Here is a 43,935-nt window from a genome sequence, read left to right as displayed (position 1 = left end):
CCGCAGTACGCCACCACCGCGTTCCTGAAGGGTTTGAAGCAGGTCGACGGCTGGCACGACATGCCGCTGACCCAGGCCGCCCAGACCGTGCAGGTGTCGGCCTACCCGGACGCCTACGCCCAGTGGGAACAGCAGGCCGCCGACCTCGTCGGCCACTACTGGAACAGCTGACAACCACACAGCGCATGAGCTTCAACCGTTGGCCGGCACCCGAACCCGGGTGCCGGCCAACGGCATACCCGAACCCGGCCAACCCCGGCACCGAGTCGGACAGCGGCGAACCCGTGAACGGGCCGGGCCGAGTGCGGCGCTGCGGCCCACGGGTCGAGCGCCGTCGGCGGGCCCGCCCACCTCACAGCGCGAGACGACGCCGGGCAGCGGTGAGCCCGCGAACGGGCCGGGCCGAGTGCGGCGCCGCGGCCCCACGGGTCGAGCGCCGAAGGCGGGCCCGCCCACCCCACAGCCCGAGACGAGCCGGGCAGCGGTGCGCCCGCGCACGCCGCGAGCCGGGTCACGTGTGGCAACGCATCCGCACCCGGGCGAGCGGGCCCTCGTGGCCGGCCCGGTGTTCAGCCTGCCGTGGTACCTGGCGACGGGAAGTGGCGGGGCGTCGAGGAGCAGGCTGGGCGCGCGGGGCGGGGTCCGCGGAACGGGCGGGGAAGACGCTCGGCGATGCGAGGGCGCAGCGTACAGTCGGGCGGTGAAGCGTACGGAATCATTGCCGGCAGAGACCCGGCCACCTGGCGTGGCGGCGGTCGATCCCGGCAGCGTGCTGTTGCCTGGTCACGACGTGCCGCTGGGTCGGTACACGACGGTACGGCGGTTGCTGCCGCAGCGGCAGAGGCGGATGGTCGGCGCCTGGTGCTTCGTCGACCACTTCGGGCCCGATGATGTGGCCGAGCGGCCCGGCATGGAGGTGCCGCCGCACCCGCACACCGGCCTGCAGACGGTGACCTGGCTGCTGGACGGCGAGATCCTGCACCGGGACAGCCTGGGTAGTGTCCAGCCGATCCGGCCCGGCCAGTTGAACGTGATGACCTCGGGGCACGGTATCGCGCACTCGGAACGGTCACCCGCGACGCACCCGCCGGTGATGCACGGCGTGCAGCTCTGGGTGGCGCTGCCGGACTCCGCGCGGGCCGGCGCGCCCGACTTCGCCCACCACGCCGACCTGCCCCGGTGGCGCGACGGCGGGCTGGACGCGACCCTGCTGGTCGGCGAGATCGCGGGGGAGCGGTCGCCGGCGGTGGTGCACACCCCGCTCGTCGGCGCCCAGTTGGAGTTGACCAGTACGGCGCCGACCGACATGCCGCTACGGCCCGACTTCGAGTACGGCCTGCTGGCGATGTCCGGCGCCGCGGAGGTCGACGGGGTGTCCTTCGAACCGGGGGCGCTGCTCTACCTCGGCGTGGGGCGCAACCAGCTCACGCTGCGCGGCACGCCCGGCAGCCAGTTGCTGCTGCTGGGCGGTGTGCCCTTCGAGGAGCCTCTCGTGATGTGGTGGAACTTCGTCGGGCGTTCCCACGAGGAGGTGGCGGCCGCTCGTGAGGACTGGATGGCGGGTCGGCGCTTCGGCGTGGTCGCCGACGACCCCGCGCCGCCGCTGCCCGCCCCGGCGCTACCGACCACCCGGCTCAAGGCTCGCGACCGCAGTGGCGGTCTGCACGGCTGACCCGGCGTCGCGGTGGTCCCGGTGGGATCGCCGTCGCCCGGTTCGACCCGATCGGAGTCCGTTCCGCGCCGTCGCCGGCCGAGTGTGACCGGCGGCGGCGCGGGTAGTCGCATCCATGCCGATCTCCAGCATCGAGGACAAGAAGCGCCTGGTGCGCCGGCTCGCCGGCAGCGGGCGCGGGTTCGCCGAACAGTACGGCTTCCAGGTAACCAACAACCCGTCAAGCCTCTTCCAACTGCTCTACCTGTCGGTGCTGCTGTCCCGGCGGGGCGACTTCCGGCGCGCGGTGGAGAGCGCACAGGCGTTGCGGGCGGCCGGTTGGGACAGTGCCGCCCGGCTGGCCCGCTCGCTGCACGAGGACCGGGTGGGGGTGCTGCGTGAGGCCGGTCAGCGCGGTGACGTCGACGCTCTCGCCAGCACGTTGGGCGATCTCGCGCGTACCGTCGTCGACCGGTACCGGGGTGATCTGCGCCGGCTGCGCGCCAAGGCGCAGTACGACCCGAGCCAGGAGCGGAAGCTGCTCACGGAACTGCCCGGGGTAGATGGCGAGGTGGTCGAGTTGTTCCTGCGGGAGGCGCAGGCGCTCTGGCGTGAGGTGGCGCCGGTGGCTGACCGGCGGGCGTTGGCCGCGGCGCGCCGGCTCGGGCTCGGCCGTTCCGCGGGTGACCTGGCCGGACTCGCCGGTGGCGGCGAGTCGGAACGGCTCGCCTGGCTGGTGGGTGCGCTGGCGCGGGTCGACCTGGAGAAGCGTTACGCGGAGGTAATGAGCTGAAACGGTGACGTGGGCTGGCCCACAGTCTCAGCGTTATCGACCGTTCGGACGATGCGAACTGTATGATGATCGAGGCGGTCCTGCCTTGCCCGGTTCGGGCGTAGGGACTGCGTGGTGGCTGCGGCCCGGTTCGGGCCACGCGGCTACCTGGGCAGGTTCTGTGTGGCGCCCCAGGTCGCGGTTCGTGACCCGGGGCGCCCGCCTGTTCCAAGGCGAATGACGACCGGCTCCTGCCGCATGCGCTGGACCGGACGGCCGGCCTCGTACGAGGAACTCCACCGTCCGGTCGTCCACCGCCGCCCCGTACCCGCCGTTCGACGGGCACGAGGCGGCGTCCGCTCAGATACCGCGCAAGTGCTGCGAGACGCGCGGGTGCCGGTCGCGGGCCTGCGCCGCTCGCTGCGACGCGCTGAGTTCGGGCGCGGCCTCGATTCCGGCGGAACGAGCCACCTCGTTGCCGTTGGCGTAGTCCACCGGCGGTAGCGCCCGCAGTGCCTTCAGCACGTCCGGCGGCGCTCCTTCCCGTTCGGCCTCCCGAATCACGTCGTCCTTCTCGGCCGGGTAGTCCAGGCTCGACAGGTACTGCAGGACGTCGGCGTAACTCGCCATGGCGTCGGCTCCTCCGGGCATCGATCCGGTCACGACCGGCGGCGGTTACCCGCCTGCCGGGCCGTCACGCCGCTGGAGCCGGAAAATCGCCGAGCGGGGGAGGGCGGAAGTCCTGTCCGTCCGGATCGGCCGGAACGCGGACGAGCGGCGAACCGGCGAGCAGGTCGACGACCCCGCCGGCCCGGGAGCGGTCCCGCGTCGTTTCCCGAACCGGTCAGGGGGTACGCGGAGGCCTCGACGTAGCCGGCGAGGAGCACGCGATGAACTACGACACCTTCATCGACCAGGTGGCACATCGGACGAAGGCGTCCTCCGAGCGTGCCGTCGCCCTGACCTCGGCCACCCTGGAGACGCTTGCCGAGCGGCTGACCGGGGGTGAGGTGTTGGACCTCGCGGTCCAACTTCCCAAGCCGTTGCAGCTGGTGCTGAAGCCGAGTCCACGCATCGAGGCGGCCGACCGGTTCGGGGCGGCCGAGTTCATCGCCCGGGTAGCGCTCCGTGCCGATGTCGAGGAGGCCGCGGCTCGCGACGCCGTGCGGGCGGTCCTGACGACGCTGCGCGAGGCGATCACCGGAGGCGAGTTCGACGACGTGATGACCCAGCTGCCGCGGGACTACCGGGAGATGGTGGAGCCGGCCATGGCGCCCGGGGCCACGCTGCGGCGTAGCGGTCTCTGAGCTGGCGCCGGACGAGTGAGACCGACCGATATCTCCGCGCGTCGATCCCCGGCCGGCCGGAAACCCGGCGCCGGAATGCGGTTGACCTGGGCAACCATCGACACGCGACAACGCCCCCGGCTGGCGTGAGGCCGGTGCCTGACCTAACCTTGACCCGCGAGGGGAGTACTTCCCACGAACCATTCCGGTCAGTACGGCGTGCCAGGCGCGCCTCGGGTGGTTGCCCACGGAAGTGGGTGAAGGAGACCTCGAACATGGCACGGTGTTCGAGGAGGCCCTATGTCCGAGCTGTCGTACCTGTCCGCCGCGGAGCTGTCGACGGTCGGCACCCCCACTCTCTGGGCGGTGACGATCGGTGGCGTGCTAGCGCTGCTGGTGCTCGACTTCCTCGTCACCCGCCGCCCGCACGAGGTCTCCCTCCGCGAGGCATTCGCCTGGTCGGCGTTCTACATCGCCCTGCCGCTGGCCTTCGGCGCCTGGGTGTGGAACCGCTACGACTCCGAGCTCGGCGTGCAGTACCTCACCGGTTACCTGGTGGAGAAGTCGCTCTCCGTCGACAACCTGTTCGTCTTCATGCTGCTGCTGGCCGCGTTCGCGGTGCCCGCCGTGCTCGCCCAGCGGGTGCTTCTCTACGGCATCGCCGGCGCCCTGGTGCTGCGGGCGGTGTTCATCGCTCTCGGCGCGGCTGCCCTGGAGACGCTCGACTTCGCCTTCCTGCTCTTCGCGATCATCCTCATCGCCACGGCGGTGAAGCTGCTGCGCGACGCCCTCACCGGGCACGAGCAGGAGGTGGACATCAACAAGATGCGCTCGGTCCGGCTGCTGCGGCGGTTCATGCCCGTCGTGGACGACTACCACGGCACCCGGATGACGGTACGCCAGTCCGGACGGCGCGCGCTCACGCCGTTCGCGCTAGTGGTGGTGGCGGTGCTCGCCACCGACGTGGTCTTCGCGGTCGATTCGGTGCCGGCCGTCTACGGCATCACCGAGGACCCGTACCTGGTCTTCGCCACCAACGCGTTCGCACTGCTCGGCCTGCGCGCGCTCTACTTCGTGCTGCACGCCGCGCTCAGCCGACTGGTGCACCTCAGCTACGGCCTGGCGGTCATCCTGGCGTTCATCGGCGTCAAGCTCGGCCTGCACTGGGCGCACGGCGTCTGGGCAGGCGTGCCGCAGATTCCGACGCTGGCCTCGCTCGGCGTCATCATCGCCGTTCTCGCGATCGTCACGATCACCAGCCTTCGCGCCACTCGCACCCAGGAGTCGGAGGAGCGCGAGGTCGTTGTCGAGCGGCGGTGACCAACCACCGTGGCCGGTGCGGTCGCGGGGCCACCGTCGGTCAAGGTCAAGCGGAAATCGTCACACCGTAAGGGGGAACGGTCCCGCGCCGACCGGCACAGGTGGTACGACTGTCTGGTGGGAATCGTGTCGCCAGGCTTCCAGGGCCGGCCCCGCTCGTCGGAGCCGGCCCTACCTCCAGGGCAGTACCTGACCGAGGACTTCCCGGTGCTCTCCGCGGGGCCGACGCCGAAGGTGCCGTTGGACAGCTGGGAGTTCGTCATCACCACCGAGACCGGCGCCGAGTACCGCTGGTCCTGGTCTGAGCTGATGGCGCTGCCACAGGAGACACCAGAGGTGGACATCCACTGCGTCACCCGGTGGTCCAAGCTCGGCACCACCTGGCAGGGCGTCTCTTTGGACACGCTGCTCGACGGCATCGACACCAATGCCGCGTACGTGACGGCACACTCCTACGGCGGCTACACCACCAACCTTCCGCTCGACGACCTGCGCGGCGGACGGGCCTGGGTGGCGCACACCTTCGAGGGCGGAGACCTCCCGGCGGAGCACGGCGGGCCGGCCCGCCTGCTGGTGCCGCACCTCTACTTCTGGAAATCCGCCAAGTGGGTACGTGGTCTGCGGCTGATGACCGCCGACCGGCCGGGATTCTGGGAGGCCGCCGGTTACCACGACTACGGCGACCCGTGGCGCGAACAGCGGTACCAGGGTGACTGAGCGCGCCGCCGCGGTGCGCCCACCGGCACGCGCTCCACTGACCTGGCAGGTCGCCCGGCTGGTCGAACGCCGGGTGGAGACCCCGACCGCGCACACCATTGTGCTCGAGGTGCCCGGCTGGCCGGGGCACCTGCCGGGCCAGCACCTCGACGTCCGGCTCACCGCTCCCGACGGGTATCAGGCCGCCCGCTCATACTCGATCGCAGGACCGGTGGTGGACGGCCCGGGCGGGCCGCGCATCGAGCTGACCGTGCAGCGGGTGCCCGACGGCGAAGTGTCGCCGTACCTCATCGACGTCTACGGCGAGGGCGACCCGGTGGAGGTACGCGGGCCGGTCGGCGGCTGGTTCGTGTGGCGCCCGGAGGAGACCGCGCCCGTCCTGCTGGTCGGCGGCGGCTCGGGGATCGTGCCGCTGATGGCGATGCTGCGGGCCCGCCGGGCGGCCGGCAGCCGGGTGCCGTTCCGGTTGCTCTACTCGGTACGCACGCCGGACGACGTCATCTACGCCGACGAGCTGCGCCGGCGCGGCCGCGACGACCTCGGACTGGACGTGGCGTACGTGTACACCCGCAGGGCGCCGGACGGGTGGCGGGGCGACCCGCACCGCATCGGGCTGGCCGACGTCAACAATCACGGATGGCCGCCCGGCCTGGAACCGGTGAACTACGTCTGTGGCCCGACCGGGTTCGTGGAGACCGTCGCCGACCTGCTCGTCGGGTTGGGGCACCAGACGCGGCGTGTGAAGACCGAACGGTTCGGGCCGACCGGCTGACCGGCGAGGAGACACCGATGACCGACATGTCCTACCTGGACGGCAACATGATGGACGGGCCGCTGCGCGAGCTGTTCGCCGTCGATCTGAGCGGGGCCACGGGGCGGTGCGAGAACTGCGGAATGGTCGGCCCGATGGGCACCATGCGCGTCTACAGTCACGCGCCCGGGCTGATCGGGCGCTGCCCGAGCTGCGCCCAGGTGATGCTCCGGTTCGTCCGCTCGCCCAACTGGGCCCGGCTCGACCTGCGCGGACTGACGTTCCTGCAGGTGCCCATGCCGCTCGACCAGCCACATCCCGGTCCCATGTGATCCGTACCGCTCGGTTGTCGTCGGCGACGGGCGGATCGCGTACCCCGGACCCGGTCGGTCGGGTGCCGCCCGGCCCCACGCCGCCACGTCCGGCGGAGACGTCGGCCACACCGGCGTGGAATGCGATGGACGGCGTGGCGGCGGCTCGTCAGAGTGATCCACCGTGAGATATCTGCGTACCGACGAACGTGTCGGCATCCGCCGCCCGCGACCCGCCGACGAGGACGAGTTCATCGCCGCGGCCCGGCGCAGCCGCGAGTTGCACCAGCCCTGGCTCGCCGCCCCGGACACGCCCGAGGAGTACGCGGCGTACCTGCGTAAGAACCGCCGGCGGGAGAACGACGGGTACCTGATCTGTGACCGGGAAAGTGGCGCGATCGCCGGGTACGCGAACATCAGCGGCATCGTGTTGGGCGCGCTGCGCGGCGGCTACCTGGGCTACGCCGCGTTTCTGCCGTACAGCGGCACGGGGCACGCGTCGGCCGGTGTCCGGCTGGTGATCGAGCACGCGTTCACGGTGCTCGGCCTGCACCGGCTCGAAGCGAACATCCAGCCGGGCAACGAGCCGTCCAAGCGGCTGGCCCGTGGACTCGGCTTCCGGTTGGAGGGGTTCTCGCCGGATTACCTGTTCGTCGGCGGGGCGTGGCGTGACCACGAGCGCTGGGCGATGACCGCGAAGCCCTGAGCCGTCACCGTAAGCGGCTTCGCCGGCGCCGGCCGGTGCCGCGCCGACCGGGACCCGGCCGGCGCCTGCTCGCCCGGCCGGGCCGTACGCGCCGCCCGGCTCAGCGGCCGGGACCGCGTGTCTCCTTCGCCTGACCGCCCAGGCGTTCGATGCGGCCCTGCTTCTGCTCGACCCGCCGCCGCTGCCGCGCCGTGAGCTGCTTACGCCCGCTCTGCCGCAGGTAGATCGGCTGCCGCTGGTCGTTGGACATCGGCATGCTCATCACACTGCCTCCTTCCGCGGCGACCGTCGCACGGGCCCGGGTGAGCCGGCCCCACCCGGAAGGGGTGAGGCCGGCTCACCGGCGGGCCGCCTCAGCTGCCCGGGCGGGGGAAGGCCACCGGGCTGCGCAGGCCGGAACGGCCCACCGCCCGTACGCCGAAGAAGACGTTGTCCTTGGACAGATCGATCGTGACCTGCGTGACGTCGCCGACCGGGATCACCTTCTGCCACTCCGCGGCCGTGGTCTCGCGCCAGAGCACCTCGTAGCCGGCCAGCTCGGGCTCGGTGCCGCGCTGCCAGCGCAGCGTGGTGTTGTTGGTCAGGTCGGTGGTGACGATGATCGCCCCCTTCGGGGTGCCGGGCGCCTGCGCGAGCGACCAGAGCACCGCGCCGTTCACCCGGGCCACCCGGGTGATGTAGCCGAAGTCGCAGAACTCCGGCAGGTCGCCGTACTGCTTGCCGTCCACCGTCCGCACGTCCTGGTGCTGGTGGGCGAAGTCCTCGTGCGGCTCGGTGAACCGGCCCGCCGGCCAGCCCTGCTCGAGGAACGAGATGTGGTCGCTGCCCCGCAGGTAGCGGTCGCGGCGGTAGATCACCCGGACGTCCATGCCGGTCGCGCCGTTGTCGGCGACGTCCTTGACGAAGCGGGCCAGCTGCCGCGACGGTGAGTCGTTCTCCCCGCCGACCGACCTTCGGGTGTTCGCCTCCCCGGGGGTCTCCGCGGTCGGCACGCCCTCGGCGAACAGCCGTACGACGCGCGGGTCGCGGGTGCCGTCGTCGGCCGTGCTGCTGCCCACGATGTCGTTGCTGAACATGCCCTGGATGTCGGCGCCGGCGGCCTTGAGCTGTTGGGCCAGGTGGGCGGAGCCGTAGAGGCCCTGCTCCTCGGCGGCCACCGCCGCGAAGACGATGGTCGCCGCCGTGCGGCGGGTGGCCATCAACCGGGCCAGCTCCATGACCACCGCCACGCCGGACGCGTCGTCGTCCGCGCCCGGGGCGTCACTCACCGCGTCCATCACGTTCGTGGCCCGGGAGTCGTAGTGGCCGGTCACCACGTACGTCCGGTTCGGCGACGTCTCCCCGCGCAGGGTCGCCACCACGTTGGTGATCCGGGTGGGCGCCGGGATCCGGGACGCCGGCTGCTGGATGTACGACTGGAGTTCGACGGTCATCCGGCCGCCGGAGGCGGCGGCGTACTCCCGCATCTGGTCGTAGATCCAGTCCCGGGCCGCGCCGATGCCGCGCTCGGGGTCGTCCTGCGCCGAGAGGGTGTGCCGGGTGCCGAACGCGGCCAGCCGGCGGACGATCGCCTCGATCCGGCGCTGGTCGACGGCCCGGAGCAGGTCACGCAGCTCGCGGTCCGGCGACTGCGGCCGCGCCGGTTGGCCGGGGCCGGGCGTCTTGCCGTCGCCGGAGGCGGCGGCCGGCTCGATGAACGCGGGTACGGCCACGGCTGCGGCGGTGGCGGCGGTGGCGGCGGACAGGAGGGTGCGGCGGGTGGGCCTCGTGGACCGGACGCCGCTGTCGTCATTTCCCATGACCGCATCCTCGCCATCGATGACCGCCCCTGTCTATATCGCCGGGCATGAATGCCGTCGAGTCCGAGTGGGCCCCCGCCCGACCTACCCGGCTGAGGCCACGTTTGTCCGGCGTGTCGGCGGGAACGTGATCGCAATGACGAAGCCTCGTGTGGTGATCGTGGGGGCCGGGTTCGCCGGTTACCACGCGGCGAAGACGTTGAGCCGCCTGGCCGGCAGCCGGGCCGAGATCGTGTTGCTGAACTCGACGGACTACTTCCTCTACCTGCCGCTGCTGCCCGAGGTCGCGGCCGGCGTGGTGGAGCCCACCCGGGTCGCGGTGCCACTGACCGGCACCCTCGACGGGGTCCGGGTCGTGATCGGCGAGGCCGACGAGGTGGACCTGCAGAACCGCTGGGTGGGCTTCACCCAGCCGGAAGGGGATCGCAACCGCCTCGCGTACGACCGGCTGGTGCTCGCCGTCGGCAGCGTCAACAAGCTGCTGCCGATCCCCGGGGTGACCGAGTACGCGCACGGCTTCCGTGGTCTGCCCGAGGCGCTCTACCTGCACGACCACGTGATCCGGCAGCTCGAGCTGGCCGAGCAGGCCGAGGATCCGGCCGAGCAGCAGGCGCGGGCGACCTTCGTGGTGGTCGGCGCCGGCTACACGGGGACCGAGGTGGCCGCGCACGGCCAGCTCTTCACCGACGCGCTGCACGCCCAGCGTCCGAGGCTCACCCAGCGCCCCAGGTGGATGCTGCTCGACGTGGCCCCGCGGGTACTCCCGGAGATGGACAAGCGGATGTCGACGACCGCACACCGGGTGCTCGAACGCCGGGGCGTCGACGTGCGGATGGGCACCTCGGTGGCCGAGGCGACCGCGGACGGGGTGAAGCTCACCGACGGCGAGTACGTGCCCACGTGCACCCTGGTCTGGTGCGTCGGGGTCCGCCCGGACCCGTTCGTGGCCGAGCTGGGACTGCGGACCGACCGGGGGCGGCTGGTCACCGACGAGTTCCTCAACGTCCCCGGCTTCCCGGAGGTGTACGCCTGCGGCGACGCGGCGGCCGTGCCCGACCTGACCCGGCCGGGGCAGATCTGCGCGATGACGGCGCAGCACGCCCAGCGCCAGGGAAAGCTGGCCGCGCACAACATCGCCGCCTCGTACGGGCACGGGAAACGCCGGCCGTACCGGCACCACGACCTCGGCTGGGTGGTCGACCTCGGCGGCAAGGACGCCGCGGCGAACCCGCTGAAGGTCAACCTGGGCGGCCTTCCGGCGAAGACGGTCACCCGCGGTTACCACCTGCTGGCGATGCCCGCGAACCGCACCCGGATCACCGCGGACTGGCTGCTCGACGCGACCCTGCCCCGCCCGGCGGTGCAGCTCGGCCTGATCCCGGCGAACGCCGTGCCACTGGAGAGCACCACTCCCGAAGTCCCCGCCCGCCGCCCCTGACCGCGACCCGACGAACCGAGCCCGACTCCACGCACTTTCACGGAAGGAGTGCTCATCCGCGCCAGGATGGGCACTCCTTCCGTGAAAGTGCGCCCTGCCGGGGGCGGGGTGTCAGGGGGTGCGGCGTCGGGGGGCGTACTCGCGCACCAGGATCCGTACGATGCCCGCGGCGGGAATGGCGAGCAGGGCCCCGACGAGCCCGGCCAGTTCGGCGGCCAGCAGGACGCTGATGAGCACGGTCAGGGGGTCCAGCCGTACCGACCGGGACAGGATGACCGGCTGCAGCAGGTGGTTCTCGATCTGCTGGTAGATCACGAAGAAGACCAGCACGACGATGCCGGCAGTGGTCGAGTGCAGGAACGCCGCGCCGATCGCGATGATCGCGCCGATCGTGGCGCCGACCAGGGGGATCAGGTCGGCGACCGCCACCAGCAGGGCGATCACCGCGGCGAACGGCACGCCGGTCAGCAACAGCACCAGGAACGTCAGCAGGCCGCAGATCAGGCTGATCAGCAAATTGCCGGTGAGGTAGCCGGTGACGGTTCGCGAGATCTCGCGGCCGACCCGCCGCCACCGCTCGCCTCGCGCCTCATCGGCTCTCGCCAGCGCCGCACGGGTCATCCGCGGGGCCTCCAGGACCATGAGATACGCCAGGACGATGACTGTGGTCAGCCCGAACACCCCTTCCGCGACGCTGCGCAGAACCCCCACCGCCGGCTGGCGCAGCCGCTCACCGTACTGGCGGATCTGGTCGGAGTGGTTGGCCAGGTAGTCGCGCAGCCCGATCCGGTCCATCAGCCGGCCCACCGGGCCCCGCCCGGCGCGCGCCTCGCGCAGCAGCTCGGGAGCCCGTTCGGTGAACCGGACCAGGTCGTCGATGAGCGGCACCACGATCAGCGCGGCCAGTGCGGCGAGGACGACGAAGGTGATCGTGAAGACGACCAGCGTGGCCAGCGCACGCCGCCGGATCAGCCGGCGCTGCACCAGGTCGACGAGGGGCTTGAGCGCCACCGCGAAGAAGGCCGCCACGACGGTCCAGATCAGTATCCGGCTGGTGGCGCGCACGAACGCCAGCACGAGCAGGGTGGCCAGCACCAACCCGATGACGACCAACGCCCGTCTGGCCGTCCTCCGGTCGTCGGCGTCCCTCATCCGGCGCGGCTACCCCAGCCGGGGGCCCGGAAACCCGGGCTCAGCCGTCGGTGGCGGGTCGGGCCCCTGCGACGAAGGTGTCGAGCGCGGCGCCGTGCAGGACGTTTCCCGGTACGTGGTCCCGGACGGCGGCGGCGTAGATTCGGGCCACCGGCAACCGGCCGGGGCGCGCGGCGGCGGCGATCACCAGGTTGCCGTACCGGCGGCCGCGCAGCATCCGGCGGTCGCCGATCAGGCACACGTCCGGAAAGACCGCGCGCAGCGTGGCGACGTGCACCCGGGTGGCCACCAGCGGCGGCAGGTCGGTGACGTTGACCAGATAGACGCCATCGGGACGCAGCGTCCGGGCCACCTCGGCGACGAACTCGATGGTGCGCACGTGCTCCGGCATCCGGGCTGCCCGGTAGATGTCGGCGAGCACCAGGTCGTACCGGGCCGGCGCCTCGGCGGTGACCGCGGCGCGCGCGTCGTCGATCCGCACCCGCACCGCCGGTGGCAGGGCCGGCAGTTCCCGGGTGACCAGCTCGACCACCGCAGGGTCCCGCTCGATCACCAGCTGAGCCGACCCGGGTCGGGTGGCCGCGAGGTACCGGGGGAGGGTGAGCGCGCCGCCGCCGAGGTGCAGTACGGCGAGCGCGGTGCCGGCGGGAGCCGCGAGGTCCGCCACGGCGGCCATCCGGCGGACGTACTCGAAGTGCAGGTGACGAGGGTCGTGGACGTCGACGTACGACTGCTCGACGCCTGCCGCGAGCAGCAGGCGTCCGGTTGGCCGCGCCGGGTCGGTGACCAGTTCCAGCCGGTCGGCGGCGCGGTCCATGCCTGGCACCGTAGCCGACGTCCGGACCACCGGGGGGAGGCGGGACCGGCGGACCGCGTTCGGCCCGCCGGTCCCCGCCGTCAGCCGTTGGCCATCCCCGCTCCCGCCTCGTCGATGGCGGCGTCGACCTGCCGGGCGAGATCCACGTCCTGCGCGGTCACCGCGCCCGCCCGCGTGGACCGGACGGTCAGCACGGCCGCGGTCGGGCCGGGCCGGGCGATCGTCGGCGCGCGTCCGTTCTCCTGCTGGAGCCGCTCGATGCGGTCGAGTACCCGGTCGAGGTTGTCGGCCGGTAGTGCCACCACCCGGTGCAGCCCCTCGCTGCCGCCGGACCAGTACGGCATGTCGGCGAGCACCGCCGTGAGTTCCGCCTCGGTGAGCGGGGCCGTGGAGGTGTTGGCGCCCACCACACCACCGCCGACCGGTGTCGGCTCCAGCAGCTCCCGCAGGCCGTCCGGGACGCGCAACGACTCGACGAGGTCACCGTCGGCGTCGGCGAGCGCGGCGAGCGTCGCCTCGGCCTGGTAGCGGGCCTCCTCCGGGGTGTTGCCGCTGATCCGTCCCACCTCGGCGAGGAAACCGGACACGTCGCGGCGTTGCTTGATCCCGTCAACCGGCAGCACGTCGCGCAGCGACGTGGGTACGGCCGCGAGCAGGCGGCGTCGTTCCGCCTCGTCGAGCGCGAACGCCAGTACCAGCACGGTCGCCTCGGCGCCGACCTTGGCCGTACGGAAGTCGACACCGGCTCGGCGCCGAACGTCGTCGACGAGGGCGTGGTAGCCCATCGTCGTCGTACCGCCCGTGTTCACACCCGGCGCCACCTGCGGCCGGGGGTTCGTCGGCGCACCGGCCTGGGGTGGGGACGGACCGCCCCGGGTGCTGTCCGGCTTGTGCCGGACGCCGGCGGGCGGCGGCCCGACGCGCTTGCCCCGGTCGAGGCTGGTGAGCTGCTTGGAGGCGCTCAGGCTGGCGCCCGTCTCGCTCGGCTGCCTGCCCTGCTCCCGAGCCTGCCGCGCGAGGGCTCGGCGGCGCTGGTTGTCGCCCTCCATCTGCTTGCGCATGGTGACGCCCCTTCCGCTGGGGATCGTGGTTCCGCTGGTCGCCTTCCCGGCGTCGCCGACCACGAAACGGGCGCCACCGGGCCGGGGCGGCTGTCGTGGGCGGCGGCTTCATCCGGGCGGGGTGAGGGGCGCTCACCCGACCGGGCCGCACGATCAAGCCAGGACCGGAGTTCTTCCGAGGCACGCGGAAGGGAAGGTCGTCATGAAGCGGATCGTCGAGATCGTCCCGGCCCGGCCGGGCTGGTACGCCCGCTGGCAGATCGCACCCGAAGCCACCCGCTGCTACCCGGTGAGCCTGTGGGCCCTGCTGGAAGAGGCCGACGGCACTGGCCGGGAGGTCATCGGGGTCGACTGCATCGGCCAGTGGCCTGGTGCGGACGACAACGAGGCGGGAGCGGAGTTCGTCCGCTACCTGTTCCAGACGCCCGATTCCGGCCCACCCGAGGACGCTGAGCCGCCGCCTCCGGCGGCCGAGCAGCGTACCGGGGGGCCGCGGCTGCAGCCTGTCACCGCGACGTGAAGACCCTCCTCCGGCCCCTGACCCTTGGTCCCAGGGTCGGGGGCCACCCCGCGCGCCGGGCCGCCCCGCCACCGGGACGGCCCGGCGCCGCCATTCCCGGAGTCGGTGCCGCTGCGCGGTCGGTCAGGCGGTGGCTGTGGGCCGGCCGTTCTCCGGCTGGCCCGGCGCCGACGGCCGGCCCGGCGACGGTCGGCTCAGCAGGCCGGTGACGCCGGTCATGTCCAGGATCGTGCCCAGGAACCGGGGAACCGTGCGCAGTTCGAGCGCGGTGCCGGCCTCCTGGCCCTGCCGCCAGGCGTGCACGATCACGGCCAACCCGGTGCTGTCGATGAAGAGCAGGTCGGCGAAGTCCAGGACGACGGCGGGCGGGGCGCCGGCGAGCAGCCGGTCGATCTCCTCGCGGAGCGGTCCCGCCGTGGTGTACGCGAGATCCCCACCGACCCGAACCAGCGGCGCCGCCGGGTTCGAGCGGTCGACGCTCAGGCTCAGCGGTGTCGTCTCGGGTGTCCGCCCGTGGAGTACCACGTTCACGCCTTTCCACAGGCTGCCGGTCGGCCGGATCGAGGCGATCGTAACAACAGGTCGGAGCCACCGCCCGGCAGCAGCCTGCGGCCTCACCAACCCGCAGGCGCGGGGCCGACGGTGATCAGCCGCCGGACCACCGGCGCCTATACTTGCCTCGCTGCAAGCGTCGCGCCCCTGTCCGCCGGAACCGATCGACCCGGCTGTCATGGATCGTCCCGTGATCGGCTACATTTCCCCGCCAGGACGTGACCCTGAAGTCCCGTTCCCGCCAGACCAGAGGCAGGTAGCTCATGGGCGTAGACAGCCCGAACCCGGTCCGCATCCTCGTGGTAGACGACGACCCGGGCGACGTGCTGATGATCGAGGAGGCTCTCCGGGAGTCCGAGGTCGAGAAGGTCATCGACGTGGTGAGCGACGGCCAGGAGGCGATGGAGTTCCTCCGGGGGGAGGGCCGGCACGCCGGCGCCGTGCGCCCGGACGTCATCCTGCTCGACCTGAACATGCCCCGGATGGACGGGCGGCAGGTGCTCGGCGAGGTTAAACAGGACGAGGATCTGCGCACGATCCCGGTCGTGGTACTGACCACCTCCAACGCGGACACGGACGTGATCGGCAGCTACACCCTGCAGGCCAACGCGTACGTCACCAAGCCCATCGACCTCGACGACTTCAACGACGTGGTGCACCGGATCGACGAGTTCTTCGGGCGAGTGGTCGTGCTGCCCAAGCGCCCCTGACGGCGGTCCAGGTCCCCTCGCCTCCCCACGCCCGCGTCCGTCGCCGGCCCGCATCGCCGTGCACCCTCGCCGTGTGCTCCGCCGTCCGCCCTCGCCGTGTGCTGCGGACCCACGGCGGCGCTCGCATGCTGAACAATTTTCCCGAAGCTCGGCGGCGGCGCGCCGCACGGCCGACGATCCAGGAGGGGAAGGTTTTCCGGCTGCCTGGGAGCGACAGCATGAGGTTCTCCGTCGTTGAGATCGGCTACGACCAGCGGCAGGTGGACGCCTGCCTCGATGAGCTCGCGGTCCGGTTGACCCGGCTCGCGGCGTGGGCGGAGAGCGCCGCCGGGGCCGGCCGGGAGTGGGACCGGATCCGGCAGGAGGCGACGGGGCTCTGCGGGCTGCTGCGCCGGCTCGACCCGGACGACGCCGCGGTGGTGGGACTCGCCGTCGGACAGGTGGAGCGGGAGGCGGCCGAGATCCTGGCGCGGGCGCGGTTCGAGCTGGACGCGGCGCGTGAGGAGGCACAGCGGGTGCGCGAGCGGGCGTACGCCGAGGCGGTTCAGGCGCGCCGGGAGTTCGAGGCGGCGCTGCGCGCCCGCCGGCGGCATGTGACGCGGGTGGACGAGCTGCTCGGCGGGGTGAGCGTCGAGCCGGTGCCCGCCGAAACGCCGACCGCGGCCGCGGGAGCGACCGGTCCCGGGGTGCCTGCGACCCGGGCGGGGGTGGCGGGTGTGACCGAGCCGCCGGGCGGGCGCTGACGGCGCCCGGACGCGCTGACGCCGTCAGGTGAGCGCGTTGACGACGGTGGTCGCGCGCTCCTCGTGCTGGGCGTACGCGTCGGGGAACGCGGAGATCTGCACGGACTGGGCCGCGTAGGTGATGGCCATGTCCTGCCAGCCGGGCACCTCGAGCAGGGCGAGGTAGAACACCTTCGCCGCGTACGCCGGACGCATCAGGTCCCGTACGGTGCCCCAGCCGCTGCTGGGGCGCTGCTGGAACAGCCCGACGGAGTCGTGGTCCCAGCCGATGGCCTGGTGCGGGTAGTCCTGGGACTCGGGTAGCACGCCGCTGGCGTAGTTGTAGAGGTCGCTCTCCTGCATCGCGGTGGCCACCGCGACGATCAGGCCACGCTTGGGGACGTGCAGCTGGCGGCCGACGTCAACGATGATCTTCGCGTTGTCCATCTGCGCCTGCGTGAGCCCGGCCACGGGCCGCGGCTTCGTTGGCTTCTTCGGCTTCTTCGGCGCCTTCTTGACCGTCGCTGTCGGGCTGGGCGTCGCGCTCGGGCTGGGGCTGGCCGGGGCGGAGGGGGCGGCGGTGCGCTCCATGGATCGGGAGGCGCGCTCGTCGGCCAGCGCCGCCCGCTCGGCCACCGCCTCGGCCGCCGGCTCGGTCCGGTCGTCCGCCGCGGTGCGGGTGCCGGCGTACGTGGCGAGGCCGAGGCAGCAGCTGACACCGGTGGCGAGGGCGATCCGCATGGGCGTCGAGGTCAACAGTGCCCGCGCGCTGCGGCGGGGCGTTTCAAGCGCGCGATGTCGCCCGTTCATCCGTTCGGAGGATGCATCATCGGCTGGACGGGTCGCGGTGTCGCGGTTGGTCAATTCCTGCGCGGTGGGGTCGTCGGGATGCACTCGCCGAGGCTAGAAACTCGAGCGTCGCCTGCCATCTGCCTGGTTAGTGGCATGCGCCACAATTTGCCACCATCCGAGTGGTCATTGCGGTCGGCTGGCCAAGAAGGTGACGAAACGTGCGATCCGGGTATTCCCGCCATGACCGTAATGACGACATGAGCAGGGCGGATGGGTGATCTTGGCAAAGTGGGGCGCGACCGGGTTTCGCCTCCGCCGAACAGCCGATCGGCCTATGGGCCGAACAGCCACCCGGACGATGGGTCGGGCGGGCCACCCGCGGCGGCGGTCAGTGCCTCCCGCGCCTCGGGGTCGAGCCGTGGCCGAGGGTGCGGGTCGTCACCTCGGCGCGGCCGGCGCGGCCGGCTCCTCGTCGGCGCGGCCGTGCTCCTCGCCGCCGTGCTGGCCGGGCACCGCGCGATACCGAACGTCCGGGGCCTCGGTAGCCTCGTCGACAGCGTCACCCCACTGCTCGGCGTGGGGGTCCCACTGCTCGCCCTCGCAGCCCTGCTGCGCCGCTCCCGCCTCGCTCTGGTCGCGGTGCTGCTGCCCGCCACGGTCTGGGCGGCGCTCTACGCGGGCGCCTGGCTCCGCCCCACCCCGGCGCAGGTCGCCGCGCCCCTGCGCACCGCCAGCCAGAACCTGCGGGCCGGCAACCCGGACCCGGCGGCCACCGTACGTGCCCTCGCCTCGTCCGGCGCCGATCTGATCGCCCTGCAGGAGGTGACCGAGGACGACCGGGTGGACGCCGTCCTGGCTCACGACTACCCGCACCGGGCGACCATCTCCACGGTCTCGCTCCACAGCCGGCACCCGATCCGGGAGCGGGTCGGGGTCGACACCGGCCTGGGCTGGACCAGGGCGTTGCGGGCCGTCGTCGCCGCCCCGGGCGGCGACCTGACGGTGTACGTGGTGCACCTCGGCTCGGCGCGGGCCGGCGACACCACCACCCGGGACCAGACACTCGACGCCCTGGCGGACCGGCTGCGCACGGACCCGGCCCGGCGTCTGATCGTCCTGGGCGATCTGAACACGGCCAGCACCGACCGGATGTTCCTCCCACTCGCCCGGCTGCTCCACGACGCGCAGGCCGACGCCGGGCGCGGGTTCGGCTTCACCTGGCCCGCCGCGGTTCCGCTGACCCGCCCGGACCATGTCCTGTACCGGGGTCTGACCGCGACCTCGGCCGGGGTGCTGCGCACACCGGACAGCGACCATCGCGCGGTGACCGCGAGCTTCCGCTGGTAGCGGCCGGCTCAGCGGCGGCCGTTCTCCGCCGGGGTGACGGTGAGCCGGTGCCGGCTGTTGTCACCGCTGGAGAACGGCCAGATCTCGTCGGCGTGCTCCACCAGGTCGGCCAACTGCTCCCGGGTCAGCCCCGCCGACGAGATCGACGCGTGGACGTCCGCCCGGTAGCGCCCGTCGTCGTCGCGTCCGAGCTTCGCCTCGGCCCGCACCTGCACGGTGTGCGCCTCGTCGGTGATCCGGCCGGCCGCCTCCACCGCCGCGTGGTGCAGACAGGACGCGAACGCCGCGGCCAGCAGCTGCTCGGGTCGCAGCCCGGTGCAGTGCGCGGCCAGCGGGGACGCCAGCGCGGTGGAGAGCCCGCCGTCGTCGGTGCGTACGTGGCCGCCCTCGGCGGTCGCGGCGGCCTCATGCAGCCATGAACTCGGGTCCGGCATGGCGTTCCTCCCGTTCCTCAGCGCCCGGCTACCCGACCCTCGACCGGTGAAACCGTCGCTGACACGCCGACCGCCCCGCCGTGTGCCTTCGGCGAGCCGATCGCCCGAGCTCGCGTGCCGGCGGGCGAGCCGCCCACCGGGCACACGGGAGTCTCAGCGCTCGGCGAGCCGGCCGGACCGGCTGATGGCCAGCGCGGCCTCGGTCACCTGCGCGGCGGCCCGTTCGGTCCACGGGGACACCGCCGCAGGGCCGCGCCGGGGTGCCGGGGACAGCTGCAACGGCACGTACACCCGGGCGTCCACCGCCTCGGCCAGCAGCAGCGCGGCGACGAGGCTGGTCGGCCGCTCGTCCGGCTCCTCGGTCAGGCAGCGGTGGCACAGCTCCGCCACCTCCGCTGGCAGTCCCGCGATCTCCGGCAGCGGCCGCGGCGGTTCTCGCCGGCGTGGGTCGAGCAGTCGTGTGGCGCTGTCCGCCTCGTACGGCAACCGCCCGCTGAGGCAGTAGTAGAGCAGGACGCCGAGGGCGTACATGTCGGCCGCCGGGGTGGCCGGCACCCGGTCCAGCTGTTCCGGGGCGAGGTACGCGGGGGTGCCCACCAGCATCCCGTCCGGTGCCGGGTCGGCGGCGCCGGTCGAGGTGGCGATGCCGAAGTCGAGCACCTTCGCGCCGGCCGGGGTGAGGATGACGTTCGCCGGCTTCACGTCGCGGTGCACGATGCCGTGGGCGTGTGCCGCCGCCAGGGCGGCGCAGACCTCCGCGCAGACCCGTACCGCGATCCGCCAGTCCAGCGGTCCGGCCCGCAGGTGCACGGCGAGCGTCTCGCCCTCCGCCAGCTCCATCACGATGTACGGGGTCTGCCCGCCGGGTCCCGTCACGCAGGTGCCGAAGTCGTGCACGCTCGCCACGTTCGGGTGGACCAACCGGGCCGCCGACCGGGCCTCCGCGCGGATCCGCTCCACCGAGGTGTCCTGGCCCGGCGACATCACCTTCACCGCGACAGGCCGGTCCAGCACCACGTCGTGGGCGCGCCACACCTCCGACATCCCGCCCACCCCGATGCGCTGTTCGAGCTCGTACCGCCCGTCCAGCGTGCGCATCGGCGGCTCCTCGTCCTCGTGGTCGCCCGCCAGTGGGCGCCTCCGGTCGCGGTACCCGACCGCCGAAGCCGGCAAACCGGGGCCGTGTCGCAGCGGTCCGGGATCGTCGCCGCGAGCCGGCTGCGGTCGCCGCGAGAAGTGCGGTAGCTTCCGAGCCGGAGCCGGCTTCACCCTGCGTGCCGGCGTGGTCACCGAGGGGGCGGCGATGGGCGAGGTGAGCGTACGGTTCATCGGCGGACCCGCCCACGACCTGGTCCGGGCGCTGCCGGTCGGGCCGGACGGCGGCCCGCCCACGCGGTGGATCATGCGTCATCCGCGCGGCGACGAGCCGGTCGGAGGTGTCGCGGAGCACCTCTACGAACGCGAACAACCGGACGCTACCGGTGCCTGGACGATGCGCTACGTGCGCACCGACCCCCTCGGTGTCAGCGAGTGACGACCTGCCGCCCACAGCTGGCACACAGGTTCCGCAGAAGATGGACTCAGGAACGCCGCCCACGATGGGGGGCATGGTCATGGAGGGGCATGCGGCCGCTGGCCGTATCGAGCTGCACCGCCCGGACGGCGAACCGGTCCGGGTGCTGGTGGTCGACGACGAACCGACGCTGACCGACCTGCTCGGGATGGCGCTGCGCTACGAGGGCTGGCAGGTACGCAGCGCGAACAACGGGATGGCGGCGGTGACCACCGCCCGGCAGTTCGAGCCGGACGCGGTGGTGCTCGACGTGATGCTGCCCGACCTGGACGGCTTCCAGGTGCTCCGTCGGCTGCGGGAGTACGCGCCCACCGTCCCGGTGCTCTTCCTCACCGCCCGGGACGCCGTCGAGGAACGGATCGCCGGCCTGACCGTCGGCGGGGACGACTACGTCACCAAACCGTTCAGCCTGGAAGAGGTGATCGCCCGGCTGCGGGCGCTGCTGCGCCGATCCGGCCTCGCCGTCGCCGTCCGGGAAGCCGCGGTGCTCACCGTCGGTGATCTCACTCTCGACGAGGACAGCCACGAGGTACGCCGGGGCGACCAGTCGATCACCCTCACCGCCACCGAGTTCGAACTCCTGCGCTACCTCATGCGGAATCCGCGCCGGGTGCTGAGCAAGGCGCAGATTCTCGACCGGGTCTGGAACTACGACTTCGGCGGGCAGGCCAACGTCGTCGAGCTCTACATCTCGTACCTCCGCAAGAAGATCGACGTCGGGCGGCAGCCGATGATCCACACGCTGCGCGGCGCGGGGTATGTCCTCCGACCGGCAGACTGATCCGCGCCGGCGGCTGGCCGGCCGGCTGGCCGGCTGGCCGCTGCGCCGCCGGCTGGTGGTCTCCGTGGTGGCGCTGCTCGCCCTGGTCAGCATCGGCATCGGCAGCCTGACCACGCTGGCGCTGCGCCACTTCCTGGTCGGCCAGGTGGACAGCCAACTCGCCATGAGCGACCGCCGCCCGGGCGGGACGTCCCCCTGGTTGCGCGAGGGTTCCCAGCCGCCATGGCCGGGTGCGCAGTGCGGTCCCCTGGCACGCGTCCCGGAGCCGCCGCGCGGATTCCCGCCGGGCTCCCTGGCGGTGTGCGTGGTCGACGGCGTCGCGACGGTGGGCACCCAGGCGCAGAGCGGTCACGTCGAGGCGGTCTCCGCCGCGGACGTGGGTCCGTTGACGCGGTTGCGCGCCGACGGCAGCCCGCACACGGTCGACCTCGGCGCCCGCGGTGACTACCGGGCGGTGGCTCGGCAGGTGGCCGGCGGGCACATGCTCGCCGTAGCCATCCCGCTCAACCGGGTCGAGGAGACGGTCATGTGGATGGTCGTCGCCCAGGCCGGGGTGGTGACCGTCGGGCTGCTGATCGCCGGCGGTCTCGGCGCGCTCATCGTCCGGGCCGCCCTGCGCCCGCTGAACCGGGTCGCCGCCACCGCCGCCCGGGTCACCGAGCTGCCGCTGGACCGGGGAGAGGTCGCGCTGTGGGTGCGGGTGCCGGGCGGGGACACCGATCCGCGTACCGAGGTGGGGCAGGTGGGTGCCGCCCTGAACCGGATGCTCGGGCACGTCGCCGCGGCCCTCGCCGCCCGGCAGGCCAGCGAGACCCGGGTCCGGCAGTTCGTCGCCGACGCCAGCCACGAGCTGCGTACCCCGCTCGCGGCGATCCGGGGGTACGCCGAGGTCGCCCGCCGGGGCCACGACCAGGTACCGCCCGACGTGGCCCACGCGTTGCGCCGCGTCGAGTCGGAGAGCGCGCGCATGACCAGCCTCGTCGACGACCTGTTGCTGCTGGCCCGGCTCGATTCCGGGCGCCCCCTGGTCGCCGAGCCGGTGGACCTCACGGCGCTCGTCGTGGACGCGGTCAGCGACGCACACGTGGCCGGGCCGGAACAGCGGTGGCAGCTCGATCTGCCCGACGAGCCGCTGACCGTCTCCGGGGACGCCGCCCGGCTGCACCAGGTGGTGGCGAACCTGCTGGCCAACGCGCGGGCGCACACGCCGCCGGGCACCACGGTCACCACCATGCTGCGCGCCGAGCCGGACGCGGCGGTGCTCGGCGTCGCCGACGACGGACCCGGCATCCCCGAATTGTTGCAGGCGGAGATCTTCGAGCGGTTCGCCCGTGGCGACAGCTCCCGATCCCGGGCCAACGGCAGCACCGGCCTCGGCCTGGCCATCGTGGCCGCCGTCGTGGAGGCGCACCACGGCACCGTCACCGTGGAGAGCCGTCCCGGCCGTACGGTCTTCACCGTGCGCCTGCCGAACCGTTAGCCGGCGTACGGCGTCGTTCCGATCGGGCACGGTTCGCCGCCCGCGGCGCGACGTGGCAGTCTGGCGGGTGTGTACCGGGAACGACCGGCCGGCATCGCGGGCAGCACCCTTTGGACCAGCGCCAACCAGGGCGACGCCCGGGAGAGCCGGGTACTGCCGGACGGCTGCGTGGACCTGCTCTGGTCCAGCCGCGCGGGGCTGCTCGTGGCCGGCCCGGACCGCACGGCGTTCCTGAGCGTCAGCGCGCCGGGGGAGCGGTGGACGGGATTGCGCCTGCCGCCCGGCGTCGGTCCCGCTGTGCTCGGCGTGCCCGCCGACGAGCTGCGCGACGCCCGGGTGCCGCTCGCCGCGCTCTGGGGCGATCGTGTCGTCGCCGGCCTGGCCGAGCGGGCCGCCGCCGACCCGGCGTCGGTGCTGACGGAGATCGTGGCGCGGCGGCTGCAGGACGCCGGTGGACCTGATCCGCTCGGCACCCGGGTCGCGGCCGCCGCGGCGGCCGGCCTGCCGGTGGCCGCGATCGCCGTCGAGGTCGGGCTCGACCCCCGCGCCCTGCACCGCCGCAGCCGGCAGCTGTTCGGGTACGGCCCGAAGACCCTCGCCCGGATCCTGCGGATGCGCCGGGCGCTGGCCGCGGCCCGGGCCGGTACGCCGCTGGCCGAGGTGGCCGCCGGGTGCGGCTACGCCGACCAGGCGCACCTGACCCGGGACGTGCGGGAGTTGGCCGGGGTGCCGCCGACGGCCCTCCTCGCCGCCGGCTGACCGGCCCGTCCACGTCGTACGGTCAAGCGTTCGCGGGCAGCGGGGCGAAGAGGTCCACTCCGTTGCCGTCCGGGTCGTGCAGCACCGCGTACCGCTGCCCCCAGAACGCGTCCCACGGCTTCAGGTGGCCCTCGTAGCCGGCCTCGGTCAGCTCGGCGTACCACCGGTCGACCTCTGCCGGATCCGCACAGCGGAAGGCCAGGCTGTGCCGGGGGCTGCCGGTCGGTGGCGTCCAGCCCGGGTCGAAGGAGCGGACCATCTCCGCGTCGTCCCAGGCGAGCCGGATCCCGCCCGGCAGGGTCACCTCCACGTGCGGTTCGGTGTCGGCGCCGGCCGGGATGTCCAGGCCGAGGCGGCGGTAGAAGTCCAGGGTGCGGGCCATGTCGGTGGTGACCAGGCCGATCAGGTCGAGTCGAGGCGTCATGGCCCCGACGATAGGAAGTCCCTCCGTCGGGTGTCTTGAACGAAACGGACGCGCCCGGGGTGGCCGGTGTGGCCGCACGGGGGCGGCTGTCGGCGTACGGTGGCATGAAAGCGGCTTTCCGGATCAAATGCCCCCCAAGCGTTGCCTTTCCGGAACGCCGGTCGTGACGGCGAGGAAAAGGAGCGGTTGGTGTCCCATCTGGCCTATCTGGACGCGGGATCCGGCAGCCTCATCGTGCAGGCGGTGGTCGGCGGCGTGGCCGGCGCCGCGGTGGCCGCCAAGCTCTACTGGCGCAGACTCGTCGACCGGTTCCGGCGGCAGCCCACCGACCACCGCTGATCCGGGCCGGACATGGCGATCTCCCCGGCGGGCGTACGGCCCGAACCCGGCTCGTTCCGTGACCCGGCCAACCGGGTGTTCCACGTCGGTGACGACGTGCTTCGCGGTCTCGACGCGCAGGCGGCCGAGCACTGGCGGGCGTTGGCCGGCACCGAGTTCTTCACGTCCCTGCTCGCCGCCGGCAAGGTCTGTGGCACCGAGTCGGTGGAGCCGGCCCGGGTGCCCGGCGACACGCGGTGGGCCACCGTGCTGCGACACGAACGCATCCCGTTCGTCTCGCACCCCTACGAGTGGTCCTTCGGAATGCTGCGCGACGCCGCGCTGCTGCACCTCGAGATCCTGCGCGCGGCGTTGCCCGCCGGATTCACGACGAAGGACGGGTCGGCGTACAACCTCCAGTGGCGTGGCAGCGAGCCGGTCTTCATCGATGTCGGCTCGTTCGAGCCGGTCCGCGACGGGGAACCCTGGGCGGGCTATCGGCAGTTCTGCCAGACGATGCTCTACCCGCTGCTGCTCACCGCGCACCTCGGCGTGGACTTCCAACCCTGGTTGCGGGCCCGGGTGGACGGCATCGAAGCCGACGCGGTGCGGCCACTGTTCCGCGGCTTCCGGCGGCTGCTGCCCGGCGTACCGGCCCACCTTCACCTGCACGCCGCCATGCAGAACCGGCATGCCGAGGCCACCACCACCGACGTCCGCGCCCAGTTGCGCGCCGCCGGATACTCCCGCGAGCTCGCGCTCGCCACCGTGCGCGGCATCGAGAAACTGGTACGCCGGCTCGACCGCCCTCCGGCGGCCAGCCACTGGGCCGACTACCAGCGCACCTGCGGCTACTCCGAGCAGGACCGGGCCGGTAAGGAGCAGTTCGTGACCGTCGCGCTCGCCGACGGTCACCGCCCCCGTCTCGTGCTCGACCTCGGCGCAAACGACGGCCGGTACGCGCGCCTCGCCGCCCGCTACGCCGACCAGGTGGTCGCCGTCGAACAGGATCCGGCCGTGGTGGACACGCTCTACCGGGCGCTGCGGGCCGAGGGGGAGCGGCGGATCCTGCCGCTGGTGATGGACCTCGCCGACCCGTCGCCGGGTGGCGGGTGGCGAGGTGTGGAACGGGCCTCCTTCGCCGACCGGGCCGGAGCCGACGTGGTGCTCGCGCTGGCCGTGGTGCACCACCTGGCGATCGGCCGGAACGTGCCGCTGCCCGAGGTGGTGGCGTGGCTCGCCGACCTGTGCGCCCCCGGCGCGCGGATCGTGGTGGAGTTCGTCCACCCCGAGGACCCGATGGCCCGGCGGCTGCTGGCCAACAAACCCGAGGGGCTGTTCCCCGACTACCGGCGGGCGGAGTTCGAGCGGTTGCTCGCGCAGCGCTGCCACATCGCCCGGCGGGAGGAGTTGCCCTCCGGCACCCGCACGCTCTACACGGCGGTCGTGGGTGGCTGAGCCCCCCGCGCCGCCGAACGCCCCGGCGACCGGGCCGGGGCCGGCCGATGGCGCCGCGGCGGGCGCGCGCCGTGGTCGCTGGGCGGCGGGCCTGCGGTCCGAGTTGGGCCGGTTGCTGGAGATCGTCGCGCTGGTCGGGCTGGTGGTGACCCAGCCGTTGCTGGACGTGCTCGGCCGCAGCCCAGACTTCTTCCTGTTCCATCGCGCCGACCGGGAGCAGATCCTGCTGCTTGTCGCGCTGATCGCGGTGGTGCCCACCGTGCCGCTCGCGCTGCTCGGTGCGCTCACCCGGCTGGCCGGGCGGGTCGCCCGTTCGGTGACGCACACGCTGCTCGTCGGGCTGCTGACCGCCGCGCTCGCCGTGCAGGTCGGCCGGCACGTCCTGCCGCTGCGGGGCGTACCGCTGCTCCTGGTGGCCGCGGTGGTCGGTGTCGCCGGCGCGGCGGCCCACCGGCGGTGGCGGGCGCCGGGCCGGGTGCTGCGGGTGGCCGCCGCCGGACCGCTGGCGTTCGTGGGGCTGTTCCTGCTCGTCTCACCCACCTCGGTGCTGGTGCTGCCGCGTTCGACCGACGGCGCGACCGGCGCCGCGGCCACCTCCGTACACCCGCCGGTCGTGATGCTGGTCCTCGACGAGCTGCCGCTGGTCTCCCTGCTGGGCCCGGACGGCCGGGTCGACGCGACGCGGTTCCCGCACTTCGCCGAGCTGGCCGCGGGTTCGACCTGGTACCGCGACGCCACGGGCGTCAGCGGGTGGACGCCGTACGCGCTGCCGGCCATGCTCACCGGTCGCTATCCGGCGCGCGACGTCGCACCGCACTACTCGCAGTACCCGGAGAACCTCTTCACCGCCTTCGGCGGCCTGTACGACATCCGCGCCGAGGAGAGCATCACCCGGCTCTGCCCGCCCAGCCGCTGCGAGCAGCCGGTCGCCCCCGAGCAGGGACTCGGCGTGCTGGTGCGGGAGACCGGCAAGCTGCTCGGCCAGATCACCGCGCCACGGGACAGCCGGATCGACCCGGAGGACTCCTACCGGGAACAGACCGCGGCCGAGGCCGGGCTGGACGCCGCGGAGCCGATTCCCGACGACCCGAAGTTCCGGTGGGACAGCCTCGACGACAACCAGCCTGCCCGGTTCACCAGCTTCCTGGCCGGCCTGAAGCCGGCGCCCCGGCCCACGCTGCACTTCCTGCACCTGCTGATGCCGCACTCGCCGTGGGCCTTCCTGCCCTCCGGGGCCCGCTACGACGGACCGGACGACCTGCCGAACGAGGGCGCCGGCTGGGTCGAGCTGGCCCGGCAGCGGCACCTGGCCCAGCTCGGCTACACCGACCGGCTGATCGGGGAGACGCTGCGTACGCTGCGCGCCTCCGGTCTCTACGACCAGGCGATGGTGGTGGTGACCGCCGACCACGGGGTGAGCTTCACCCAGGGGTTCCAGGGCCGTGGCATGGACGCCATCAAGGCGGCGCCCGGCGAGGTCGCCTGGGTGCCGCTGTTCGTGAAGGAGCCCGGCCAGCGCACCGGGCGGATCGACGACCGCAACTGGGAGCACGTCGACCTGCTGCCGACCATGGCGGACGAGGCGGGTGTCCGGATCCCGTGGCGGGTCGACGGGCGCTCCGCCCGGGCCACCCCGCGACCGGCTGGGCAGAAGCACTTCTACGACCGCCCGGGCGAGCCGACACCCATTCCGGACGGGGTGCCGAAGCCCGTGCCCCTGCCGGCCGTACACCCGCTGGTCGGTACGACCGTGGCGGAGCATCCACCGGGTGGCGGCTCGGCCCGGGTCGCCGACCTGGCCGGGTTCCGTTCCGTCGACCCCGACACCGGAACGCTGCCGGCGCTGATCTGGGGGACCGTCCCGGACACCGTCCCCGACGGCACGCTGCTCGCGGTGGCGGTGAACGGGCGCGTCGGCGCGGTCGTGCCGGTGGTGCCGCCCGATCCGGGTGGCCGCCGGTTCGCCGCCCTGCTCGCCGACGACCAACTCTTCCGCGCCGGGAAGAACCGGCTCGACGTCTACCAGGTCGGCGCCGACGGCGGGTTACGCCTGCTCGCCCTCTCCTGATCCGTCCGCTCGCTTCGTCGGTTTCCCGATCCGGACGGTCGGGAATCGGGTGACGCATACCTCACCCCCGAACCACCGTAGGTGGTGTCCCCGGAACCGCGATTACGGTAAAAGCGAAGGCAATTCAATGAAGATATGCCGGCGAAGCGAGGAACCAGATGACGGAAGTCAAGCTCGATCACCCCGGCGGGCAGCTGTCGATGCCGGTGCACACCGCGGTCGAAGGCCCCGCCGGTATCGGGGTGAGCAAGCTGTTGAAAGAGACCGGGATGACCACGTACGACCCCGGTTTCGTGAACACCGCGGCCTGCTCGTCCGCGATCACCTACATCGACGGCGACGCGGGGATCCTGCGTTACCGCGGTTACCCGATCGAGCAGCTGGCCGAGAAGTCCTCCTTCCTGGAGGTCTCGTACCTGCTCATCTACGGGGAGCTGCCGACCGAGCAGCAGCTGACCGAGTTCACCGAGTGGATTCGGCGCCACTCGCTGCTGCACGAGGAGATGCGTCGGTTCTTCGACGGCTTCCCGCGTGAGGCGCACCCGATGGCGGTGCTCTCCTCCGCGGTCAGCGCGATCTCGACCTTCTACCAGGACAGCCTGGACCCGTTCGACTCGGAGCACGTGGAGATCTCCACGGTCCGGCTGATGGCGAAGGTGCCCACCATCGCCTCGTACGCCTACAAGAAGTCGATCGGGCAGCCGCTGCTCTACCCGGACAACTCCCTGGGCTACGTGGAGAACTTCCTGCGGCTGACCTTCGGCGTTCCGGCCGAGCCGTACGAGGTCGACCCGGTGGTCGCCAAGGTGCTGGACATGCTGCTCATCCTGCACGCCGACCACGAGCAGAACTGCTCGACCTCCACGGTGCGGCTGGTGGGTTCCAGCAACGCGAACCTGTTCGCCTCGGTCTCGGCCGGCGTTAACGCGCTCTTCGGCCCGCTGCACGGCGGCGCCAACCAGGCCGTGCTGGAGATGTTGCAGCACATCAAGGCCGACGGTGGCGACGTCCGCAGCTTCGTGCAGAAGGTCAAGGACAAGCAGGACGGCGTGAAGCTGATGGGCTTCGGCCACCGGGTCTACAAGAACTACGACCCGCGCGCCGCCATCGTGAAGAAGGCAGCCCAGGACGTGCTCGGCCGGATGGCCAAGCCGGACCCGCTGCTGGACATCGCGATGCAGCTGGAGGAGATCGCCCTCGCCGACGACTTCTTCGTGTCTCGCCGGCTCTACCCGAACGTGGACTTCTACACCGGCCTGATCTACAAGGCCATGGGTTTCCCGACCAAGATGTTCACGGTGCTCTTCGCCCTGGGCCGCCTCCCCGGCTGGATCGCCCAGTGGCGCGAGATGATCAACGACCCGGAGACGAAGATCGGCCGCCCCCGGCAGGTCTACACCGGCTCTCCCGAGCGCGCGTTCCTGCCGCTCGCCGAGCGCTGATCCGCCTTCCGGCACCACCGACAGGCCGCCGATCCCGCGAGGGGTGGGCGGCCTGTCGCCTGTCGTGCCGGACCCGGGTGCCACGCCGGCGCTGAACCCTCGTGTTCGTGGTTCGGAGTTCGGAGTTCGGGGTTCAGGCCGGCGGTGTTCGGTCTTCGGGTCGGCGGGGATCGGCGTCGGCGGTGTCGGTGTGGGTGTTCGAGGTTGGCAGCCTTTGGAGCTGATGTCGTAAACGGATCGGCGTTGATGTCGTAGGCGACTCAGCTCCAAAGGCGCCACGCAGCGGTATCGAGGCCCCGGAGGCACGCCGCTGCCACACCCCCGCACCCCGCACCCCGCACTCCGCGCGCCGCTGCCGCACCCCGCACTCCGCGTGCCGCTGCCGCACCCCGCACCCCGCACTCCGCGTGCCGCTGCCGCACCCCGCACCCCGCACCCCGCACTCCGCGTGCCGCTGCCGGGCACCGCACCTCGCGCCCGCACCCCGCTGCCGCACGCTGCGCCCCGTCCGATGCCGGGGCCGCGACGGTCGCAGCTTCGTAGCGTCGGGCGGGCGAGCCTCAGCGCAGGCCGGCGGCGGCGAGCAGGTTGCCGGCCGAGACCGGCGGCAGCGTCCGGCCCGCCGCCATGCGCTGCTCGGCCCGCTCGGCGGCGAACGCCGGGCCGCCGGAGATCGCGGCCGCGTACGAGGCGGCGGTGCGCCGGGCGATCGCCGACCAGCCGTACTGCTCGCGCACCAGCGCGCCGGCCTGCCGAGCCAGGGCACGCGCCCGGTCCGGGTCGGCGAGCAGCGCGTGTACGGCCTCGACCAGCCCGTCCGGGTCCTGCGGCTGGAACGTCATCCCGGTGACGCCCGGCTCGACGATCTCGGCGAGCCCGCCGGTCACCGAGACCGCGATCGGCGCGCCGGCCGCCGCGCCCTCCAGGGCCACCATGCCGAACGGCTCGTAGATGCTCGGCACCACGAAGCAGTCCGACGCGGCCATCAGCGCCGGCAACTCCCCGCCGCCGAGGAAGCCCGGCATCTCCACCGTGCCGCCGAGGCCCAACCGGTGCACCTCGGCCTCCAGTTCCCCGCGGTAGGGGCCGTCGCCGGCGATCACCACCCGCAGCCCCGGGTGCCGCTCCCGCAGTCGGGGAACCGCGGCGAGCAGGTGCTGCACGCCCTTCTCGTAGACCAGCCGGCCGGCGAAGGTGACGAGCGGCCCGTTTCCGGCGAACCGGGCCCGCGCCGCGGCGACCGCCGTGCGCGGCGCGCGCCAGCGGTGCGGTTCGACCCCGTTGGGCACCACGTCGACCCGGGCGGACGGCACACCGAAGAGCGTGGTCACCTCGTGGGACATGTACCCCGAGCAGACGATCACCCGGCCGGACTCGCTCGCCAGCCAGTGTTCGACGCCGTGGATGGTGCGGTTCATCTCCTCGGGCAGCCAGCCCTGGTGCCGGCCGGCCTCGGTGGCGTGGATGGTCGTGACGAGCGGGATGTCGAGGTGCTCGCGCAACGTCATCGCGGTGTGGGCGACGAGCCAGTCGTGGGCGTGGATGACGTCGTAGTCGCCGGCTTCGGTGGCGCGTAGGGCGGCGCGGGTGAGGGTGTGGTTGAAGGCCATGGTCCAGGCCAGGAGGCTGTTGGTGGCCAGGGGGAAGGTGACGGGGTCTTCGGGTGCGCGGATGACGCGGACGCCGTCGGCGTACTCCTCGAGTGGGGCGCCGTCGGCGTGGCGGGTGACGACTGTGACGTCGTGGCCGGCGGCGGCGAGGGCGACGGAGAGTGCGTGCACGTGCCGGCCGAGGCCACCGACGAGGACCGGCGGGTACTCCCAGGACAGCATCAGGATGCGTTGCGGCGCGGGACCGGCCGCGGCGCCGGCGGGCTGCGGGATCTGAGCACGGGTCAGGGTGGGCCGGCAGGTCCGGTCCGGGGCGATGGCGAGCGGCTCGCCGACCCGCAGAGTGGTCACAACTGTCTCCGTCCAGGCAGGGGCGTACGCGCCGGCGGCGATGGCGGCGTAGGCAGGGTGGTGGGCGGGATCGAGGCGCGGGTACGTGCGCGTCCCTGAACAAGGAAAAGCCATCCGGCCGTGGATCGCATCCCGAAAAGGGTCAGAGGTGACGGACGACACCTGAACGGCCGACCTGTCCGACTCGGACGGATTTCCCCCGTCGGCTGAAAGGGCGGATTGGCCGGAGCGGGTGCGGGGCATTACCGCCGTGCGCATCGTGCGGCCCACCGTGCGGTGCGCTCATGACGCGGTGCGCTCATGATCGGAACCGAAGGAGCGACATGCAGGTCTGGCCGGGTGAGCGCTACCCCCTCGGCGCCACGTACGACGGGATGGGCACCAACTTCGCCCTCTTCTCGCAGGTGGCAGAGAGGGTCGAACTCTGCCTCTTCGACGAGTGGGACACCGGCGCCGAGCGCCGGATCGAGTTGCGCGAGGTCGACGCGTACGTCTGGCACGCGTACCTGCCCGGCGTCGAACCCGGGCAGCGGTACGGCTACCGCGTCCACGGCCCGTACGACCCGGCCAACGGGCCGCGCTGCAACCCGCACAAGCTGCTGCTCGACCCGTACGCCAAGGCGCTCGACGGCGACGTCACGTGGGATCCCGCGGTCTACGACTACGACCCGGCCGACCCGGATCGGATGTCCGAGGTCGACTCGGCGCCGTTCATGCCCAAGTCCGTCGTGGTGAACCCCTACTTCGACTGGGGCAACGACAAACCGCCGCGCACCCCGTACCACCACTCGGTCATCTACGAGGCACACGTCCGCGGGCTGACGATGCGCCACCCCGACATCCCGGAGGAGCTGCGCGGCACGTACGCCGGCATCGCCTCACCGGCGATGATCGAGCACCTCACGCGGCTGGGGGTGACCGCGATCGAGCTGATGCCGGTGCACCAGTTCGTGCACGACCACCGCCTCGCCGATCTGGGGCTGCGCAACTACTGGGGCTACAACACCATCGGCTTCTTCGCCCCGCACCACGGCTACTCGGCGACGGGCCGCCACGGCCAGCAGGTGCAGGAGTTCCGCGGCATGGTGCGGGCGCTGCACTCCGCCGGCATCGAGGTGATCCTCGACGTGGTCTACAACCACACCGCGGAGGGCAACCACCTCGGGCCGACCCTGAGCTTCAAGGGCATCGACACACCGAGCTACTACCGGCTCTCCGAGGAGGATCGGCGGTACTTCGTCGACTACACCGGCACCGGCAACAGTCTCAACGTGCGCAGCCCCCACTCCCTTCAACTGATCATGGATTCGCTGCGGTACTGGGTCACCGAGATGCACGTCGACGGTTTCCGCTTCGACCTCGCCGCCACCCTGGCCCGCGAGTTCTACGAGGTCGACCGCCTCTCCACGTTCTTCGAGGTGGTGCAGCAGGACCCGGTGGTGAGCCAGGTCAAGCTGATCGCCGAGCCGTGGGACGTGGGCCCCGGCGGCTACCAGGTGGGCAACTTCCCACCGGAGTGGACGGAGTGGAACGGTAAGTACCGGGACACCGTGCGGGACTTCTGGCGTGGCGAGCCGGCGACCCTGGCCGAGTTCGCCTCCCGGATCTCCGGCTCCGCCGATCTCTACCAGGACGACGGGCGCCGCCCGTTCCACAGCATCAACTTCGTCACCTGCCACGACGGGTTCACCCTCGCCGACCTCGTGTCGTACAACGACAAGCACAACGAGGCCAACGGTGAGGAGAACCGGGACGGGGAGAGCCACAACCGGTCGTGGAACTGCGGTGTGGAGGGACCGACCGACGACGACGCGGTGCTGGCCCTGCGCGCCCGGCAGCGACGCAACTTCCTCGCCACGTTGATGCTCTCCCAGGGCGTGCCGATGATCGGGCACGGTGACGAGCTGGGCCGTACCCAGCAGGGCAACAACAACGCGTACTGCCAGGACAGCGAGCTCGCCTGGGTCGACTGGGACAACGCCGACGAGCAGCTCCTGGAGTTCGTCCGCACGCTTGTCGCGTTCCGCCGCCGGCACCAGGTGTTCCGCCGCCGCCGATTCTTCACCGGCCTGGCCGTCGGCGGCCGGGAGGCCGACGCCCCGTTGCCGGACCTGGCTTGGTACACCCTGGACGGCCGGGAGATGACCGGCGACGACTGGGGCAACGACTTCGGACGCTCAGTCGCGCTCTTCGTCAACGGTGAGGGCATCCGCGAGCGCGGCCAGTACGGCCAGCGGCACCACGACAGCTCGTTCCTGCTCTGCTTCAACGCCCACGACGCGCCGTTGGACTTCACCCTGCCCGGCAGCGAGTTCGGGCAGAAGTGGGAGCGGGTCATCAGTACCGCCGAACCCAACCCGGACGGGGTCACCGTGATCAGCGCGGGCGGCACCATCCGGGTGCCGGACCGCTCCCTGGTGGTCCTGGAGAGGACGGTCTGACGATGTCCGCCCCCCGAACGGACGAGACGAACACCCCGTCGACCGCGCGGATCGGCGCCACCTACCGCGTGCAGGTACGTCCCGGGTTCGACCTGGACGCCACCGCCGGGCTCGCCGGCTACCTCGCCGACCTCGGCGTGACGCACCTCTACAGCGCGCCGCTGCTCACCGCCACCCCCGGCTCGGCACACGGCTACGACGTGGTCGACCACCGGGCGGTCAACCCGGAACTGGGCGGTGAGGCCGGTCGGCAGCGGCTGCTGCGGGCGTTGCGTACGGCCGGGCTCGGCCTGGTGGTGGACATCGTCCCCAACCACGCCGGGGTGGCCGTGCCGCCCGCCAACCCGCCCTGGTGGGACGTCCTGCGCCGAGGACGCGCGTCGGCGTACGCCCGCTGGTTCGACATCGACTGGGAGCGCGGCCGGCTGCTGCTGCCGGTGCTGGCCGACACGTCCGACGCCCTCGACGATCTCAAGATCGTCGACGGTGAGCTGCGCTACCACGAGCACCGCTTCCCGATCGCAGACGGCACCGCCGGCGGCACTCCCCGGCAGGTGCACGACCGCCAGCACTACGAACTCGTCTCCTGGCGGCGTGGCGACGCCGAACTGACCTACCGTCGCTTCTTCGCCGTCAGCGACCTCGCCGGCCTGCGGGTCGAGGACCCGGAGGTCTTCGCCGCCACCCACGAACTGGTCCTCCGCTGGGCGTCGGCCGGCGAGGTCGACGGCATCCGGGTCGACCACCCGGACGGGCTCCGCGACCCCGGCGGCTACCTGGCCCGGCTGCGGGCCGCCGCGCCGGCCGGGTGGCTGGTCGTGGAGAAGATCCTCGAGTACGGCGAGGAGTTGCCGGCCTGGCCGGTCGACGGCACCACCGGATACGAAACCCTGGCAGCGGTCTCCGGGCTCTTCGTCGACCCGGCCGCGGAGGACGACTTCACCGCGCTGGACGACCGGCTCGTCGGTCGCCGTACCTCCTGGCAGGAGCTGACGCACGACACGAAGCTCGCCGCCGCCACCCGGCTGCTCGCCGCCGAGCTGGCCCGGCTCGCCACCCTCGCGTCCGACGTGGAGCCGGCCGCGGCCCGTGCGGCCCTCGCCGAGCTGGCCGCCGCCTTTCCCGTCTACCGGGGATACCCGCCGAACGGCACCCGGCACCTCGCCACGGCCCGCGCGGAAGCCGGCCGCCGGCGCCCGGACCTCACCGGGGCGCTGGACGCGGTCACCCGGCGGCTACGGGACCCGGACGACGAGCTGGCCCGGCGTTTCCCCCAGTTCACCGGCGCGGTGATGGCGAAGGGGGTGGAGGACACCGCCTTCTACCGGTGGAGCAGATTCGTCGCGCTCAACGAGGTCGGCGGGAGCCCCGCGCACTTCGGGGTGCCGCCGGCGGAGTTCCACCGGTTCGCCGCCGCCCGGCACGCTCGTTGGCCGGCCGCCATGACCACGCTCTCCACCCACGACACGAAGCGCAGCGAGGACGTACGCGCGCGCCTCGCCGTGCTCGCCGAGCTGCCGGACCGGTGGGCCGAACGGGTCACCGACTGGATGGGACGTGTCCCGCTGCTCGACCCGGCGTTCGCGCACCTGCTCTGGCAGACCGCGGTGGGCGCGTGGCCCATCGAACGCGAACGCCTGCACGCGTACGTGGAGAAGGCCGCCCGGGAGGCGTCGGTGTCGACCAGCTGGGCCGACCCCGACCCGGCCTTCGAGCGGGCGCTGCACGCGGCGGTCGACCGGATGTACGACGACCCGCAGCTGCGTGCCGAGCTGACCTCGTTCGCCGACGACATCACCCCGCCCGGCTGGTCGAACTCGCTGGGGCAGAAGCTCGTGCAGCTCGCCATGCCCGGCGTGCCCGACACCTACCAGGGCACCGAGCTGTGGGACAACTCGCTCGTCGACCCGGACAACCGCCGTCCGGTCGACTTCGCCGTACGCCGGCAGCTGCTGGCCCGCCTCGACGCGGGCTGGCAGCCACCGGTCGACGCCGGCGGCGCGGCGAAGCTGCTCGTGGTGTCCCGCACGCTGAGGCTGCGCCGCCGCCGTCCCGACCTGTTCACCGGCTACCGCCCGGTTGCGGCGCACGGCCCGGCGGCGTCGCACGCGGTCACCTTCGACCGGGGTGGCGCGGTCGCCGTCGCCACCCGGCTCCCGCTGCGGCTGGCCCGCGACGGCGGCTGGCGCGACACGTTTCTGTCACTTCGCCGACACAACGTGACCGATGTGTTCACCGGGCGGGTCTACAGTGGGTCTGAGCTGCTCCTACAAGATCTGATGAGCACCTATCCCGTCGCCCTCCTCGTCCCCGTCGATCTCGTGGAGGCTGCCGCATGACCGAGTTCACGGTGTGGGCGCCCGAGGCCGCCCGGGTCCGGCTGCGCCTGTTCGGCGGTACGGATCACGAGATGAGCGCCGAGGCCGGCGGGTGGTGGTGGGTCGAGGTGCCCGACGCCGGGCCCGGCACCGACTACGCCTTCCTCCTCGACGACGACGACTTCGCGCTGCCCGATCCGCGCTCACCGTGGCAGCCCGACGGTGTGCACGGCCCGAGCCGGGTCTACTCCCACGACGCGTTCGCCTGGACCGACGGCTCCTGGACCGGCCGGCAGTTGCCCGGCAGCGTCCTCTACGAGCTGCACGTCGGCACCTTCACCCCGGAAGGCACCTTCGAGGCCGCCATCGAGCGTCTCGACCACCTGGTCGCGCTCGGCGTGGACCTGATCGAACTGCTGCCGGTCAACGCGTTCAACGGCGAGCACAACTGGGGCTACGACGGTGTCTGCTGGTACGCGCCACACCAGCCGTACGGCGGTCCGGACGGGCTGAAACGCCTGGTGGATGCGGCGCACGGCAAGGGACTGGGGGTGATCCTCGATGTCGTCTACAACCATTTCGGGCCCTCCGGGGCCTACGCGCCGCTCTTCGCGCCTTACCTGAGCGAACAGAGCAACCCCTGGGGCCGCTCGGTCAACCTCGACGGCCCGCACTCCGACGGCGTCCGCCGCTACATCATCGACAGCGTCCTGATGTGGCTGCGCGACTACCACGTCGACGGCCTGCGCCTGGACGCGGTGCACGCGATGCCCGACGCCCGCGCGGTGCACCTGCTAGAGGAGATGGCGGTCGAGGTGAAGGCGCTGTCGACGCACCTGGGGCGGCCGTTGTCGCTGATCGCGGAGTCGGATCTGAACGACCCGCGGCTCATCACGCCCCGCGATGCGGGCGGGTACGGCCTGCACGCCCAGTGGAACGACGACGCCCACCACGCGCTGCACACCCTGCTGACGGGTGAGCGGCAGGGCTACTACGCCGACTTCGGGTCGCTGGAGGCGCTCACCGACGTGCTGACCGGTGCGTTCTTCCACGCCGGCACCTGGTCCAGCTTCCGCCAGCGCCACCACGGGCGTCCGGTCGACCGGCAGCGTACGCCCGGGCACCGGTTCGTCGCGTACCTGCAGAACCACGACCAGATCGGCAACCGGGCCACCGGTGACCGGATCTCCGCCTCGCTCTCGCCGAGCCTGTTGCGGGTCGGCGCGACGTTGCTGATGACCGCGCCGTTCACGCCGATGCTGTTCATGGGGGAGGAGTGGGCGGCCACCACCCCGTGGCAGTTCTTCACGTCGCATCCCGAGCCGGAGTTGGCGGCCGCGGTGGTGACCGGGCGGCGGCGGGAGTTCGCGTCGCACGGGTGGCCCGAGGGGGAGGTGCCGGACCCGCAGGACCCGCAGACGTTCGTCCGGTCCCGGCTGGACTGGGCCGAGCTGGACAAGCCGGAGCACCGGGAGATGCTGGAGTTCTACCGGCGGCTCATCGCGCTGCGCAAGAGCCGGCCCGACCTGTCCGACTCCCGGCTGAACGCGGTGAGCGTGCAGCACGGCGACCAGTTCCTGGTGATGCGCCGCGGGAACACGCTGGTGGTGGCGAACCTGGCGGCCCGGGCGCAGGGGATCTCCCTGCCCGGGGTGGCGCGGCAGGTGCTGCTGGCCACGGGGGAGGGCGTCACCGTCATGCGGGACCGCATCCAGTTGCCGGCGGAGACGGCCGCGATCGTGGCCCTGTGAAGTTGATGTCGACGTGCTTGGCAGGAGCCAGCAGTGCGAGTCGGCGAATGGCCAACGCTCGTCGTGCGGTGCCTCGGCGGGCGTGGGTTCGCCCGCGAAACACACCACCAGCTGCGAGTTGCCTGCCCCGGCTAGCCACCGCTCGGCCGCGCGTAGCGCCTCGGGGTGCGGCTCGGGCCGCAGGTGCCGGCACGCCCGAGAGCAGCTGATGGCTGCCGACCGTCTCGTTCAGCAGCCGCCGGACGCCGGTAACGCCGTCTGACATTCTCGATATCCGCCGCTTGCCAACGGATCTGATGGCACCCTGATCGCGGTGAGTGCGGTCGCGAACCCGGGAGAGACGGCATCGGGATCAGGGTGAACGGCTTCTGATGCGTACCGCGTTGATCGTGTTGGCCGCGCTGGCGGCGGCCGTGGTCGTGGACCTGGTCTCCGGCGTGTTGGTCCGCCGGGTTGCCCGTGGTCGCTATAGCTGGCTGCTGGAGCCGCTGCGGCACGCCTGCCGCCGCCCGGCGGCCGCGGTCCTGCTGGTCGCAACGCTGTTCTACGCACTGCCGCCTGGACCGGACGCGTGGCAGCGTTATCTGCGGCACGCCATCCTGCTGGTCCTGATCGCCGTCTGTGCCTGGCTGGTGATCAAGGCATTGCACGTCGCCGAAGCGGTCGCGTTCAGCCGGCTGCCGAGCGATCCGGTCACGAGCCGGAGGGTCCGGCGGGCCCGTACCCAGATCCGTCCGGTGCGGCGGCTCACGGTGGCCGTTGTCACGATCCTCGCGGTCGGCCTGATCCTGATCACCTTCCGGCCGGTACGCCTCTTCGGCGTCTCCATTCTGACCTCGGCCGGGGTGGTCGGCGCGGTGATCGGCCTCTCCGCCCGAACCGCGCTCGGCAACGCGTTCGCCGGCATTCAGGTCGCCTTCGCCGATGGGATGCACGTCGGCGACGTGCTGGTGGTGGACGGCGAATGGGGCCGGGTGGAGGAGGTGAAGCTGACCAACGTGGTGATCCGGCTCTGGGACGAGCGGGTGCTCATCCTGCCGACCACGTACTTCACCGAGCGGCCGTTCCAGAACTGGACCCGGAACGAGTTTCGGGTGGTCGGCAAGATCCAGTTACATGTCGACCATACCGCCGACCTGGACGACCTGCGCCGGGAGGCACGCCGACTGGTCGAGTCCTCACCGCTGTGGGATCGAGACCAGTGGGTGCTCCAGATGGTCGACGCCACCCCGCAGACCGTGGTCATCCAGGTGCAGGCCTCGGCCGCGGACGGCGCCAGCGCCTGGGACCTACGGTGCGACCTGCGTGAGGGACTGGTCTGCTACCTGCGCGACCAACACCCCCAGTGGCTGCCCCGCACCCGCAGCCAGTACCAGCCCTGACCACCGATTCGGCGTCACCGCCGGGCCGATGAATGAGTCGGCGCCTACCGGGGACTAGCTGAACCAGGCCCTGTCGACAGGACACGGCCTACGCCGAAAGGAGCGGGAGGCGGGATGGGCGTCGACCGGGACGGCACCGAGGTCGGGGGTGCCGCGCCCGGGGGAGCGGCGGGGCGGGCTCCGGGAATGTGGTGACCGGGCGCGGGTCCCTCGTCGTGGGTGTCGTGGCCGCCCCCGGGGCCGCGGCCGACCTGGCGCGGGAGGCCGTCCCGGAGCTCGCCGACCGGCTCCGCAACCGAGTCCCGGAGGTCGACTGGGCGGTACGCCTCCAGGTGGCGCGGCTCGTCGAAGGGCCGGCCGACCTCAGCCAGCTCATCGAGGCAACCCGGCGCCGGATGCTGGCCGAGGGCTGGAATCTGGTCCTCTGCGTGACAGACCTGCCGTTGCAGACCGCGCGGCGGCCCGTGGTCGCGCACGCCAGCACCACCCACGGCGTCGCGGTGCTTTCCGTGCCCGCGCTGGGCCCCGTCGCCGTGGCTCGGCGGATGGCCGAGGCCGGAGACCGGCTCCTCGCGGCACTGCTCGGCGATACCGACGCGGTCGGCGACCCGGTACGGGCCGGACCGCGGCGCCGGCGCCTGGCCACCGGACGGCGGGCCCGGGAACTCGGCGCACGGGTGAGCCACCAGGCGTCCGGCATTGGCCTGCTGGCTGGGGTGATCGGCGGCAACCTGCGGCTGCTGCTCGGTATGCTTCGGGCGAACCGGCCGTGGCGGCTGGCCGTCCGGCTTTCCCGGCTGCTGGTCGGTGCCTTCGCGACCGCCGTCCTCTCCCTGGTGAGCGCCGATATTTGGCAGCTGTCGGCGGCCTTGGGCAACCTCCGGCTCGGCCTGCTCGCGGGCGGCTCCGTTCTGGCGGTGGTGCTGACCATGTTGCTCGGCGCGCGCCTTTGGGAGCGGGCTCCGCGCGATTCGGGTGCCCGTGAACAGGTCGTCCTATTCAACGTGGTCACCGTGCTCACCGTGGTGGTCGGTGTCCTCGCGCTGTACGTGGCGCTCGCCGTGCTGGCCATCATCGGGGCGATCGCCCTCGTCCCCTGGGACCTGCTTGGTGAATCCACCGGCCGACCGGCCGGCGTCGCCCATCAGGTCAAGCTGGGCTGGCTGGTCAGCTCGCTGGCGACGGTCGGCGGCGCGCTCGGCGCCGGACTGGAGTCGGACTCGGCGGTCCGGGAGGCGGCGTACCGCTATCAGCCCGACACGGAGCTGACCGGCGAGCAGGGTGGGCCGGACCCCTCCGGCGGGGCCGGACCGGGACCGAGCGGCGAGTCCGGGTCGCCGCGCAGAGACAGGGCTGAGCCGGGCCGGAACCACGAGGCCAGCTGACTGCGCTGGTTGGCGCTGTGATCAGGACCCGGTCGCGGCGTTGCCTCAGCGGCGCGGATCGCCAGCAGGGCGGTGTCGTCGGTGGGCTGGTCTCCAGGTCGAACCGGATCGCAGGAACATGGATCGCCGCTCCACTCTGGTCGCCCACGCTGCCGCACCATCAGAGATGCGGTCGAAGGCCGGTAAGTTGCTGCTGTAGGGATTTGCCTCAGCGTCGCGAGGTAGGAGTGCTTGCCATGCCCCCACGCGCAACCACGATCGTCGACCCGCGTTTCGCCACCGAACTGCGGCGGTTGCGGGAAGCGCATGGCCTGTCGCTGCGGCAACTCGCCGCCGCCGTCAACCACGGCAAGAGTCTCCTGCACCAGTTGGAGTCTGGGCAGACAAAGCCGACAGTGGACGTGGCGACCCGGCTCGACGAGGCACTTGGGGCTCGCGGTGCCTTGGCCGCGCTGGTCGTCGATGCTCCCATAGGCGGCGACCGGTTGGCGTACGTGACGGCCCATCCCCGCCGGGTTGATCGTGCGGCGATCGAAGCGCTCGCGGGCCTTCTCGCTGGCTACCGTCGTCTGGAGGACGCCCTCGGTTCCGGACCGATCATGGGTCCCGTCGGGGCCCACCTCGACAACGTGACTGGGCTGTTGACGGATGCCCCATCCGGCGTGCGGCCCCGTGTGGTTGATGTGGCCGCGCAGTGGGCGCAGTTCGCGGGTTGGTTGAGCATCGCGCGGGGGGCGGAACGCGCCGCGACGATGTGGAACGCGAGGGCCTTGCAGTGGGCCACCGAGGCCGGCAACACGGATCTGGTCGCCACAGTGCTCTCCTTCCAGGGACACCAGGCCGAGTTGCGGAACGATCTACCTGCCATGATCTATCTCTCTCGGGAATCACGCCGGAACCCGTCGGTGAACTCGGCTCTACGCGCCTACTGCGCCGGGCAGGAGGCCAGAGGCCTCGCCATGTCCGGGGCTGCTAGCGCCGACGTGCTCGCGCGCCTGTCCGAGGCGTCGGACCTGTCGGCCCAGGCGGCAGAGGAGCCACTCTCCCCGTGGGGCTACTGGTACACGCCGTCGTTCTTCGCCGTCCAGCAGGGAAGTGTTTGGCGGTATCTCGGCGCAGCGGACAGTCGCGCCAACGACCGGGCCATTGAGCTGCTGACGGTGGGTGTCGCGGGTGTTAGTGAGGAAGCCAGCGGTGCGGAGTGGCACGGCCGCAACCTGGTGCACCTCGCCGTTGCGGAGACGCAGGCGGGGGATGCGGCAGCAGCTCGCGAGACGCTGGCGAAGGCGGACGCGATCGCAGTTGCCACCGCCTCGCGGGAACTCGCCGGCCATGTGGCCGGGGCTGCCCACCGACTTGGACTGTCCGCAATGCCGTAGCGGACGCCTTGCGCCTGGTCTCCTACCCGTCATCGCCTTGAACATGACGGTGGGTGACGGCGTAATGGCTGTTTCGATGCCCGCGTCGCGCCCACTGTCTGACGGAGGTGGGTATGCAAGGCGGCGAGTCGGAGAAGAAGGGCGAGCAGGCGGAGGCGGCCGAGCGGGAGGCGGCCAAACGGCGACTCCTGGCACAGGCGGAGGCGGATCGCGTACCGGTGGAGGACACCACCCGTGCCGTCCCAGACCGGCGGTGGCGGCGTGACCGGGGATGAGCTGCCGATCGGCCGCCGGGTAGCGCGCTGGCGGGTGCGGCGGCAGATGACGCAGCAGATGCTGGCCGACCGGCTCCGCAGGTCCAAGAGCTGGGTGGACAAGGTCGAGCGTGGTGTCCGCCCCCTGGACCGGTACCCGGTGATCCAGGAGTTGGCGCAGGTGCTCCGGATCGACCCGGAGCTGCTGCTCGGCCGGCACCGGCCGCCGGCCACTGTGGGCACCCTGGCCGGGGTGGACGACATCCGGGCCGCGCTGGCCCGCTACGGCGTCCGGCAATCCCCGGTGCAGGCGGCGGAAGAGCTGCGTAGGCAGGTCGGGCACGCCTGGTTGACCTACCAGCACGCGCACTACCCGCAGCTGGTGCGAGTGCTGCCGGGGCTGCTCGATGGCGTCCAGGGTGCGCAGATCCCGGAGCTACTGGTGCAGGCGTACCGGGTCACCTCGTCGCTGCTGGTGAAGCTCGGTGAGGCCGACCTGGGGTGGCTGGCCGCCGACCGGGCGATGTCCGCCGCGAACGGCGACCGAGTCCTGTCGGCGACGGCGGCCGTGTCGGTCGGGCAGGCGCTGCGCGCTCTCGGCAGGGAGCGCTTGGCCCTCGCTGCGACGGTCGCCGCCGGGGAGCGCCTGGCGACCGACCGGCAGCGGCCGCCGAGGGAGTGGGCGGTGTGCGGGACGCTGCTGCTCCAGGCCGCCCTGGCCGCCGCCGGCTCCGGCGACGGCCACCGCGCCGAGGAGCTGACCGAGCGGGCCGCCGGGATCGCCGTCCGACTCCGTGGGTACGACGATCCGCACCGGACCGGCTTCGGTCCGGTCGCCGTCGAGTTGGCCCGGGTGGTGGCGGCCGTCGAGTGGGGCGACGCCGGGGCGGCGGTGCGACGGCACCCGGCGATCGTGCGGCGGGCGGGGTGGCGGCTGTTGCCGGCCGAGTGCCGGGGCGCCTACCTGGTCGACGTCGCCCGGGCGTACCTCGAGGTGGGCGACCTGCGTGGGGCGGCTCGCGCGTTGGTCGACGCGGACAGCGTCGCGCCGGCCGAGGTTCGGTGCCGACCCTCGGCGCGTACCGTGATCGCCGAGGTGGCCCGGGCGCACCCCCCGGCGCCGGCCGGCGTGGCGCGCCTGGCGACGCTGGTCGGCCTCACCCGGTGAGCGGCCGTACCCACGTCGGCGGAATGTGCGGTGGAACCGCTCGACCTTCTTCACGCGCCGAAGCTGAGGACGCCTCGCAGCCCGCGCACGTCTGGTGAGGGGGGTGGGGACGTCTATGTGTTGGATCACCGCGGCGCGGCCTATGCTCCCGCGGGTGGGCTATTGGGGCACGGTGGTGGTGGCGCGGCCGACGGGGTTGTTGGTCGACCAGGACGGCATGAGCGGGTTCGGTCACCAGCATCATTGGTTGCGCGATCTGGGCGACGGATGGCAGCTGGTGGAGACCAGCGGGTGGAAGGATCCGCCGGACCTGCTCGGGCCGTGTGGGGCGGTGGTGGCATCGACGGGACATCCGGTCTTCGTCGCATAAGTCAGTGACGGCGACTGCGCGGTCATGTGCGCGGCGGTGCCGGGCATGGTGGGGTCGTTGACGCACCTGTGGGATACCAGCGGGCCGTGCGGGGTGTACCGGCATCAGCCGGATGGCATGCCGGAGCCCGTCGGCCGCAGCGTTGACGATGTGGTGGCGGAGCTGGCCGGTTGGTCTGCCTCGGCTGGTCTGCGGGCCGACGCCTCGGCGCTGCGGGCGGTGCTTGACCATGACCGGAGCGCGGCTTGGAAACCTGCGGACGATCTGCTGTTCGACCTGGTGCGCGGGCTCGGGGTGGCCCGGATCGGCCGGACGCTGCCGTGGGCGTTCCCGATAAACCGTCGGCCGTTCACCCTGATCACCGA

Annotated in this window: 43 protein-coding genes (1 of these 43 only partly in view); 31 read left to right on the top strand and 12 right to left on the bottom strand. The window is 72.4% G+C overall.

Going from position 1 to position 43,935, the window contains the following annotated elements; all coding sequences use genetic code 11:
* The first annotated feature begins 700 nt into the window (after positions 1 to 700).
* Positions 701 to 1,672, top strand: a complete 972-nt coding sequence (locus tag BXA10_RS24125; protein WP_076473098.1) for a pirin family protein — start codon at positions 701 to 703, stop codon at positions 1,670 to 1,672.
* A gap of 115 nt (positions 1,673 to 1,787) precedes the next feature.
* Positions 1,788 to 2,444 (top strand): hypothetical protein, encoded by a 657-nt coding sequence (locus tag BXA10_RS24120; protein WP_076473097.1) that lies wholly within the window; start codon positions 1,788 to 1,790, stop codon positions 2,442 to 2,444.
* Positions 2,445 to 2,783: 339 nt separating this feature from the next.
* Here BXA10_RS24120 and BXA10_RS24115 read toward each other — a convergent pair whose 3' ends face one another.
* Positions 2,784 to 3,053, bottom strand: a complete 270-nt coding sequence (locus BXA10_RS24115) for a DUF2795 domain-containing protein (protein WP_076473096.1) — start codon at positions 3,051 to 3,053, stop codon at positions 2,784 to 2,786.
* A gap of 260 nt (positions 3,054 to 3,313) precedes the next feature.
* On the opposite strand from BXA10_RS24115, the gene BXA10_RS24110 reads away from it, so the two are divergent.
* From BXA10_RS24110 to BXA10_RS24085, 6 genes are all read left to right on the top strand, one after another.
* Complete coding sequence (locus BXA10_RS24110; RefSeq protein ID WP_076473095.1) at positions 3,314 to 3,730, top strand: DUF2267 domain-containing protein; 417 nt, start codon at positions 3,314 to 3,316, stop codon at positions 3,728 to 3,730.
* Between the two features lie 279 nt (positions 3,731 to 4,009).
* Positions 4,010 to 5,029: a TerC/Alx family metal homeostasis membrane protein gene (locus BXA10_RS24105; protein ID WP_076473094.1), complete on the top strand. Its 1,020-nt coding sequence runs from the start codon at positions 4,010 to 4,012 to the stop codon at positions 5,027 to 5,029.
* 126 nt (positions 5,030 to 5,155) lie between these two features.
* Positions 5,156 to 5,746, top strand: a complete 591-nt coding sequence (locus BXA10_RS24100; RefSeq protein ID WP_217696837.1) for a sulfite oxidase-like oxidoreductase — start codon at positions 5,156 to 5,158, stop codon at positions 5,744 to 5,746.
* Positions 5,739 to 6,518, top strand: coding sequence for a ferredoxin reductase (locus BXA10_RS24095; protein WP_425436112.1), 780 nt, complete (start codon positions 5,739 to 5,741; stop codon positions 6,516 to 6,518). Before BXA10_RS24100 ends, BXA10_RS24095 begins: the two co-directional genes overlap by 8 nt.
* Before the next feature lie 17 nt (positions 6,519 to 6,535).
* A complete protein-coding gene (locus BXA10_RS24090) occupies positions 6,536 to 6,829 on the top strand; it encodes a DUF6510 family protein (RefSeq protein ID WP_076473093.1) in 294 nt (97 codons plus the stop codon).
* Between the two features lie 163 nt (positions 6,830 to 6,992).
* Positions 6,993 to 7,514 carry a GNAT family N-acetyltransferase gene (locus BXA10_RS24085; protein ID WP_076473092.1) on the top strand — a complete coding sequence of 174 codons (522 nt, stop codon included), beginning with the start codon at positions 6,993 to 6,995 and terminating at the stop codon, positions 7,512 to 7,514.
* Between the two features lie 100 nt (positions 7,515 to 7,614).
* On the opposite strand, the gene BXA10_RS31650 is transcribed toward BXA10_RS24085, so the two are convergent.
* Both BXA10_RS31650 and BXA10_RS24080 read right to left on the bottom strand, forming a co-directional pair.
* Positions 7,615 to 7,776 (bottom strand): hypothetical protein, encoded by a 162-nt coding sequence (locus tag BXA10_RS31650; RefSeq protein ID WP_175649288.1) that lies wholly within the window; start codon positions 7,774 to 7,776, stop codon positions 7,615 to 7,617.
* 91 nt (positions 7,777 to 7,867) lie between these two features.
* Positions 7,868 to 9,313 (bottom strand): M20/M25/M40 family metallo-hydrolase, encoded by a 1,446-nt coding sequence (locus BXA10_RS24080; protein ID WP_076473091.1) that lies wholly within the window; start codon positions 9,311 to 9,313, stop codon positions 7,868 to 7,870.
* A 136-nt stretch (positions 9,314 to 9,449) separates the two neighbouring features.
* Here BXA10_RS24080 and BXA10_RS24075 point away from each other — a divergent pair, with 136 nt between their 5' ends.
* Entirely contained in the window at positions 9,450 to 10,751 is a 1,302-nt protein-coding gene (locus BXA10_RS24075; RefSeq protein WP_076473090.1) for an NAD(P)/FAD-dependent oxidoreductase, read from the top strand.
* A 111-nt stretch (positions 10,752 to 10,862) separates the two neighbouring features.
* On the opposite strand, the gene BXA10_RS24070 is transcribed toward BXA10_RS24075, so the two are convergent.
* The 3 genes from BXA10_RS24070 to BXA10_RS24060 form a co-directional block, all read right to left on the bottom strand.
* A complete protein-coding gene (locus BXA10_RS24070) occupies positions 10,863 to 11,903 on the bottom strand; it encodes an AI-2E family transporter (RefSeq protein ID WP_076473089.1) in 1,041 nt (346 codons plus the stop codon).
* A 40-nt stretch (positions 11,904 to 11,943) separates the two neighbouring features.
* Positions 11,944 to 12,720, bottom strand: coding sequence for a spermidine synthase (locus BXA10_RS24065; RefSeq protein WP_076473088.1), 777 nt, complete (start codon positions 12,718 to 12,720; stop codon positions 11,944 to 11,946).
* A gap of 80 nt (positions 12,721 to 12,800) precedes the next feature.
* Positions 12,801 to 13,781 (bottom strand): DUF2267 domain-containing protein, encoded by a 981-nt coding sequence (locus BXA10_RS24060; protein ID WP_076473116.1) that lies wholly within the window; start codon positions 13,779 to 13,781, stop codon positions 12,801 to 12,803.
* 202 nt (positions 13,782 to 13,983) lie between these two features.
* On the opposite strand from BXA10_RS24060, the gene BXA10_RS24055 reads away from it, so the two are divergent.
* A complete protein-coding gene (locus BXA10_RS24055) occupies positions 13,984 to 14,301 on the top strand; it encodes a hypothetical protein (protein WP_076473087.1) in 318 nt (105 codons plus the stop codon).
* A 123-nt stretch (positions 14,302 to 14,424) separates the two neighbouring features.
* Here BXA10_RS24055 and BXA10_RS30520 read toward each other — a convergent pair whose 3' ends face one another.
* On the bottom strand, positions 14,425 to 14,832 hold the full coding sequence (locus tag BXA10_RS30520; protein ID WP_245828414.1) for an STAS domain-containing protein: 408 nt from the start codon (positions 14,830 to 14,832) through the stop codon (positions 14,425 to 14,427).
* Between the two features lie 284 nt (positions 14,833 to 15,116).
* On the opposite strand from BXA10_RS30520, the gene BXA10_RS24045 reads away from it, so the two are divergent.
* Together BXA10_RS24045 and BXA10_RS24040 are read left to right on the top strand one after the other, a co-directional pair.
* Positions 15,117 to 15,563, top strand: a complete 447-nt coding sequence (locus BXA10_RS24045) for a response regulator (RefSeq protein WP_076473086.1) — start codon at positions 15,117 to 15,119, stop codon at positions 15,561 to 15,563.
* Between the two features lie 218 nt (positions 15,564 to 15,781).
* Positions 15,782 to 16,306 (top strand): ATPase, encoded by a 525-nt coding sequence (locus BXA10_RS24040; protein WP_076473085.1) that lies wholly within the window; start codon positions 15,782 to 15,784, stop codon positions 16,304 to 16,306.
* 24 nt (positions 16,307 to 16,330) lie between these two features.
* Here BXA10_RS24040 and BXA10_RS24035 read toward each other — a convergent pair whose 3' ends face one another.
* The gene (locus BXA10_RS24035) at positions 16,331 to 17,179 is read right to left on the bottom strand and encodes a hypothetical protein (RefSeq protein ID WP_076473084.1); all 849 of its coding nucleotides are present in this window, start codon (positions 17,177 to 17,179) and stop codon (positions 16,331 to 16,333) included.
* Between the two features lie 381 nt (positions 17,180 to 17,560).
* On the opposite strand from BXA10_RS24035, the gene BXA10_RS24030 reads away from it, so the two are divergent.
* Complete coding sequence (locus tag BXA10_RS24030) at positions 17,561 to 18,424, top strand: endonuclease/exonuclease/phosphatase family protein (RefSeq protein ID WP_076473083.1); 864 nt, start codon at positions 17,561 to 17,563, stop codon at positions 18,422 to 18,424.
* Positions 18,425 to 18,432: 8 nt separating this feature from the next.
* Here BXA10_RS24030 and BXA10_RS24025 read toward each other — a convergent pair whose 3' ends face one another.
* Positions 18,433 to 18,858: an OsmC family protein gene (locus BXA10_RS24025; RefSeq protein ID WP_076473082.1), complete on the bottom strand. Its 426-nt coding sequence runs from the start codon at positions 18,856 to 18,858 to the stop codon at positions 18,433 to 18,435.
* 153 nt (positions 18,859 to 19,011) lie between these two features.
* Positions 19,012 to 19,956: a serine/threonine-protein kinase gene (locus tag BXA10_RS24020; protein WP_076473114.1), complete on the bottom strand. Its 945-nt coding sequence runs from the start codon at positions 19,954 to 19,956 to the stop codon at positions 19,012 to 19,014.
* A gap of 184 nt (positions 19,957 to 20,140) precedes the next feature.
* Between BXA10_RS24020 and BXA10_RS24015 the strand changes: the two genes are divergently transcribed.
* From BXA10_RS24015 to BXA10_RS24000, 4 genes are all read left to right on the top strand, one after another.
* Entirely contained in the window at positions 20,141 to 20,392 is a 252-nt protein-coding gene (locus BXA10_RS24015; RefSeq protein ID WP_245828412.1) for a hypothetical protein, read from the top strand.
* 73 nt (positions 20,393 to 20,465) lie between these two features.
* Entirely contained in the window at positions 20,466 to 21,212 is a 747-nt protein-coding gene (locus BXA10_RS24010) for a response regulator transcription factor (protein WP_425436111.1), read from the top strand.
* Positions 21,190 to 22,692: a sensor histidine kinase gene (locus tag BXA10_RS24005; RefSeq protein ID WP_076473081.1), complete on the top strand. Its 1,503-nt coding sequence runs from the start codon at positions 21,190 to 21,192 to the stop codon at positions 22,690 to 22,692. Before BXA10_RS24010 ends, BXA10_RS24005 begins: the two co-directional genes overlap by 23 nt.
* Positions 22,693 to 22,761: 69 nt before the next feature.
* A complete protein-coding gene (locus tag BXA10_RS24000) occupies positions 22,762 to 23,451 on the top strand; it encodes a helix-turn-helix domain-containing protein (protein WP_076473080.1) in 690 nt (229 codons plus the stop codon).
* 22 nt (positions 23,452 to 23,473) lie between these two features.
* On the opposite strand, the gene BXA10_RS23995 is transcribed toward BXA10_RS24000, so the two are convergent.
* A complete protein-coding gene (locus BXA10_RS23995) occupies positions 23,474 to 23,875 on the bottom strand; it encodes a VOC family protein (protein WP_076473079.1) in 402 nt (133 codons plus the stop codon).
* A 189-nt stretch (positions 23,876 to 24,064) separates the two neighbouring features.
* Here BXA10_RS23995 and BXA10_RS31645 point away from each other — a divergent pair, with 189 nt between their 5' ends.
* The 4 genes from BXA10_RS31645 (at position 24,065) to BXA10_RS23980 (ending at position 29,161) form a co-directional block, all read left to right on the top strand.
* Positions 24,065 to 24,214 (top strand): hypothetical protein, encoded by a 150-nt coding sequence (locus BXA10_RS31645; RefSeq protein WP_175649291.1) that lies wholly within the window; start codon positions 24,065 to 24,067, stop codon positions 24,212 to 24,214.
* A gap of 12 nt (positions 24,215 to 24,226) precedes the next feature.
* Positions 24,227 to 25,651 (top strand): class I SAM-dependent methyltransferase, encoded by a 1,425-nt coding sequence (locus BXA10_RS23990; protein ID WP_076473078.1) that lies wholly within the window; start codon positions 24,227 to 24,229, stop codon positions 25,649 to 25,651.
* Entirely contained in the window at positions 25,644 to 27,719 is a 2,076-nt protein-coding gene (locus BXA10_RS23985) for a sulfatase-like hydrolase/transferase (RefSeq protein ID WP_076473077.1), read from the top strand. Before BXA10_RS23990 ends, BXA10_RS23985 begins: the two co-directional genes overlap by 8 nt.
* A 158-nt stretch (positions 27,720 to 27,877) precedes the next feature.
* On the top strand, positions 27,878 to 29,161 hold the full coding sequence (locus BXA10_RS23980; RefSeq protein ID WP_076473076.1) for a citrate synthase: 1,284 nt from the start codon (positions 27,878 to 27,880) through the stop codon (positions 29,159 to 29,161).
* Positions 29,162 to 29,721: 560 nt separating this feature from the next.
* Here the strand turns inward: BXA10_RS23980 and BXA10_RS23975 are convergent.
* Complete coding sequence (locus BXA10_RS23975; protein ID WP_076473075.1) at positions 29,722 to 31,122, bottom strand: glycosyltransferase family 4 protein; 1,401 nt, start codon at positions 31,120 to 31,122, stop codon at positions 29,722 to 29,724.
* 323 nt (positions 31,123 to 31,445) lie between these two features.
* Between BXA10_RS23975 and glgX the strand changes: the two genes are divergently transcribed.
* From glgX to BXA10_RS23930, 10 genes are all read left to right on the top strand, one after another.
* The gene (glgX, locus tag BXA10_RS23970) at positions 31,446 to 33,563 is read left to right on the top strand and encodes a glycogen debranching protein GlgX (RefSeq protein ID WP_076473074.1); all 2,118 of its coding nucleotides are present in this window, start codon (positions 31,446 to 31,448) and stop codon (positions 33,561 to 33,563) included.
* Positions 33,564 to 33,565: 2 nt separating this feature from the next.
* A complete protein-coding gene (gene treY / locus BXA10_RS23965) occupies positions 33,566 to 35,902 on the top strand; it encodes a malto-oligosyltrehalose synthase (RefSeq protein WP_076473073.1) in 2,337 nt (778 codons plus the stop codon).
* Complete coding sequence (gene treZ / locus BXA10_RS23960) at positions 35,899 to 37,632, top strand: malto-oligosyltrehalose trehalohydrolase (protein WP_076473072.1); 1,734 nt, start codon at positions 35,899 to 35,901, stop codon at positions 37,630 to 37,632. The genes treY and treZ overlap by 4 nt, the downstream gene beginning before the upstream one ends.
* A 371-nt stretch (positions 37,633 to 38,003) precedes the next feature.
* Complete coding sequence (locus BXA10_RS23955) at positions 38,004 to 39,014, top strand: mechanosensitive ion channel family protein (protein ID WP_076473071.1); 1,011 nt, start codon at positions 38,004 to 38,006, stop codon at positions 39,012 to 39,014.
* 191 nt (positions 39,015 to 39,205) lie between these two features.
* Positions 39,206 to 40,399: a hypothetical protein gene (locus BXA10_RS23950; protein ID WP_175649290.1), complete on the top strand. Its 1,194-nt coding sequence runs from the start codon at positions 39,206 to 39,208 to the stop codon at positions 40,397 to 40,399.
* A gap of 236 nt (positions 40,400 to 40,635) precedes the next feature.
* Entirely contained in the window at positions 40,636 to 41,778 is a 1,143-nt protein-coding gene (locus BXA10_RS23945; protein ID WP_076473111.1) for a helix-turn-helix domain-containing protein, read from the top strand.
* Between the two features lie 107 nt (positions 41,779 to 41,885).
* Positions 41,886 to 42,053, top strand: coding sequence for a hypothetical protein (locus tag BXA10_RS31640; protein ID WP_217696838.1), 168 nt, complete (start codon positions 41,886 to 41,888; stop codon positions 42,051 to 42,053).
* Positions 42,040 to 43,200, top strand: a complete 1,161-nt coding sequence (locus BXA10_RS32470; protein WP_076473110.1) for a helix-turn-helix domain-containing protein — start codon at positions 42,040 to 42,042, stop codon at positions 43,198 to 43,200. Before BXA10_RS31640 ends, BXA10_RS32470 begins: the two co-directional genes overlap by 14 nt.
* Positions 43,201 to 43,354: 154 nt before the next feature.
* Positions 43,355 to 43,570, top strand: coding sequence for a hypothetical protein (locus tag BXA10_RS23935; RefSeq protein ID WP_139338115.1), 216 nt, complete (start codon positions 43,355 to 43,357; stop codon positions 43,568 to 43,570).
* A gap of 57 nt (positions 43,571 to 43,627) precedes the next feature.
* On the top strand, positions 43,628 to 43,935 hold the 5' end (the start) of the coding sequence (locus BXA10_RS23930) for a hypothetical protein (RefSeq protein WP_139338114.1). The gene runs 361 nt beyond the window's last position; 308 of the gene's 669 nt are visible here — the first part of the coding sequence; the start codon lies at positions 43,628 to 43,630; its stop codon lies beyond the right edge, outside the window.

Origin of the sequence: Micromonospora avicenniae (assembly GCF_900156065.1) — a bacterium.
Classification (GTDB): domain Bacteria; phylum Actinomycetota; class Actinomycetes; order Mycobacteriales; family Micromonosporaceae; genus Micromonospora; species Micromonospora avicenniae.
Note: the sequence above shows the minus strand (reverse complement) of the source record. Positions and strands in the feature narration are given on the sequence as shown.

What these genes read in the sequence shown, in the direction of transcription:
- BXA10_RS24120 (WP_076473097.1), top strand. Translation starts at nt 1,788, where the DNA reads ATGCCGATCTCCAGCATCGAGGACAAGAAGCGCCTGGTGCGCCGGCTC.
- BXA10_RS24115 (WP_076473096.1), bottom strand. Translation starts at nt 3,053, where the DNA reads ATGGCGAGTTACGCCGACGTCCTGCAGTACCTGTCGAGCCTGGACTAC.
- BXA10_RS24110 (WP_076473095.1), top strand. Translation starts at nt 3,314, where the DNA reads ATGAACTACGACACCTTCATCGACCAGGTGGCACATCGGACGAAGGCG.
- BXA10_RS24105 (WP_076473094.1), top strand. Translation starts at nt 4,010, where the DNA reads ATGTCCGAGCTGTCGTACCTGTCCGCCGCGGAGCTGTCGACGGTCGGC.
- BXA10_RS24090 (WP_076473093.1), top strand. Translation starts at nt 6,536, where the DNA reads ATGACCGACATGTCCTACCTGGACGGCAACATGATGGACGGGCCGCTG.
- BXA10_RS31650 (WP_175649288.1), bottom strand. Translation starts at nt 7,776, where the DNA reads ATGAGCATGCCGATGTCCAACGACCAGCGGCAGCCGATCTACCTGCGG.
- BXA10_RS24080 (WP_076473091.1), bottom strand. Translation starts at nt 9,313, where the DNA reads ATGGGAAATGACGACAGCGGCGTCCGGTCCACGAGGCCCACCCGCCGC.
- BXA10_RS24075 (WP_076473090.1), top strand. Translation starts at nt 9,450, where the DNA reads ATGACGAAGCCTCGTGTGGTGATCGTGGGGGCCGGGTTCGCCGGTTAC.
- BXA10_RS24070 (WP_076473089.1), bottom strand. Translation starts at nt 11,903, where the DNA reads ATGAGGGACGCCGACGACCGGAGGACGGCCAGACGGGCGTTGGTCGTC.
- BXA10_RS24065 (WP_076473088.1), bottom strand. Translation starts at nt 12,720, where the DNA reads ATGGACCGCGCCGCCGACCGGCTGGAACTGGTCACCGACCCGGCGCGG.
- BXA10_RS24060 (WP_076473116.1), bottom strand. Translation starts at nt 13,781, where the DNA reads ATGCGCAAGCAGATGGAGGGCGACAACCAGCGCCGCCGAGCCCTCGCG.
- BXA10_RS24055 (WP_076473087.1), top strand. Translation starts at nt 13,984, where the DNA reads ATGAAGCGGATCGTCGAGATCGTCCCGGCCCGGCCGGGCTGGTACGCC.
- BXA10_RS24045 (WP_076473086.1), top strand. Translation starts at nt 15,117, where the DNA reads ATGGGCGTAGACAGCCCGAACCCGGTCCGCATCCTCGTGGTAGACGAC.
- BXA10_RS24040 (WP_076473085.1), top strand. Translation starts at nt 15,782, where the DNA reads ATGAGGTTCTCCGTCGTTGAGATCGGCTACGACCAGCGGCAGGTGGAC.
- BXA10_RS24025 (WP_076473082.1), bottom strand. Translation starts at nt 18,858, where the DNA reads ATGCCGGACCCGAGTTCATGGCTGCATGAGGCCGCCGCGACCGCCGAG.
- BXA10_RS24020 (WP_076473114.1), bottom strand. Translation starts at nt 19,956, where the DNA reads ATGCGCACGCTGGACGGGCGGTACGAGCTCGAACAGCGCATCGGGGTG.
- BXA10_RS24010 (WP_425436111.1), top strand. Translation starts at nt 20,466, where the DNA reads ATGGTCATGGAGGGGCATGCGGCCGCTGGCCGTATCGAGCTGCACCGC.
- BXA10_RS24005 (WP_076473081.1), top strand. Translation starts at nt 21,190, where the DNA reads ATGTCCTCCGACCGGCAGACTGATCCGCGCCGGCGGCTGGCCGGCCGG.
- BXA10_RS23995 (WP_076473079.1), bottom strand. Translation starts at nt 23,875, where the DNA reads ATGACGCCTCGACTCGACCTGATCGGCCTGGTCACCACCGACATGGCC.
- BXA10_RS23990 (WP_076473078.1), top strand. Translation starts at nt 24,227, where the DNA reads ATGGCGATCTCCCCGGCGGGCGTACGGCCCGAACCCGGCTCGTTCCGT.
- BXA10_RS23980 (WP_076473076.1), top strand. Translation starts at nt 27,878, where the DNA reads ATGACGGAAGTCAAGCTCGATCACCCCGGCGGGCAGCTGTCGATGCCG.
- glgX (WP_076473074.1), top strand. Translation starts at nt 31,446, where the DNA reads ATGCAGGTCTGGCCGGGTGAGCGCTACCCCCTCGGCGCCACGTACGAC.
- treY (WP_076473073.1), top strand. Translation starts at nt 33,566, where the DNA reads ATGTCCGCCCCCCGAACGGACGAGACGAACACCCCGTCGACCGCGCGG.
- treZ (WP_076473072.1), top strand. Translation starts at nt 35,899, where the DNA reads ATGACCGAGTTCACGGTGTGGGCGCCCGAGGCCGCCCGGGTCCGGCTG.
- BXA10_RS23955 (WP_076473071.1), top strand. Translation starts at nt 38,004, where the DNA reads ATGCGTACCGCGTTGATCGTGTTGGCCGCGCTGGCGGCGGCCGTGGTC.
- BXA10_RS23945 (WP_076473111.1), top strand. Translation starts at nt 40,636, where the DNA reads ATGCCCCCACGCGCAACCACGATCGTCGACCCGCGTTTCGCCACCGAA.